This window comes from Mesorhizobium comanense (assembly GCF_005503535.1).
Lineage (GTDB): Bacteria > Pseudomonadota > Alphaproteobacteria > Rhizobiales > Rhizobiaceae > Mesorhizobium > Mesorhizobium comanense.
This window is the reverse complement of sequence record NZ_SCNN01000022.1, coordinates 56,311-97,903: the sequence shown is the minus strand read 5'-3', so window position 1 is coordinate 97,903 and position 41,593 is coordinate 56,311. Positions and strand designations below refer to the sequence as shown.

The window sequence follows — 41,593 nt, the reverse complement described above, 5'->3', positions numbered from 1 at the left end:
AACATCACGGTCGATGTCGAGCTGATCGTGCCGATCGCCATGGAAGAGAAGCTGCGCTTCGCCATCCGTGAAGGCGGCCGCACCGTCGGTGCCGGCATCGTCGTCACCATCAAAGAGTAATTTGGACTTAAACCGATCTGTCGCGGGCGCGGTAGTTGCCCGCGCCGCGCCAGAACAAGGAATTGACGCATGAACGGACAGAATATCCGCATCCGCCTGAAGGCGTTTGATCACCGGGTGCTCGACGCCTCGACGCGCGAAATCGTGTCGACCGCAAAGCGCACCGGGGCCAACGTCCGCGGTCCCATTCCGCTGCCGACGCGGATCGAGAAGTTTACGGTTAACCGGTCGCCCCACGTCGACAAGAAGAGCCGCGAGCAGTTCGAGATGCGCACGCACAAGCGTCTGCTCGACATCGTCGATCCGACCCCGCAGACCGTCGATGCTTTGATGAAGCTCGATCTGGCCGCCGGCGTCGACGTCGAGATCAAGCTCTAAGGGAATGAGAGCGCGGTAAGGGGCGGTGCCCCTGGCCCGGAACTCTAAAGGAATTGAACCGATGCGTTCAGGTGTGATTGCAAAGAAGGTGGGAATGACCCGCATCTACAACGATGCCGGGGAACATGTTCCCGTCACCGTTCTCCAGATGGAGAACTGCCAGGTCGTGGCGCAGCGCACGCAGGAGAAGAATGGCTACACCGCCGTTCAGCTCGGCGTTGGCCTCGCCAAGGTGAAGAACACGTCGAAGGCGATGCGCGGCCATTTCGCGACCGCCTCCGTCGAGCCGAAGGCGAAGCTCGCCGAGTTCCGCGTCTCGGCCGATAACATGATCGATGTCGGCGCCGAGCTGACCGTCGACCATTTTGTCGCCGGCCAGAAGGTCGATGTCACCGGCACGACGATCGGCAAGGGTTTCCAGGGCGTCATCAAGCGTCACCACATGGGTGGTGGTCGCGCGACCCACGGTAACTCGGTGTCGCACCGCACGCACGGTTCGACCGGCCAGCGCCAGGACCCCGGCAAGGTGTTCAAGGGCAAGAAGATGGCCGGCCACATGGGCGACACGCGCGTCACGACGCAGAACGTCGAGATCGTCTCGACCGATGCCGACCGCGGTCTGATCCTGATCCGCGGCGCGGTCCCGGGCGTCAAGGGCGCCTGGATCCTGGTTCGCGACGCCGCCAAGGTTGCGCTGCCGGCCAACGCGCCGAAGCCCGCCGCGATCCGCGTCGCCACGAAGAATGAGGCTCCGGCCACAGAGGGAGCGGAATAATGGATCTCAAGATCACAACGCTGGGCGGCAAGGACGCCGGCAAGGTGAAACTCTCCGAGGAGATTTTCGGCCTTGATCCGCGCGAGGACATCCTGCAGCGCGTCGTGCGCTGGCAGCTCGCCAAGAAGCAGCAGGGCACGCACAAGGCCAAGGGCCGCGCCGAGATCGCGCGCACCGGCGCCAAGATGTACAAGCAGAAGGGTACGGGCCGCGCCCGCCACCATTCGGCTCGCGCTCCGCAGTTCCGCGGCGGCGGCAAGGCCCACGGCCCGGTCGTTCGCAGCCACGAGCACGACCTGCCCAAGAAGGTCCGCGCGCTCGGCCTCAAGCATGCTCTCTCGGCCAAGGCCAAGAGCGCGTCGATCATCATCGTCGACGAGCTGAAGCTGACCGAGGCCAAGACCAAGGCGCTGGTCGCGAATTTCGCGACGCTGGGCCTGACCAACGCCCTGGTGATTGGTGGCGCCGAGCTCGATCAGAATTTCAAGCTGGCCGCGACCAACATCCCCAACATCGATGTGCTGCCCATCCAGGGCATCAACGTCTACGACATTCTGCGCCGCGGCACGCTGGTCCTTTCCAAGGCCGCCGTCGAGGCTCTCGAGGAGCGCTTTAAATGACCGACCTTCGTCACTACGACGTGATCGTCAGCCCGGCGATCACCGAAAAGTCGACCATGGCTTCCGAGCAGAACCAGGTCGTCTTCAACGTCGCCAAGAAGGCGTCGAAGCCGGAAATCAAGGCCGCCGTCGAAGCGCTGTTCGGCGTCAAGGTGACGGCCGTGAACACGCTTGTCCGCAAGGGCAAGATCAAGCGCTTCCGCGGCACGATCGGCCGCCAGAGCGACGTCAAGAAGGCGATTGTGACGCTGGCCGACGGCCAGTCGATCGACGTCGCGACGGGTCTCTGAGCAAGGCCGCGAGGACAAGAACATGGCACTGAAAAAATTCAACCCGGTAACGCCGAGCACCCGCCAGCTGGTCATCGTCGACCGCTCGGGCCTCTACAAGGGCAAGCCTGTCAAGGGCCTGACCGAAGGCCTGACCAAGTCGGGCGGCCGCAACAATTACGGTCGCATCACGGCCCGCTTCATCGGCGGTGGTCACAAGCGTTCGTACCGCATCATCGACTTCAAGCGCCGCAAGTTCGACGTTGTCGGCACGGTCGAGCGTATCGAATACGATCCGAACCGCACCGCCTTCATCGCGCTGATCAAGTATGACGATGGCGAGCTGTCCTACATCATCGCCCCGCAGCGCCTTGCCGCCGGCGACAAGATCGTGGCCGGCGAAGCGGTCGACGTGAAGCCGGGCAATGCGATGCCGCTGGCCTCGATGCCGGTCGGCACGATCGTCCACAACATCGAGCTGAAGCCGGGCAAGGGTGGCCAGGTCGCCCGTTCGGCTGGCGGCTACGCCCAGCTCGTCGGCCGCGACCAGGGCATGGCGATCCTGCGCCTCAACTCGGGCGAGCAGCGCGTCGTTCACGGTTCCTGCATGGCTACCGTCGGCGCCGTGTCGAACCCCGACCACGGCAACATCAACGACGGCAAGGCCGGCCGCACGGTCTGGCGCGGCAAGCGCCCGCACAACCGCGGCGTGACCATGAACCCGGTCGACCATCCGCATGGCGGTGGTGAAGGCCGCACCTCCGGTGGCCGTCATCCGGTCAGCCCGTGGGGCAAGCCGACCAAGGGCAAGAAGACGCGGTCCAACAAGGCGACCGACAAGTTCATCCTGCGCTCGCGCCATCAGCGCAAGAGCTAAGAAGAGGTAACGCCAAGTGACTCGTTCTATTTGGAAAGGCCCCTTCATCGACGGCTACCTTCTCAAGAAGGTGGACAAGGTTCGTGAAGGTGGTCGCAATGAGGTGATCAAGATGTGGAGCCGCCGCTCCACCATCCTGCCGCAGTTCGTCGGCTTCACCTTCGGTGTCTACAACGGCCAGAAGCATGTTCCCGTCTCCGTGAACGAGGACATGGTCGGTCATAAGTTCGGTGAATTCGCTCCGACGCGGACCTATTACGGTCACGGCGCGGATAAGAAGGCGAAGAGGAAATAATCATGGGCAAGGCCAAAGCTCCGCGCAGGCTTGCTGACAACGAAGCGCGCGCCGTTCTGCGCACGATCCGTATCAGCCCGCAGAAGCTGAACCTGGTTGCCGCGCTGATCCGCGGCAAAAAGGTCGCGACAGCGCTTTCCGACCTCGAATTCTCGGCCAAGCGGATTTCCGGCACGGTCAAGAAGACGCTGGAATCGGCGATCGCCAACGCGGAAAACAACCACGACCTCGATGTCGATGCGCTGGTGGTGGCGGAAGCCTATGTCGGCAAGTCGATCGTCATGAAGCGGTTCCACGCTCGTGGCCGTGGTCGCGCCAGCCGCATCGAGAAGCCGTTCTCGCACCTCACGATCGTCGTTCGTGAAGTCGAAGAAAAAGGGGAGGCCGCATAATGGGCCAGAAAGTCAATCCGATCGGTCTTCGCCTCGGCATCAACCGGACCTGGGATTCGCGCTGGTTCGCGAACACCGGCGAGTACGGCAAGCTGCTGCATGAAGACATCAAGATCCGCAAGTATCTCGAGAAGGAGCTGAAGCAGGCCGCCATCTCGAAGGTCGTGATCGAGCGCCCGCACAAGAAGTGCCGCGTCACCATCCACGCCGCGCGTCCGGGTCTGATCATCGGTAAGAAGGGCGCCGACATCGAAAAGCTTCGCAAGAAGCTGATGGAGATGACGAAGTCCGAAACGCACCTCAACATCGTCGAAGTGCGCAAGCCCGAGATCGATGCGACGCTGGTTGCCCAGTCGATCGCCCAGCAGCTCGAGCGCCGCATCGCGTTCCGCCGCGCCATGAAGCGCGCCGTTCAGTCGGCGATGCGCCTCGGTGCCGAAGGCATCCGCATCAACTGCTCGGGACGTCTGGGCGGCGCCGAAATCGCGCGCATGGAATGGTATCGCGAAGGCCGCGTGCCGCTGCATACGCTGCGCGCCGATGTCGACTACGGCACGGCGGAAGCGAATACGGCGTACGGCATCTGCGGTGTCAAGGTCTGGGTGTTCAAGGGCGAGATCCTCGAGCATGACCCGATGGCATCGGAGCGTCGCGCCACCGAAGGTGACAACGCACATGGCGGCAGCGGTGGTGGTGATCGCGAACGCGGTCGTCGTCGCGAGAACGCCTGATACATTTAGGAATTTGGAGTTAGAACGATGCTGCAGCCAAAGCGCACAAAGTTCCGCAAGCAGTTCAAGGGCCGCATCCATGGTACCGCCAAGGGCGGCACCAACCTGGATTTCGGTGGTTTCGGGCTGAAGGCGCTTGAGCCGAACCGCGTCACCGCGCGTGAGATCGAGGCGGCCCGCCGCGCGATCACTCGTGAAATGAAGCGCGCCGGTCGCGTCTGGATCCGTATTTTCCCGGATCTGCCGGTGACTTCGAAGCCGACCGAAGTCCGTATGGGTAAAGGTAAGGGCGCGGTCGATTACTGGGCGGCGCGCGTCAAGCCGGGCCGCATCATGTTCGAGATCGACGGCGTCAGTGAAGAAACCGCCCGCGAGGCGCTGCGTCTCGGCGCGGCCAAGCTCTCGGTCAGGACGCGCTTCGTACAGCGCATCGCAGAATAAGGACGGGCTGAACCATGAAAGCCGAAGATATCCGGACCAAGACTCAGGACCAGCTGACCGACGACCTGGCGGCCCTCAAGAAGGAGCAGTTCAACCTGCGCTTCCAGAAGGCCACCGGCCAGCTTGAGAAGACCGCTCGCGTGAAGCAGGTCCGCAAGGACATCGCGCGCATCAAGACCATCGCTGCGGAAAAGTCCGCGGCCAAGAAGGCTTAAGGACGAAAACCATGCCAAAGCGCATTTTGCAGGGCACCGTCGTCAGCGACAAGAACGAGAAGACGGTTGTCGTTAAGGTCGAACGGCGCTTCACGCATCCCGTGATGAAGAAGACCGTGCGCATGACCAAGAAGTACAAGGCGCACGACGAGAACAACGCCCACAAGGTTGGCGATCAGGTGTTCATCCAGGAATCGAAGCCGATTTCCAAGGACAAGCGCTGGATCGTCGTATCCTCGGATCAGGCGTAAACAAACGAATTTTGGACAGACCGGGGAGGGGCTTCGAGCCCATCCCGTTAGAAAAGAAGAAGGCGGCCAGTCATGATTCAGATGCAAACAAACCTCGACGTCGCGGATAATTCCGGCGCTCGTCGTGTCATGTGCATCAAGGTGCTGGGCGGCTCGAAGCGGAAATACGCTTCCGTGGGCGACATCATCGTGGTGTCGATCAAGGAAGCCATTCCGCGCGGCCGCGTGAAGAAGGGCGATGTGATGAAGGCGGTCGTGGTTCGCACGGCCAAGGACATCCGCCGCCCGGACGGCAGCGTGATCCGTTTCGACAAGAACGCGGCCGTTCTCGTCGACAATAAGAAAGAGCCGATCGGCACGCGTATCTTCGGACCGGTTCCGCGCGAACTCCGCGCCAAGAACCACATGAAGATCATCTCGCTCGCGCCTGAAGTGCTGTAAGGAGCCGGACCAATGCAAAAGATCAGAAAAGGCGACAAGGTCGTCGTGCTTGCCGGCAAGGACAAGGGCCGTACGGGCGAAGTCCTTTCGGTGCAGCCGAAGGACGACACCGCGCTGGTGCGTGGTGTCAACATGATCCGTCGTCACCAGAAGCAGACCCAGTCCCAAGAGGGCGGGATCATCACCAAGGAAGCGCCGATCAACCTGTCGAACATCGCGCTGGCCGACCCCAAGGATGGCAAGCCGACCCGCGTCGGTTTCATCTTCCAGAAGGACGGCAAGAAAGTGCGCGTCGCCAAGCGCTCGGGAGAAGTCATCAATGGCTAAGGCTGAAACCAAGCAGGCGGCTGCCAACAACGTGCCCCGTCTCAAGAAGGTCTACAACGAGACCATCCGCAAGGCGTTGCAGGAGCAGTTCGGCTACGACAACGACATGCAGGTTCCGCGCCTCGACAAGATCGTGCTGAACATGGGTGTCGGCGAAGCGACCGCCGATTCCAAGAAGCCTTCGGTCGCCGCCGAGGACCTGGCGATGATCGCCGGCCAGAAGGCCGTCGTCACCCGCGCCCGCAACTCGATCGCGGGCTTCAAGGTCCGCGAGAACATGCCGATCGGTGCCAAGGTCACGCTGCGCAAGGAACGCATGTACGAGTTCCTCGACCGCCTCGTGAACATCGCGCTGCCGCGCGTTCGCGACTTTCGCGGACTGAACCCCAAGAGCTTTGACGGCCGTGGCAACTACGCCATGGGCATCAAGGAGCACATCGTGTTCCCGGAGATCAACTACGACAAGGTTGATCAGATCTGGGGCATGGACGTCATCGTTTGTACGACTGCGAAGACGGACGACGAAGCCAGGGCATTGCTCAAGGCCTTCAACTTCCCCTTCCGCCAGTAACGGCAGCGAGAAAAGGAAAATCTGAAATGGCAAAGACCAGCTCAGTCGAAAAGAACAACAGGCGCCGCAAGCTTGCCGATCAGTACGGTCCCAAGCGCGCCGCGCTCAAGGCGATCATCATGGATCAGTCCAAGCCGATGGAAGAGCGTTTCCGCGCTCAGCTCAAGCTTGCCGCGCTGCCGCGCAACTCGGCCAAGATCCGCATCCGCAACCGCTGCGAAGTCACGGGCCGTCCACGGGCTTTCTATCGCAAGCTCAAAGTATCGCGTATCGCGCTGCGTGATCTCGGCAACAACGGCCAGATCCCCGGCCTGGTCAAGTCGAGCTGGTAAGGAGGACATAACATGTCATTGAGCGATCCTCTCGGCGATATGCTGACCCGCATCCGCAACGCCTACGGCCGCAAGAAGTCGAGTGTCTCGACGCCGGCCTCGCGTCTGCGCACCCGCGTCCTCGACGTGCTGAAGGCTGAAGGCTATATCCGCGACTACAGCCAGACCGACTTCGACAACGGCAAGTCCGAGATCGAAATCGAGCTGAAGTATTTCGACGGTGCTCCGGTCGTGCGTGAAATCGCGCGCGTTTCGAAGCCTGGCCGCCGCGTTTACGTTTCGGCAAAGTCGATCCCGCATGTCGCCAACGGCCTCGGCATCGCCATCCTTTCGACACCGAAGGGCGTGATGGCCGACCATGAAGCGCGTGAGCAGAATGTCGGTGGGGAAATTCTCTGCCAGATCTTCTGATCTGGCAGACCCCAGGAAGTGGCCTCCGGTTTCCGGGAGCGTTTCCGGAAACTGAGACCTGAAACAAGAGAAGTGACGAGGACAACCAGATGTCTCGTATTGGAAAGAAACCCGTTTCGCTGCCGCAGGGCGTGACCGCGTCCGTCAACGGCCAGACCGTGACGGCGAAGGGCCCCAAGGGCGAGCTGAAGTTCGTGGTGAACGACGAAGTTCTGGTCAAGATGGAAGGTAGCGAGATCGCTGTCCAGCCGCGCGACCAGTCGAAGGCGGCCCGCTCCAAGTGGGGCATGTCGCGCACGCAGATCGTCAACATCCTGCACGGCGTCAAGGACGGCTTCGAGAAGAAGCTCGAGATCACCGGCGTCGGTTATCGTGCCGCCATGCAGGGCAAGAACCTGCAGTTGGCTCTTGGCTTCAGCCATGACGTCATCTATGAGACGCCGGCTGGCGTCACGATCGCTGTGCCGAAGCCGACGGAAATCACCGTGACCGGCATCGACAAGCAGCAGGTCGGCCAGGTTGCCGCGGAGATCCGCGAGTATCGTGGTCCCGAGCCGTACAAGGGCAAGGGTGTCCGCTATGCTGGCGAGAAGATCGTCCGCAAGGAAGGCAAGAAGAAGTAGTATGCTTGGCCGAAAAGTCGCGAACTTTTCGGCCAAGAGAGTTTAACGCCGCGGGGAGCGGTCGCGGGAGGCGCTTTCGCCTACCGCATATGACGGCCCCCGTTTTCTGAAGGCAAGGAAGACTATCATGGGTACCAAGGAAGCCATTCAGCGCCGCGCGCAGCGCGTCCGCCGCCAGATCCGCAAGGTCGCGGGCGAGCGTCCGCGTCTTTCGGTTCACCGCACGTCCAAGAACATCTACGTGCAGGTCATCGACGATGCCAAGGGCCACACCATCGCCGCCGCCTCGACGCTCGAGAAGGACCTGAAGGGTTCGCTCAAGACCGGCGCCGACACGGCTGCCGCCGCCGCGATCGGCAAGCTGATCGCCGAGCGCGCCGCCAAGGCCGGCGTCAAGGAAGTCGTCTTCGACCGTGGCCCCTACATCTATCACGGCCGCGTCAAGGCGCTCGCCGAGGCAGCCCGCGAAGGTGGCCTCAGCTTCTGATGCATGATCCCGAACCGAAGGTCAGCGCAGCAAAAAGTTGCAGACTTTTCGGGTAAGATCAGGCAAAGGACAGAAATTCACCGTCGGCGACCCAAAGCGGCGCCGGCAATCAGCAACCCGTGCTTCCGGAAAAGAACAAGGAACAGGATATGGCACAGGAACGTAGAGAAGGCGGCCGCGGCCGCGAGCGTGAACGCGAAGAGCGTGACGACGGCATGGTGGACAAGCTGGTCCACATCAACCGCGTCGCCAAGGTCGTCAAGGGTGGCCGCCGCTTCGGTTTCGCCGCACTCGTCGTCGTCGGCGACCAGAAGGGCCGCGTCGGCTTCGGTCACGGCAAGGCGCGCGAAGTGCCGGAAGCCATCCGCAAGGCAACCGAATCGGCCAAGCGCGACATGATCTTCGTGCCGCTGCGCTCGGGCCGCACGCTGCATCACGACGTCGAAGGACGTTGGGGCGCTGGCCGCGTGCTGCTGCGCGCCGCCAAGCAGGGTACCGGCATCATCGCCGGCGGCCCGATGCGCGCCGTCTTCGAGACGCTCGGCATGCATGACGTGGTCGCCAAGTCGATGGGTTCGTCGAACCCGTACAACATGGTTCGCGCCACTTTCGACGCGCTGAAGAGCCAGATGCATCCCAAGGATGTGGCTGCCGCGCGCGGCATCAAGTATTCGACGCTTCAGGCCCGCCGCGGCACCGCCGTTGCGGCTGAAGAATAGTCGATCTGACCAGGGATTTTGACCATGGCCAAGAAAGCAACCAAGACCATCACCGTTGAGCAGATCGGTTCGCCGATCCGCCGCCCGAAGGAACAGCGTGCGACGCTGGTCGGCCTCGGCCTCAACAAGATGCACAAGCAGCGCACTCTGGAAGATACGCCTTCCGTGCGCGGCATGATCGCCGCCGTTCAGCATCTCGTCCGCGTTGTGGACGAGGGCTGAGCCAGAGCGCAGGAGAACTCAGATGAAACTCAACGATCTGCGTGACAAGGACGGCGCGACGCATTCCAAGAAGCGTCTGGGCCGTGGCATCGGTTCCGGCTCGGGCAAGACCGCCGGTCGCGGCGTCAAGGGTCAGAAGGCGCGCTCCGGCGTCGCCATCAACGGCTTCGAGGGTGGCCAGATGCCGCTCTATCGGCGCCTGCCCAAGCGCGGCTTCAACAACCTGTTCGCCAAGAGCTTCACGATCGTTTCGCTGGCCAAGATCCAGGCCGCGATCGACGCCAAGAAGCTCGACGCCAAGGCGACCGTGAATGCCGAGGCGCTTGTCGCCGCCGGCGTCATCCGCCGCGCCAAGGACGGCGTTCGCGTGCTGTCGGATGGCGAACTCAAGGCCAAGCTCGCCTTCGACGTCGCCGGTGCCTCCAAGGCCGCGATCGAAAAGATCGAGAAGGCTGGTGGTTCGGTCAAGCTGCCGGAACAGGCCGCTGCCGAGTAACGGCAATTTGAAGCGTGACCGGCAGGGGCGGCATTTGCTTTTGCTTCTGATCGCGCTTTGATCTGCTCAATTAGGCGGCCGCGTCAACGCGGCCGCTTGCATGTTTACAGCCCGGAGCTTATCTCGTGAGCTTCGGTGAAACGCGCCGCCTGACCTCACGGGCCATCAAGCGTTACCAAGCGGAGAATCAGGCATGGCTTCGGCTGCTGAACAACTAGCCTCGAATCTGAATTTCTCGGCCTTCGCCAAGGCGGAGGATCTGAAGAAACGAATCTGGTTCACCATCGGCGCGCTGCTCGTCTATCGCCTCGGCACCTACATACCGCTTCCCGGAATCAACCCCGACGCCTTCGCCCAGGCCTTCTCCTCGCAGAGCAAGGGCGTGCTGGGCATGTTCAACATGTTCGCCGGCGGCGCCGTGCAGCGCATGGCGATCTTTGCGCTCGGCATCATGCCCTACATCTCCGCCTCCATCATCATGCAGCTGATGACCTCGGTCATCCCGTCGCTGGAAGCGCTGAAGAAGGAAGGCGAGCAGGGCCGCAAGGTCATCAACCAGTATACGCGCTACGGCACCGTGCTTCTGGCGCTGGTACAGGCCTACGGCATTTCGGTGGGTCTGGAAGGCGGTAACGGCATCGTCAGCGATCCCGGCATGTTCTTCCGCATCTCGACCGTCGTCACGCTGGTCGGCGGCACCATGTTCCTGATGTGGCTCGGCGAACAGATCACCGCGCGCGGCATCGGCAATGGTATTTCGCTGATCATCTTCTCCGGCATCGTGGCCGGCCTGCCGCATGCCATTTCGGGCACGCTGGAACTCGGCCGCACCGGAGCGCTTTCGACCGGCCTGATCCTGGCGATCATCGTTCTGGCCATCGTCGTCATCGCGCTCATCGTGTTCTTCGAGCGCGCCCAGCGCCGTTTGCTGATCCAGTATCCGAAGCGCCAGGTCGGCAACCGGATGTTCCAGGGCGACACCTCGCATTTGCCGCTGAAGCTCAACACGTCGGGTGTCATTCCGCCGATCTTCGCGTCGTCGCTGCTGCTTTTGCCGGCCACCATCGCGGGCTTCTCGCAGACGACCAACATGCCGGCCTGGGCAAGCACCATCCTGGCTTCCCTCGGCCACGGCCAGCCGCTCTACATGGCATTCTACGCGGCGATGATCGTGTTCTTCGCCTTCTTCTACACTGCGATTGTCTTCAACCCGAAGGACACCGCCGACCAGCTCAAGAAGCATTCGGGCTTCATCCCGGGCTACCGCCCGGGCGAGCGCACCGCCGATTACATCGATTACGTTCTCACCCGCATCACCGTCATCGGCGCCATCTACCTGGTGCTGGTGTGCCTGCTGCCGGAGTTCCTGATCTCGGCGACTGGCGTACCATTCTACCTTGGTGGCACATCGCTTCTGATCGTGGTCAGTGTCACGCTCGATACGGTTGCGCAGATTCAGGGTCACCTGATCGCGCACCAGTATGAAGGCCTGATCAAGAAGTCGAAGCTGCGCGGGGGGAAGAAAGCCAGATGAGGTTGATTTTGCTTGGGCCGCCAGGAGCGGGCAAGGGGACACAAGCACAAAGACTGGTAGAAAAACACGGCATACCCCAGCTCTCGACGGGTGACATGCTGCGTGCCGCCGTCCAGGCGGGTACCGAGGTCGGCAAGCGCGCCAAGGCGGTGATGGATGCCGGCGAACTGGTGTCGGATGCCATCGTCAACGCCATCGTCGCCGAGCGCATCGACCAGGCCGACTGCGCCAAGGGGTTCATCCTCGACGGTTACCCGCGCACCCTGGTGCAGGCCGATGCGGTTGAATCGATGCTTTCCGAGCGGGGCATCGGCCTCGACACGGTCATCGAACTGGTCGTCGACGACAGGGCCCTGGTCGGCCGCATCGTCAAACGCGCCGAGGACGCCAAGGCTGCCGGCCAACCGGTCCGCAAGGACGACAATCCGGCGGTGTTCGAAGAACGCCTGCGGGAATACTACAAGAAAACCGCGCCGCTGACGGGCTACTACTACGCCAAGGGCAAGCTCAGGACTGTCGACGGCATGGCAAGCATCGACGCGGTAACCGCCGAGATCGAAGGCGTACTCACCGCCGCCGCCAAGGCGCGGTAAGCGGAAAATTAAGTTTTGGCTTGACGGCGGCGGCCCGCTGAGGTATGGCGGCCCGTCTTCCAGTCAGGCGTGAACTTTGCTTGTCCGCAAGGGCAAGGCGATGGCTTTGAACTGGAAACTCCCGCAAGGGCCGGCCTCCACCGGACGCGGGGCAATTTGAACAGCGCTGGACCTGCCTGGTTTTTCAAGGTTGGCCGGCCCATATGGAGAAGAGAAGAAGATGGCTCGTATAGCCGGCGTCAACATTCCGACCAACAAGCGCGTCGTCATCGCGCTTCAGTACATTCACGGCATTGGCAAGAAGTTCGCCCAGGAGATCGTCGACAAGGTCGGCATCCCGGCCGAGCGCCGCGTCAACCAGCTGACCGACGCGGAAGTGCTGCAGATTCGCGAAACCATCGATCGCGATTACCAGGTCGAAGGCGATCTGCGCCGCGAAGTCTCGATGAACATCAAGCGCCTGATGGACCTCGGCTGCTACCGCGGCCTGCGTCACCGCCGCTCGCTGCCGGTTCGCGGCCAGCGCACGCACACCAATGCGCGTACCCGCAAGGGCCCGGCCAAGTCGATCGCCGGCAAGAAGAAGTAATTTGGAGTGAGTAGCCGGTAGTGAGTAGTGAGAGGCGGCTTCAACGGTTGCGTCTCGTCACTACCCACTAATTCGCTACTCACTTTCTAGGTGGAGCCGCTGGCATTACGGCGGTGTAGAGATCAACTGAAAGGACTATCATGGCCAAGGAAGCCGCACGTGTTCGCCGCCGCGAACGCAAGAATATCTCGTCGGGCGTCGCCCACGTCAATTCGACCTTCAACAACACGATGATCACCATCACCGACGCGCAGGGCAACTCGATCGCCTGGTCGTCGGCCGGTGCCCAGGGCTTCAAGGGTTCGCGCAAGTCGACCCCGTTCGCCGCCCAGATGGCTGCCGAGGACGTTGCCAAGAAGGCTCAGGAGCACGGCATGCGCATGCTCGAAGTCGAGGTCTGCGGACCTGGCTCGGGTCGTGAATCTGCTCTGCGCGCCCTGCAGGCGGCCGGCTTCACCATCACTTCGATCCGTGATGTGACGCCGATCCCGCACAATGGCTGCCGCCCGCGCAAGAAGCGCCGCGTCTAATTGTCGAACGCCGCGCGAACGACGCAAGTCGTTCCTCCGCGGTATTCCAGGTCGCCCGCCACGATTGGATGGTGGCGGGTCAACGGAAGGAAAGCACCATGATCCAGAAAAATTGGCAGGAACTGATCAAGCCGAACAAGATCGAGTTCTCGTCGAAGAAGAAGACGCTGACCACGCTGGTCGCCGAGCCGCTCGAGCGCGGTTTCGGTCTCACGCTGGGCAACGCGCTGCGCCGCGTGCTTCTGTCTTCGCTGCGCGGTGCGGCCGTCACCGCCGTGCAGATCGACGGCGTTCTGCATGAATTCTCGTCGATCGCCGGCGTGCGCGAGGATGTGACCGACATCGTCCTCAACATCAAGGAAATCGCCATCCGCATGGAAGGCGACGGCCCCAAGCGCATGGTCGTGCGCAAGCAGGGCCCGGGTGCTGTTCTGGCTGGCGACATCCAGACGGTCGGCGACGTCGAGATCCTCAATCCCGACCACGTCATCTGCACGCTGGACGAAGGCGCTGAAATCCGCATGGAGTTCACCGTCGACACCGGCAAGGGCTACGTGCCGGCCGAGCGCAACCGCGCCGAGGACGCGCCGATCGGCCTGATCCCGGTCGACAGCCTGTATTCGCCGGTCAAGAAGGTCTCCTACAAGGTCGAGAACACCCGCGAGGGCCAGGTTCTCGACTACGACAAGCTGACCATGACGATCGAGACCGACGGTTCGATCTCGGGCGAGGACGCGGTCGCTTTCGCCGCCCGCATCCTGCAGGACCAGCTTGGCCTGTTCGTCAACTTCGACGAGCCGCAGAAGGAAGTCGCGGCGGAAGCCGTCACCGAGCTCGCCTTCAACCCGGCGCTGCTCAAGAAGGTCGACGAACTCGAGCTTTCGGTGCGTTCGGCCAACTGCCTGAAGAACGACAACATCGTCTATATCGGCGATCTCATCCAGAAGACCGAAGCCGAGATGCTGCGCACCCCGAACTTCGGCCGCAAGTCGTTGAACGAGATCAAGGAAGTGCTGGCGGCTATGGGCCTGCACCTCGGCATGGAAGTGCCGGATTGGCCGCCGGAGAATATCGAAGACCTCGCAAAGCGTTACGAAGACCAATATTGAGCATGAACTCCGAGGATCGGCGGCGTGAGCCGCCCGATCCGACGGTCATGCGGAAAACCATCAGAGGCCGTGGCCTCTTGAACAACTGAAGAAGGAAAAGAGCCATGCGCCACGGTTTCAAAGGCCGTCGCTTCGCCCGCAGCGTAAGCCACCGCAAGTCCATGTTCGCCAACCTCGCCGTGTCGCTGCTCGAGCACGAGCAGATCGTCACCACCCTGCCGAAGGCGAAGGACCTGCGTCCGATCGTCGAGAAGCTGGTGACGCTCGGCAAGCGCGGCGACCTGCACGCCCGCCGCCAGGTCATCGCCCAGATCGGCAATGAAGGCGTCGTCAAGCGCCTGTTCGACACCATCGCGCCGCGCTACGCCAACCGCAATGGCGGCTATCTGCGCATCATGAAGGCGGGCTTCCGCCACGGCGACAATGCCGCTATGGCCGTCATCGAGTTCGTCGATCGCGACACCTCGGCCAAGGGCGCTGGCGACCGCGCCCGCCTCGAAGCCGAAGGCACCAACGAAGAAGCCGAGGCCGCATAAGCCGCGATTTTTCGGAAAAGATCAAAGGGGCCTGCGGGCCCCTTTTTCTTGTCTGGACGCCAGGGATGGCGATGTTGTCGGCGTTTGCCTGGCACAGGCCGGGCTTTCAGGCGAAAAGTTTCGCGCCTCAGCAGCTTAGCCTTTCATTTTGCACATTCGTCGGGACAATGCGCCCGAACTCGTTTGGAGGATTCGCAATGCGCGCCAAAAGACTGTCTCTTGTTCTGCTTTGCGCAATGCTTGTGTTCGCAGCCGCGCCGGCAGCCAGGCAGGCGCTGGCCGAAGATGCCGCCAAACCCGCTGATCCGGGCCTGTCCGACGTGCTGACGGACCTGCTGCACGGCGTCGAAGGGGAGAACGGCACCTCGGGGCCTGACAAGCGCGTGCCGTTCGGCCGCGAGGAGGTACAGCTTTCCTTCGCGCCGCTGGTGAAGCAGACGGCGCCTGCCGTGGTCAACGTCTATGCCTCGCAGACCGCCAAGGTGACGTCTCCCTTCGAAGGGGATCCGTTCTTCGAGGAGTTTTTCGGCCGGGCCCAGCCGCGTGCACAGTCGTCGCTCGGTTCAGGCGTGCTCGTCGACCCGAGCGGCGTGATCGTCACCAATTTCCACGTCATCAAGAACGCCGACGAGGTCAAGGTCGCGACCGCCGACGGGCGCGAATTCACCAGCAAGGTTATGCTCAAGGACGAGACGCTTGACCTTGCCGTGCTCAAGATCGAATCCGACAAGCCGTTCCCGGTCATCGCCATCGGCGATTCTGACGCGCTCGAAGTCGGCGACCTCGTGCTGGCGATCGGCAATCCCTTCGGCGTTGGCCAGACCACCACGAGCGGCATCGTTTCGGCACTTGCCCGCAGCCATATCGGCGTCTCGGATTCGGGCTATTTCATTCAGACCGATGCGGCCATCAATCCCGGCAATTCCGGCGGCGCGCTGATCAACATGGGCGGCCAGTTGGTCGGCATCAACACCGCCATCTACAGCCGCAGCGGCGGCTCGATCGGCATCGGCTTTGCCATTCCCGCCAACATGGTGCGTGCGTTCGCCGATGCCGCCAAGGCCGGCCTCGACTTTTTCGAGCGCCCCTATATCGGCGCCGAGTTCGAGGCGGTGACGCCGCAGATCGCCGAATCGCTCGGCATGGAAAAGCCGACCGGGGCGCTGGTGTCTTCGGTCGAGGCTTCAGGCCCCGCCGGCAAGGCGGGCCTGAAGCCGGGCGATGTCGTGCTGCAGATCAACGGCAAGCCGGTCGAGAGCATCGAAGCGCTCGACTATCGCATGGCGACGCTGTCGATCGGCACCAAGGCCAATTTCGCGATCCTGACCAAGGGACAGCAGGCGGCGATGGACATCGCGCTGGAACGTGCGCCCGAGGGCGCGAAGGCAGCCGAGGTCACGCTGCACGGGCGCAGCCCGTTCTCGGGCGCCAAGGTCGCCGAATTGTCGCCGCGCCTGGCCCAGAAACTCGGCCTTCGCACCGATCTCAAGGGCGTGACGGTGATCGACATCAACCGCGATTCGCCGGCCGCCGATTTCGGGTTTCAGCCGGGCGACATCGTACGCGAGGTCAACGGCACCGCAATCGACACCGCCGCGACGCTGGCGCAGATAAGCCAGCAGGATACGCGCTGGTGGCGCTTTACGGTCGAGCGTGGCGGGCAGATACTGCGCCAGGTGTTGCGTTACTGAGTTCGGTTTCTGAAGAGATCGCGCTCCAAACCTAGAGCAGGCCGGCGTTTCACCGAAACGCCGGCCTGCTCTATATCCCTGTTTTGACGCAATTCCGGGCGGAAAACCGCTTCACACTTTTCCTGGAATTGCTCTAAGGGAAATGCATGGCCGATCTGTTCAGTGTCGATGAACCGGAAAAGGCGCCGCCGGGCAGGCCGTTGGCCGACAGGCTGCGGCCGAGAAACCTTGGCGAGGTCGTTGGCCAGGAGCATCTGACCGGTGCCGACGGGGCGTTGACCCGGTTGATCGGGTCCGGTTCGCTCGGCTCGATGATCTTCTGGGGGCCGCCAGGCACCGGCAAGACCACGGTGGCAAGGCTGCTCGCCGGCGAAACAAGCCTCGCCTTCGAGCAGATATCGGCGATTTTTTCGGGCGTTGCCGATCTGAAGAAGGTCTTTGAGGCAGCCAGACTGCGCCGCGCCAACGGCCGCCAGACGCTTCTGTTCGTGGACGAGATCCATCGCTTCAACCGTGCCCAGCAGGATTCCTTTCTGCCGGTCATGGAGGATGGAACGGTGGTTCTGGTTGGGGCCACGACCGAGAACCCGTCCTTCGAACTCAACGCGGCTCTGCTGTCGCGCGCGCGCGTCATGGTCTTTCATTCGCTTGGTGAGGAGAGCATCGCCAAGCTGATGACGCGGGCGGAGGAGACGGAGGGCAGGGCGCTGCCGCTCGACGACGAGGCGCGGACCATGCTCGTGCGTATGAGCGATGGCGATGGGCGAGCGTCGCTCACGCTCGCGGAAGAAGTCTGGCGCGCCGCCAAGCCCGGCGAGATCTTCGATGCCGAAGGCCTGCAGCGCATCGTCCAGCGCCGCGCGCCGATCTACGACAAGGGCCAGGACGGCCACTACAATCTGATCTCGGCGCTCCACAAATCCGTGCGCGGATCGGATCCAGACGCCGCGCTCTACTATCTCGCCCGCATGTTCGACGCTGGCGAAGACCCGCTCTATCTCGGCCGCCGGCTGGTGCGCATGGCGATGGAGGATATCGGTCTTGCCGATCCGCAGGCGCTGGTCGTCGCGAACGCCGCCAAGGACGCGTATGACTACCTTGGCTCGCCGGAAGGCGAACTCGCCTTCGCCGAGGCGACTGTCTATCTTGCCACCGCACCCAAATCCAATGCCGTCTATACGGCGTTCAAGGCGGCCACGCGCGCCGCCAAGGAACAGGGCTCGCTGCTGCCGCCAAAGCACATTCTCAACGCGCCGACCAAGCTGATGAAGGAGGAGGATTACGGCGCCGGCTATCGTTATGACCATGATGAGCCAGACGCCTTTTCGGGGCAGGACTATTTTCCAGAGAAAATGGGCCGTCAGACCTTCTATGATCCGCCCGAGCGTGGTTTCGAGCGCGATATCCGGAAGCGGCTCGACTACTGGGCAAAGCTGCGCAAGGAACGGGGATAACGCATTTGCGTGACCCGGTGGTTGTCACGCTGCGAGATGAGGCTTCGCCCTGGGGCGTTTCGACTTCGATCGTTCTCCATGCGCTGTTCGCCGCGCTCCTGGCGTTGATGCCCTTGCCGAAGCGGCCGAGCCGGCAGGAAGAGGAGCGTGTGTCCGTCGACATCCTGACACCCGAGCAGTTCGAGGCGTCGTTCAGGCCGCCGCCAATGGCTCCGGCTGCCCCGGCGCCGCCCGAGACGCGGGCGGCGACGCCACCGCCCGCGCCGATATCGCCCAAACCCCAACCGCCCACAGCCCCGGCGATGATCCGGCCGACAGAAATGCTGTCGGCCAAGACGCTTGCCGACCCACGTAGCCGTCAGGCGCGTGCCGATCTCAAGACCTTCGCTTCCGATGAGCGTATGGTGCAATTGTGCGACCTCGAGGCGATGGATCAGATCCGCCGCTGGCGCGCGGACTTTCAGCCGGAGCGCGTCGTGCCTTACGCAACGGCCGAGGAGAAAATCACCGGAACCACCATTGCCGCCGATGGCGCGGCTTTCCGCAGCCGCAGGAACTGGTATGGTCTGAAGTTCAGATGCCAGCTGGCCGGAGATGGCGAAAGTGTCGTCGGCTTCGAGTTTCTGGTTGGCGATCTGGTCCCAAGAGAAAAATGGGACGAACTCGGCCTGCCGGCGGTCCATTGACCTGATACCGGCAGGTTCACAAAGGCAGCCAGCCGGCCAGCATAGCGCTGGCCGTTGTGTGGTGACCCAAAAGACCTTATCAAGGCGCACGACCGGGCGGTGGTCGTTGTCGTGATTTTGGCATCACTCATTCGCAACAGGATCGCGCTTCGCGCGTGGAAAAATGACAAAGACCCTTCGCAAATCCCTCCGCAAATTCGCCATCGCCATTCCGCTTCTCGCCCTTGGCTTCTACTTCATCCCGATCCTGACGACGATCTTCATCGTCTGCGGTCTGATCGACGTGCTGCGCAACGACAGAAAGGATCTCTCGCTGTTCAGCGGTTACTTCCTCGGCAACGGGCTGTTCACCTGGCTGCTTTCACCGTTCAACCTTCTGGTCGATCTCCTGTGCTACAGAAATCCCGGCGTGTGGAAGCTGGAGCAGTTTCCCGCGGACTATCAGCGCGAGGTCAACGAAGTTCTCGACGTCTTCAAGGCACGCAAGGACGAGATCATCGCCGACATCGACGCCAATTTCGGCACTGGCCGGCGCGGCATGTATGTCTATCAATGGTACGGCAAGCACAGGATAGACAACGTCGCCGAATTCAACAAGGATTTCAAATACATAAAGACCATTGCCGTTTCCGTCTTCAGCAAACGCGAATCAACCTCCTGGCATTTCGGTCCGCTGCGGCTCAGCCTGCGCATCCTCTACAATCTGATCCCGGTGAAAGCCGAGATCTTCGTCGAATGCGGCAACGTCAAGAACTACTGGTACGACAATCCGCAGTTCATCTTCGACGACACGCTGCTGCATCGCTCGGTCAACGAATATGACGGCCGCCGCTACTGCGTGTTCATGGACATCATCAGGCCTTCCCCGTTTCCCCGCCTGATCGCAGGCATGCTCGCCGTGGTGTCGGTCAGTGTCGAACGCATCAATTCGATGTTCTACAAGAACTGGAAGATGATCGGCTCGACCAAGCCGAAGAAGGTCGAAACCACCTGAGCTGAAAAGCTGGTGAAGATGCTGCCTGAGCGGCGGATGATTTCTGGTCGAATCGACCAGAAATCATCCGGCTCTCAATCAAAGCGATTGAGCATGATGCTTGGACAAACCGGAGAAAGCCGCTTCACACTTTTCGGCATCATGCTCTAGGCCGCGCTGGCGCCTGGATCTGATTGACCCGCGACAGTTCTGTCTCCTCCGACCGGTGGCCTCGATTGACAAACAGAAACGCCTCTTACTGGCCAGCAATCTACATAGCCAGCACACTGTTGGGCGTCCTGCTGGCGATGCTCTATGTCAACCTCGAGGACCCGGTCTACTATTGGGACTTCGCGGGCTATTTCGACAGGTTCAACGAGCAAGGCGCGCTGTTGTCCAACAGTCCGGCCGAGTGGCTGAACCTGTTGCATACCTCCATCGCGACCGAAGACTACAGCCCGGCAATCCTGGTGCCCCTGCTGCCATTCTATCTGATTTTCGGCGGATCCCGGTTTTCCTACATCGCAGCGACCGTCACTGTTTACTTGGTCCCCACGGCTTTCTTCATCGCGCGGTTGAGCTATCGCGAGGCGGCTTCGGAAACGGCTTCGCCTCGGGCCTGGCTCTTCGTCTGGATCGCTGCGTTTTTCTATACGCCGTTCTGGGCTCCGTCGCTGCGCGGATTGCCCGACATTGCCGGCTGTATGGCAATTGTCGCGGCGACCTATTTTCTTTGGAAATCGAAATTCCTGACGCTCGATCCGGTCATGTCGGGAATTTGCGGGGGGGCGTATCTTTGGTTGGCGTTCATGCTGCGCCGCTGGTACGCCTATGCCGTGATCGGACTGGTGATTTCGGCGGCCTGCTTCTGTTTGCTGCAGGCGGTTAGGGAACGCAGTTTTTCTTCTCTCGGGAAAGCCGTACTTGGCGGCACTTGCGCGATGCTGGTTGTCATTGCAGCAGCGGTGACCTTCCAGCAGCCCCTGATGCTCAAGATAATGCACACCAGCTACGCCGATCTCTACGGCGGATACAGAACGGCCTTTGTCTCGCAGGTCGGCGAAGTGGGCTCCCGCCTCAGCTATGTGAACTGGCTGCTGATCGTGATCGGCCTCTGCGTTTCCCTGATGCGCCGCAACTGGTTTGCCTTGTTTTGCGCCGTCGCCTCGGTGCTGACGTTTCTGCTCTTTACGCGCACGCAGAATCCGGAGCGGCATCACTCGCTGCCGATGTTCCTGTGGCTGTTTCCGGCCTATGCCCAGGCAATCGTCGTCATGGTGTCGATGCCTGGCAGAAGGTCCCGGTGGTCGAGCATCGCCGTGACGGCTGCCGCTGTCCTCGCTTTCTGGGGCACCTTCTTTCCGGGCGGCCACAGGCTCCTGTCGCCTGTCAGCTTTGTTTTCGCGAGGGAAACCACACTTCCCCTGCGCCTCGACAACCTGCCCGAGTACAAGCGCCTGATCGACGATCTCGCCGGCAGAATGCGGCCCGAGGACCGGTTTTCGGTTTTTGCCTCAAGCCCTGTGATGAGCGACGCACTGCTCTACGAAATGAACAAGGATATTCTTCCGTTCATCAACTGGACCTGCCAGGTGGATAGCCGGGACCGGTTCCGTCCGGAAACATTGAAATCGAAATACATCGTCGCAACCGATCCGCCAGTCGTGCATCTGCAGGCGGGCGCGCAACTGTGCATCACCATTCCGGACCGGCACTTGATCCAAGGCGAGGGGTTTGGCGCCGCTTACAAGCGGGTCGCGACATACCAGCTCTCCGAAGGGGTCACGGGCTATCTCTATGAGCAGGTACGCCCGGTGTCGCGAGCCGAAATCGATGCGCTTTACGGAGAGTTCAGGACGAAATATCCGGACTGGACAACGCCCGCATGGTGACGAGCGGGCCGACTGCCGGCGTGTCCGGAGGCGCTTGTTACACCATCGTCCTATAGCGCGGCCGCGCCCCGATCCTTAAAACTCTGTGCTGCGGATATATCTAAGCAGATATAACGCCGTTGAGTTGGAAGCGACAATCGCCTTGGGAGGAAGAGGTGAGCGGACGGCAGCCGACTGGTCACCATGCGGATTTCATCCAGGCTTCCATCGCCAGCAGCGATGCGGCCCGTTCAGCGCTTGTTGCGTCCTGGCGGCGCTCGCTGACTCTGCATGGGCTTGATCCGGCAGAACGCAAGGCGCCAAGACGCCTCACCGCCGGTGAACTGAGCGAGGCCCGGCAACGCATCGAACCGCTGCTGCGCGCGGCGGACGCCAGTCTCGATCGTCTTTATCAGGCCGTTGGCGGTGTTGGCTGCTGTGTCCTGCTTGCCGATCGCGAAGGCATTCCCGTCGAACGCCGCGGTGCTGTCGCCGATGACGAGACGTTCGACGAATGGGGGCTTTGGACCGGCACGGTATGGAGCGAGGATAGCGAAGGCACGAACGGGATCGGCACCTGCCTTGCCGATCAGCGCGCGCTGACCATCCATCGCGACCAGCACTTCTTTTCGCGCAACACGCTGATGAGCTGCACGACGGCGCCGATCTATGATCATGAGGGCAACCTTGCGGCGGCGCTCGACGTGTCGTCCTGCCGGTCGGACCTGACCGAAGGCTTCGTCAACCTAATTGCCATCGCGGTCGGCGATGCGGCGCGCCGCATCGAAGCCGAGAATTTCCGCCTGGCGTTCTCGCATGCCCGAATTCTCCTGGCCCCGGTGGCCGAGCGCAGCGCCAGCGCATTGATCGCGGTCGATGCCGACGATCTCGTTGTCGGGGCGACACGCTCGGCGCGCCTCGGTCTCGGCATCACGCCGCAGGTCCTGGCCAAGGGCCTGCCAGCCGCCGACATTCTCGGCGCCTCGGCCAAGGCGGCTGAGGATCTGGACGAGGCCGAACGCGGCGTCGTTCAGCGGGCCATGGCCCGTGCCGAGGGCAACGTGTCGGCTGCCGCCGCCAATCTCGGCATTTCGCGGGCAACCTTGCACCGCAAGCTTGCCCGGTTCGGCATCCGCCGTCCGCATTGAGCTTTGAACCCGGCGACTGTCGCAGATCTGCGACAGTCCGGCTTGCCCGAGTGCCGGCACCGGGCTGACAAAGCTGGAGACGTCCGCAACTCTTGCCTCCGACGCGTCATATACCGTGACGCCATTCGGGAGGAAGATCATGAACAAGGTGGAATTTTCCCGCACGGCCAAGGTTCCCTTCGCCAAGCGCTATGACAATTACATCGGCGGCAAATGGGTCGCGCCGCATTCGGGGAAATATTTCGAGAACATATCGCCGGTGACCGGCCGGCCGCTCGGCGAGGTCGCCCGCTCCGACGCCCATGACATCGAAGCCGCGCTCGATGCCGCGCACAAAGCCAAGGACGCCTGGGGCAGGACAAGTGCCGCGGCCCGCGCCCTGATCCTCAACCGCATCGCCGATCGCATGGAAGACAATCTCGATCTGCTCGCGCTTGCCGAAACCTGGGACAATGGCAAACCTATCCGCGAGACGACCGCCGCCGATTTGCCGCTGGCCATCGACCATTTCCGCTATTTCGCCGGTGCCGTACGCGCACAGGAAGGCGGCATCTCGGAAATCGACCACGATACCGTCGCCTATCATTTCCATGAGCCGCTCGGCGTCGTCGGCCAGATCATTCCGTGGAACTTCCCGCTGCTGATGGCGGTCTGGAAGCTGGCGCCGGCACTGGCCGCCGGCAATTGCGTCGTGATCAAGCCGGCTGAGCAGACGCCAGCGACCATCATGCTGTGGGCGGACCTGATCGGCGATCTGTTGCCGGACGGCGTCCTCAACATCGTCAACGGCTTCGGCCTCGAGGCCGGCAAGCCGCTCGCCTCATCGAACCGCATCGCCAAGATCGCCTTCACGGGTGAGACCACGACGGGCAGGCTGATCTCGCAATATGCCAGCCAGAATCTCATCCCGGTGACACTGGAACTCGGCGGCAAGTCGCCAAACGTCTTCTTCCAGGACGTGACGTCGGAGGACGACGATTTCTTCGACAAGGCGATCGAAGGCTTCGTCATGTTCGCCCTCAACCAGGGCGAGGTCTGCACATGCCCGAGCCGCGCGCTGGTGCATGAGAAGATCTACGACAAGTTCATGGACAAGGCCCTGAAGCGCGTCGCCGCGATCGTCCAGGGCGATCCGCTCGACCCGGCAACCATGATCGGCGCCCAGGCATCGAGCGAACAGCTGGAAAAGATCCTGAGTTATTTCGATATCGGCCGCAAGGAAGGCGCCGAGGTGCTTGCCGGTGGCGAGCAGAACCACCTGCCCGGCGATCTGGCCGGCGGCTACTACGTCAAGCCGACCGTATTCAAGGGCAATAACAAGATGCGCATCTTCCAGGAGGAAATCTTCGGGCCGGTCGTGTCGGTGACGACCTTCAAGGACGATGACGAGGCGCTGTCGATCGCCAACGACACGCTCTACGGTCTTGGGGCGGGCATCTGGAGCCGCGACGCCAACCGCTGCTACCGCTTCGGCCGCGCCATCCAGGCCGGCCGGGTCTGGACCAACTGCTACCATGCCTATCCCGCGCATGCGGCGTTCGGCGGCTACAAGCAGTCGGGCATCGGGCGCGAGAACCACAAGATGATGCTCGACCACTATCAGCAGACCAAGAACATGCTGGTCAGCTACAGCCCCAAGAAGCTCGGCTTCTTCTGATCGCCTCCCAAGGCCGCGCATGATCCTTCCCGAAGGGTCATGCGCGCTCTACCTTCAGGACCGGCCCTTTTGCGCTACGCCCTGGTTTTCACGGAGGAGGCAGGCATGCTCGACAAGGTTTCCCTTGGAAAAGTCTCGGCAACGCCCGAGGCTGCGGCTTTTCTCGACGAGATCATCGCAGACCATGGCCCGGTCCTGTTCCACCAGTCGGGCGGCTGCTGCGACGGCTCCTCGCCAATGTGTTATCCGCGCAATGACTTCATCGTCGGCGACAACGATGTGATGCTGGGCGAGATCGGTGATACGCCTGTCTATATCAGCGCCTCGCAATATGAGGTCTGGAAGCATACGGACCTGCTCATCGACGTGGTGCCGGGCAGGGGCGGGATGTTCTCGCTCGACAATGGGCGCGAAAAGCGGTTCCTGACCCGCTCGACCGTCTGTGCCGTCCCCGAAACATCGTCGCGGGCCTGAAGGGATTGACGCCGCTCCCCTTGCGGGAGCAGTAAACGGCGATGTTCAATCTCCTTCTCGTCGTAGTTGGCGGCGGCATCGGCGCCGGCATCCGTCATCTGACCAATCTGGGCGCGCTGCGCCTCGTCGGGCCCAACTATCCCTGGGGCACGATGGTCATCAACATCGCCGGTTCCTTTGCCATGGGGCTGTTCATCGCCACCCTGGTCCGGCGCGGCGGATCGAACGAACTCAGGCTTTTTGTCGCCACCGGCATCTTTGGCGGCTTCACCACCTTCTCGGCTTTTTCGCTGGATTTCGCGACCTTGTGGGAGCGGGGCGCCACCCTGCCGGCCCTGGGATATGCGCTGGTAAGTGTCATTGGTGCCATTATCGCCTTGTTTTTGGGTCTTTGGCTCGCAAGAAGCCTGCCTTAGTGCTATTGCCGCGCCGGGAACAGGCCCCGAGTCCCGGTCGGCAAACAGGTAAGCGAAGAACTATGGCAGGCGTCGAACAGATCACGGTGGAGGCCGGCGAGGCGGGCATGCGGCTCGACCGCTGGTTCAAGACGCATTTCCCGGGCCTCGGCTTCGGCCATCTGCAGAAGCTGCTGCGCTCCGGCCAGATCCGCGTCGATGGCGGCCGGGTGAAGGCCGACACTCGCGTCGAGCCCGGCCAGATGGTCCGTGTGCCGCCGCTCGAGGTCGACAAGAAGGGCGAGAGCGCGCTGACCGGCCATTCGATTCGCAATCAGGGCGATGCCGACGTCCTGGCAAAAATGCTGATCCATGAGGATCCGAAGGTTTTCGTCTTCAACAAGCCGGCGGGGCTGGCGGTGCAGGGCGGTTCGGGCGTGACCCGCAATGTCGACGATATGCTGGAAGCCTGGCGCAACCAGAAAGGCGAGAAGCCGCGCCTTGTCCACCGGCTCGACCGCGACACGTCGGGCGTGCTGGTCGTCGCCCGCACCCGGCTCGCGGCGATGAAACTTTCCGAGTCGTTCCGGGCCCGCGAGACCAAGAAAACCTACTGGGCGCTGGTCAAGGGCGTGCCGCCCAAGCGCGAGGACAAGATCTCGACCTGGCTGATCAAGGAGCCGACCGAGGACGGCGACCGCGTGCGGGTGGCCGCGCATGGTGAAAAAGGCGCCGACCACGCTGTGTCCTACTACCGCATCATCGAGCAGGCGGCGCAGACCATGACCTGGCTGGAGATGGAGCCTTATACGGGCCGCACCCACCAGCTTCGCGTCCATGCCGCGTATATTGGCTGCCCTATCATCGGCGATCCCAAATATTTCGAGGCCGATACCAACTGGGATTTCCCCGGCGGCATTCAAAACCGCCTGCATCTGCATGCGCGCCGCATCATCATTCCGCATCCCGACAAGGGCGTCATCGATGTCACCGCGCCGATGCCGCCGCATATGCGCCAGAGCTGGAACCTGATCGGCTTTGACGAGCAGAGCGCGGAGGACTGACCTTGAGCGGGGCCACGGATGCGCTTGATCGGCGCGACGCGGTCGACATGGCCGCCGCCTCGATCATGGTGGTCCTCACCTTCTCGTGGGGGCTGAACTACGTCGCCGCCAAGATTTCCTATGCGGGCTATGACCCTGTCTTCCTGTCGATAGCCCGCTCGATCATCGGCGGCTTCTGCGTCTTTCTCTGGTGCCGCTGGCGCGGCATCGCGCTGTTCGGCCGCGACGGCACATTGCTTGCGGGCATTGCCGTGGGCGTCCTTTTCGGCATCGAGTTCCTCTGCCTCTATGTCGGCCTGGAGCACACGACCGTTGCCCGCAACACGCTGTTGGTCAACTCGATGCCGTTCTGGATGCTGGTTGGCGGCCATTTTCTGCTTGGCGAGCAGATCACGCTGCGCAAGTTCCTCGGCCTGCTGCTCGCCTTCGGCGGTCTTGCCGCCGTCTTCTCCGACAAGCTTGGCGGTGGCGGTGACATGCTGTTCGGCGATCTGCTGAGTCTCGGCTCCGGGTTTTTCTGGGCCTTGACCAACATCCTCATCAAACGGTCGAAGCTGGTCGAGGCGAGCGCCGAGAAGCTGCTGCTTTACCAACTCGCCGGCGCCGCCGTCGTCGGCATCCTCGTGATGCCGCTCGCCGGGCCGCCTGTTCGCGACCCTGCGTTGCAGCCGACACTGGCGCTGCTTTTCCAGGCGATCTACATCGTCGCCTTCACCTATGTGCTGTGGTTCTGGCTGCTGCGCCGCTATCCCGCCTCGGGCTTGTCGAGCTTCACCTTCCTGTCGCCGGTCTTCGGCGTCCTGTGCGGCGCACTGATCTTGAAGGAGCCGCTGACCATACGCATTTTTCTGGCTCTTGGCCTCATTGCCGCCGGGCTGATCATCGTGAACCGGCCGGCGCGCAAGCTGACGCCGGTATAAGAAAGATCTAGATGCGCGATATCCTCAACGATCTCGAAGCCGGAAAATTTCTGTCCGATCCCGATCCCGTGCGCCGCGCCCAGATCCAGATGAAGACGCCGCTGCCGAAGCGCTTCTACACAACCGTGTCGGTTGCTGCGGCGGCAGACGGTTTTGCGGTTCACTTGGACGGCAAGCCGGTGCGCACCCCGGGCAAGGCCTTGCTCGCACTGCCGACCGGCACGGCGGCGTCGCTGGTTGCCGAGGAGTTCGCCGCCCAGGGTGAAACCATCGATCCGGTAACCATGCCGGTGATGCGCCTGGTCAACACCGCGCTCGACGGGGTCGCCGTCGATCCGCAGGCGGTGCTGGAGGACATATTGCGTTTTGCGTCGTCTGACCTGCTCTGCTACCGCGCCGATGCGCCGCAAGGGCTGGTCGAGCGACAGAACCAGCAATGGGATCCGGTGCTCGACTGGGCACGTACCGCCCTTGGCGCGCGCTTCAACCTTGCCGAGGGGATCATCCATGTCGAGCAGCCGCGTGAGACCATCGCGGTGCTGGGCGCTCATCTTGGCCAGCGCGCCCAGCCGTTGCGCCTTGCCGCCATTCACGTGATGACCTCGCTGACCGGTTCGGCCCTGTTGGCGCTGGCCGTGGATTTCGGCGAGCTTGACGGGGAGGCGGCCTGGGCCGCCGGTCACGTCGACGAGGACTGGCAGATCGAACATTGGGGACAGGATGCCGAGGCCGTCGCGCGCCGGTCCGCCCGCAAACGCGACATGATGGCCGCCGTGGCCTTGCTCGAGGCGCTCAAGGCCTGATCGGCACGGCAACGATCCGGCATACCGCACCGCACCTAATACCAAAGTCATAATCCCAAAGGCGCTCTGCCGTCGGCGGGCGCTTTCTGTCATTTTTTTCGTGATGGCTCGGCATTCGAGTCCGCGTTCGGAGGAGAGCGCGGGCATCGGCCCACGGCATCGAGGACAGGGTCTCACGGGAGGACAACTCAATGGCAATTGCATCGACCGCCGGCGGAGAGAGCCGCGGCATGACGCGGGAGGAGAAGAAGGTCATCTTCGCGTCCTCGCTGGGCGCGGTTTTCGAATGGTATGATTTTTATCTCTATGGCGCGTTGGCGGGCGCGATCGGCTTGACCTTCTTCAACGCGTTTCCCGAAAGCACGCGCTACATCTTCACGCTGCTGGTTTTCGCCGCCGGCTTCATCGTGCGCCCGTTCGGTGCGCTGGTGTTCGGCCGTATCGGCGACCTCGTCGGCCGCAAATATACATTCCTTGTCACCATCCTGATCATGGGCCTTTCGACCTTCCTGGTCGGCCTGCTTCCCGGTTCGGAGAGCTGGGGCATCGCCGCGCCCATCCTGCTGATCGCACTGCGCATGCTGCAGGGCCTTGCGCTTGGCGGCGAGTATGGCGGGGCGGCGACCTATGTCGCCGAACATGCGCCGGATGATCGCCGTGGCTTCTACACCTCGTGGATCCAGACAACGGCGACACTGGGTCTCTTCCTGTCGCTCATCGTCATCCTGATCGTGCAGAATTCCTTGAGCAAGGATGCTTTCGCCGCCTGGGGCTGGCGCATTCCGTTCCTGGTCTCGGCCATCCTGCTCGGCATATCGGTCTGGATCCGGCTGTCGCTCTCGGAATCGCCGACTTTCAAGCGCATGAAGGAAGAAGGCAAGGGCTCCAAGGCGCCGCTCTCGGAAGCCTTCGGCCAATGGAAAAACGCCAAGATCGCGATCCTGGCGCTGTTCGGTCTCACCGCCGGTCAGGCTGTGGTGTGGTACAATGGCCAGTTCTATGCGCTGTTCTTTCTGGCCAATGTGCTCAAGGTCGATGCCCAATCGGTCAACATCATGATCGCCATTGCGCTGGCGCTCGGCACCGGCTTCTTCGTCTTCTTCGGCTGGCTGTCCGACAAGATCGGCCGCAAGCCGATCATCATGGCCGGCCTCGCCCTGGCGATCGTCACCACCTTCCCGCTGTTCAAGGCGCTGACCTGGGCCGCCAATCCGGCGCTCGCCACCGCGCAGCAGAACACGCGTGCCACGGTGACCGCGGCGCCGGGAGATTGCGGGTTCCAGTTCAATCCGACCGGAACACGCGTCCCCACGACCTCGTGTGACATAGCAACCGATTTCCTTTCGAAGAACTCGGTGCCCTATGACATCGTCTCGACGGCGGCGGCGGGGACCGCGGCCACTGTCAAGATCGGCAGCGAAACCGTGCCGTCCTATGATGCTGCGACCGCCGGCGACAAGAAGGCTGCAAGCGATGCTGCTTTCAAGAAGGCGATCAACATCTCGCTTCAGGATGGCGGCTATCCGCTGAAGCGCGCTGCTTCCAAGGTCGCCGACCAGAAGCTCGACGCCTTTGTCGCGGCCAATCCCGAACTGAAGCTCGACGCGGCGGCTATCCGCGCCGGCGAAAAGACCACGGTGCCGGCCGAGCAGGCGATCAAGGACAAGGTGCTGACCAAGGACGAAGCCGCCGGCGCCCCCGAAATCACCGTCTACAGTGTTCCGGCATCGGGTGCGTTCTCGATGTTCGCTGACCCCGCCCAGGTCAACTGGGCAAAGGTCATCGGCATCCTGTTCATCCTGGTTCTCTACGTGACCATGGTCTACGGGCCGATCGCGGCGATCCTGGTCGAGATGTTCCCGACCCGCATCCGATACAGCGGCATGTCGCTGCCCTATCACATCGGCAATGGCTGGTTCGGTGGCCTGCTGCCCGCGATCGTGTTCGCGTTCAGCGCCTACAAGGGCGATATCTACTATGGCCTTTGGTACCCGGTGGTGATTGCGGCTATGACGCTGGTCATCGGCATGATCTTCGTCAAGGATACGCTTGGCACGGATCTGCACGCCAAGGAGTAGCCGACCCATCATCGGCAAAAAATCAGGCCCGGCGTGATCGCTCACGCCGGGCCTTTTTATGTCCCGAAGCTGAAGAAGCGGATCAGCTCTTGGCCTGATTGTCTTCCTCGATTGCCGCTTCGTGATACCAGCCGTCAAAATCGGCGTGCGTATAACGCAGCGAGGCCAGCTCTGCTGCGAATTTCGCCTTGGCGCCTAAATTTGAGGCAGACCTGCGCGCTGCCAGAGGGAACATCAGAATTTTTGCCGACGGACGGAATGAGACGACTTCCACGGGCGGTCTCCTTTCTTCTTCAGGAGCTTGTCGATTCAGCTTTCCCAGAAGATAGGTCTTGCGATTCATTTAGGCAATATGCCTACAAAAAGATCATATTTTGCCTAGTATTTGTGCATATGGCGACACTGACCGATCTCGGTCCATTGCTGAGGCGGCTCAGCAAATACAACGCGATATCGCTGCCATTTTGCCGCACTCGCCGATCGCGGAGTGGCACACGAATTGCATTTTAAGGGTCGGCAGCGCCGGCTGCCGACGGCGGACGCATGTCGACGCCGTCTGGTGTTCGGTGAACAAGCAACGAGAGGCTAGAATGACCAAATACAAGCTCGAGTATATCTGGCTCGATGGATACACCCCGGTCCCCAATCTGCGTGGCAAGACCCAGATCAAGGAATTTGCCGAGTTCCCGACGCTCGACCAGTTGCCGCTGTGGGGCTTTGACGGCTCCTCCACCATGCAGGCCGAAGGCCGCAGCTCCGACTGCGTCTTGAAGCCGGTTGCGCTCTATCCGGATCCGGCCCGCAGCAACGGCATCCTGGTCATGTGCGAAGTCATGATGCCCGATGGCGTCACGCCGCACGAATCCAACAGCCGCGCGACGATCCTCGACGATGAGGGCGCATGGTTCGGCTTCGAGCAGGAATACTTCTTCTACAAGGACGGCCGTCCGCTTGGTTTCCCCGAGAGCGGTTATCCCGCCCCGCAGGGCCCGTACTACACCGGCGTCGGCTACAAGAATGTCGGCGATGTCGCGCGCCAGATCGTCGAGGAGCATCTCGACCTTTGCCTCGCCGCCGGTATCAACCATGAAGGCATCAACGCCGAGGTGGCCAAGGGCCAGTGGGAATTCCAGATTTTCGGCAAGGGCTCCAAGAAGGCCGCCGACCAGATCTGGATGGCGCGCTACCTGCTTCTGCGTCTGACCGAGAAGTACGGCATCGACATCGAGTTCCACTGCAAGCCGCTCGGCGACACTGACTGGAATGGCTCGGGCATGCACTGCAACTTCTCCACAAAGTTCATGCGCGAAGTTGGCGGCAAGGCCTATTTCGAAGCGCTGATGGCGCAGTTCGACAAGAACCTGATGGACCACATCGCCGTCTACGGTCCCGACAACGACAAGCGCCTCACCGGCAAGCACGAGACGGCGCCGTGGAACAAGTTCAGCTACGGTGTCGCCGACCGCGGCGCGTCGATCCGCGTGCCGCACTCGTTCATCAAGAACGACTACAAGGGCTATCTGGAAGATCGCCGCCCGAACTCGCAGGGCGACCCCTACCAGATCGCTTCGCAGGTGCTGAAGACGATTTCGCAGGTTTCGACCGACGCTTCGGTTTCGGCGGCCGCCTGATTGTTTTTGCCGGCATGTGGGTCATAGGCCCGTGCCGCAGACAAACGAACAAGCCCCAGCGCACAGCGCTGGGGCTTTTTTCGTGATGTGGGTGGCCGTGGCCGTAATTTCAGGCGGCAATCGCTCCGCGTGCCTTCAGGGCCGCCGATAGTCTGGCGTGAGGCAGGGCGGGGGTGCGGTTGCCGTCGCGGCCGGTCATGTCGGCGTTGGCGACAAGGGCGTTTAGCACGGCTTCCTCGGATGCCTGGACGACCGCCGCATAGAAGTCGTCCATGCGACCCCATGGGATGAAATCCATATGGCTGTAGCTCTCATCGGTTGGCGCTCCCTTGGGAAAGCGGCCGTTCAGAGCGTCGCGATTGGCGGTCGAGAAGGCGAGGAAGATGTCGCCCGAAAAATGCGAGCCGCAGGTGCCGGTGCGGGCGAGCCCGAGCGGCACGCGGCGGGCCAGGGCCTTGCATTGCCCCGGCAGCAGAGGTGCGTCGGTGGCGACGATGCCGATGCAGGAACCGGCGCCGGTCGGTCCGCCCCGGAAATAGGATTCCATCGGATTGTCGGCCGCCAAGTCATCGCCAAGCGGCACGCCTGCGATGGCGAGTTCGTGGCGCGAGCCGAAATTGGCCTGCAGGAAGACGCCGACCGTATAGGAGCGATGGCCGTAGTCGACCACCCTCGACGCGGTACCGGAGCCGCCCTTGAAGGCATAGCAGTTCATGCCGGTGCCGCCGCCGACGGAGCCTTCCTCGATACGGCCGCTCGCGGCGTTGTCGATCGCCGCGATCGCGTGATCGACCGTGACGTGCGAGCCGTTGATGTCGTTGAGATAACCGTCCCAGGTCTCGGCCACCACCGGCAGCAGCCACTGGCTGGCGACATCGGGCTTGTGGCGCGCCACCCAGTCGATGACGCCGCGATGGCAAGTGCCGACCGCGTGTGTGTTTGTAATCAGGATCGGCAGGCTGATGCTGCCGGCCTCTTCGATCCAGGACGCGCCGGTCATCTCGCCATTGCCGTTGAAGGAGTGGTACCCGGCGGCGCAGGCGAGGCCCACGCCTTCACGGCCGAACGGCAGGATGGCCGTGACGCCGGTCCGCACCGGCCCTTGTCCGACGTTCAGCCTGCCTTCGCCCTCGATGATTGTGGAATAGCCGACCTGGACGCCCTCGACGTCGGTGATGGCATTCGCCGGGCCGGGCGTGCCCTGCAAGGGAATGGCGAGTGCGCGGGCGCGCGGCTTGCCGGTCGGGGTGGTGGTCTGCGTCAGCAGTTTGTGCATGCTTGGGTTCCGCTCCGTTTAACTAAGCCGGCTCAGCGGAGGCTGCAGCCGGTCGCAAGTTCCGCATAGCTGGTCAGGATGGCCAGCGCCGAGGATTGATCGACCGCCGGCACAACGTTGACGAGATGCAGCCCCAGGCCGTCTTCGAGGACGACAAGGCTGCGCGCGATCGTCTCGCTGGCCGCCTGGAGTTTGAAGATGCCGGTGGCGGCGCCTGCTTCGAGGATGCCGACATAGATCGACACCTGTCGCTCGAACAGGGTGATGTGACGGGCCGCGTAGCTAGGGTCAGAGCGCGAATAGGCGCCAAGCTCCAGCAGCAGTCGGCAGAGCTGGTCATCCGGATCGGTCGGCAAGCCACTATCGATCATCGTCTTCAGCCGCAGCCGGGGGTCGGCGATCTCGGCGACCGATGCCGCGCGGATCGTGCAGAACCGTTCGACGGCCTTGCGCTGCACATCGTCCAGAAGGTCCTTCAGGCCGGGATAATAGTAGAGCAGCGCGCTCGAGCTCATTCCGGCCTCGTTGGCGACGTCGCGCAAGGTGACGCCGGCAAGGCCGCGCTTGGCGATCATCGATTCTGCGGCCGCGACCAGCGTCAGGCGCCGGTCGGTCTGTGTCTTGGGTCTGCCCATGTCTGTTTCCTGAATTGAATTCAATTTAAATCGGGTGACAAAAATTTTGCAAGTATCAATACGCCATATTTGTTGACGATATGCGACTCCCTCGATAGGTTCCGCAGTGGAGGATAATTTTTATCTCATTAAAAAAAGGGGAGGACGATGTCTACAAACGAAGCAACAACAGGGGCGGCCGACAAAGCCGCGCCAGCCGCCAAAGGCCTCGACCGGGCACTCAATGCCCTGGGCACGCTGATGATCGTTCTGTCGGCGGTGACGCCGGCATCCTCGGTGTTCATCATCGTACCGGGCGTCATCGCGCTGGCCGGTACCGGATCATTCCTGAGTTTTGTGCTGGCGGCCGTGATCGGCCTGTTCATGGCCTTCGTCTATGCCGAACTGTCATCGGCCTATCCGATGGCGGGTGGCGAATACACGATGATCGGCCGCACGCTTGGCCGCTTCTGGGGTTTCGTAACCCTGGTCCTGGTGTTCGTCTCGATCGTGCTGATCGTTGCCGTCATCGCGCTCGGCGTCGGAACCTATCTCGGCGTGCTGATACCCAATCTGAGCCCGCAATGGGTCGGTGTGGTGACGATCGCGCTGGCGGGCGCGGTGGCGGCGATGCGCATCAAGCTCAATGCCTTCGTCACCGGCATCTTCCTTGGTATCGAGATGCTGGCGCTGCTGATCCTCACCGGCCTGGGCTTTGCCCATGTCGAGCGGCCGCTCAGCAGCCTGTTCACGTCGCCGCAGCTACTCGACGCCACGACCAACTCGCTTGTCCCGGCCTCGGCGGGCATCATTCTGGCATCCACCGCGGTTTCGCTTTTTGCCTATAACGGTTATGGCGCGGCCGCTTATTTCGGCGAAGAGACGCAGGACGCCCGGCGCAACATCGGCAAGGTGGTGCTTTGGGCCCTGGTGATCACCGTCGCGGCCGAACTCATTCCGCTGACGGCGGTGCTGCTGGGGTCGCCTGACCTGGCAGGCCTGCTCGCGGCGCCGCAGAAGATCGAGTATTTCCTCGAGGCGCGGGGCGGTCATGCACTGACGGTGCTGATCAGCCTGGCCATCGCAGTCGCCATCTTCAACGCGGTCATCGCCATTATCCTGCAAGCGGCAAGACTGTTGTTCAGCTCCGGCCGCGACAAGACCTGGTTCGGCCCGATCAACACTGCGGTCGCGTCGGTCCACGGCAGCTATGCCTCGCCGTGGATCGCCACCATCGTCGTAGCTGTGCTGGCGGCCGCCGCCTGCTTCATCGACATCAACCTGCTGCTGGTGGTCAGCGGCACGTCGCTGGTCGTGATCTACGCGCTGCTGTGCGTGGCCGTGTTCGCCGGCCGCCGCAACGGCACGACCGCCGGCGGCCACTACCGCATGCCGTTGTTTCCGGTTCCCGCCATTCTTGCCTTTGTGGCGCTGGTCTATGTCGCCTACCAGAACCTGCTCGACGCCGCCTTCGGGCGTCCGAGCCTGATCGCGACGCTGCTGATCATGGCCGTCGCGGCCGTCTACTACGTGGTGGTCCTGGCCAGGCGGACGGACTGGAATCTGCACGGTCCAGACGAGCTTGCCGGATAGGCGTCACCCTCCGACGATCTGTCCCTGCGAGAACCCCGGCCCCCTGCCGGGGTTCTTTTTTGCGCTATTCAGGCGGGTTGACAAACTCCTCCCAAAAATAGTCGGACGTTCCGGTCAGCGCCGCACTCGGCCCGAACGCGGCCGCAAGCAGAACGCTCAGATTCACGGAAATCCGAGAAAAGCCCGGAAAAACCGATATTTCAGGGCATGATATCGAGATCATGAAGTCCACATAAGCGACTGTAACTGCTCCCAAACAGTGGGTTCGGCAGGCCCCGGACGGCGTTGACAAATCGCAGTGCAGCATGCGTATTCACGCAACGGCAAGCGACATTGCGCGATGCCGAACCGGGTGGGACCAAGTGACAAACAGCAGAGACGGCGGCGCCGGAACGGCGGTCCGTGAGCGCACCGCCATGGCAGGACGTCACCTGCTTCTGGCCAACACTTCGCTGCTGGCGCTGGTGATTGGCGCCGGCGCCGCGATGGCGCAATCTGTTCCGACCGGTGGCACGGTCACATCGGGCCAGGCGACCATTGGCACGTCGGGTTCTGGCGTGGTTGTCAACCAGACCTCGCAGAACGCCATCATCTCGTGGCAGAGTTTTTCCATCGGCGGCGGCGCCACGGCGCATTTCGAGAACGGGTCGGGCGCCACGCTCAACCGCGTGACGGGAAACCTGCCGTCCTCGATCGACGGCTCGCTGACGGCGACTGGCTCGGTCTACCTGATCAATCCGGCGGGCGTTGCGATCGGCACCGGCGGCATGGTGCGCACCGGAGGATCGTTCGTCGTCTCCACGCATGACGCGGCCGATGCCGACTTCCTCAATGGCGGCGATCTCACGCTGAAGGGCGACAGCAAGGCCGCGGTCACCAATCAGGGCACGATCAGTTCTCAGTCGGGCGATGTCGTGCTGACGGCACGGCGTGTCGAGAACTCGGGCACGATCGATGCGCCCAATGGCAGCGTCGGCCTGCTCGGCGGCTATGAGGTGCTGCTGCGCGATACCTCGCTCGCCGACGGCAAGTTTTCCGTCAAGGTCGGTGGCGCCGACACGCAGGTTGTAAATTCCGGAACGATCCGTGCCGCCGAAGCCGAACTGCGTGCCAATGGCGGTTCCGTCCAGGCGCTGGCCGGCAACACCAAGGGCGTCATCAAGGCGACGGGCGTCAAGAAGAGCGGCGGACGCATTTTCCTGACCGCGGGCGATGAAGGCACGGTCGAGGTCACGCAGGAAGTCGTGGCGCGCCGGGCCGAAACCGTTCAGGCCAGGACCGTGGTCGCGGCCTTGCCCGACAATGCGCCGCTGCCTCAAGGGCGGCCGGACTTCAGTGGCGGCGAGGTGCAGATATCAGGCGGTTCGATCAGCCTGAGAGGCACGATCGATACAGCCGGCAGCGGCGGCGCGGGCGGTGCCATCGTTGCCGTGGCCAAGGATAGTCTCGACATCGCCGCCACGGGCCGGCTCGACGCCAGTGGCACGGATGGCGGTGTCGTGCTGCTGGGCGGCGACTACCAGGGCGGCAAGAACGTCGCGGCCAATTACTGGACCGCGCCGCTCGGCACCACGGCCGATACGACGGTCGCCGCGGGTGCGGTCATCAAGGCTGACGGTGATAGCGGCGCCGGCGGCAAGGTCGTCGTCTGGGCCGACCACAAGACCTCTTTTGCAGGCGCCATCTCGGCCACAGGCGTCAGCAGGGGCGGCGACGCCGAGGTCTCCGGCAAGGCCCTGCTTGCCTATACCGGCTCGGCGGATCTGCGCGCCACGAGCGGCGTGTTCGGCAACCTGCTGCTCGATCCGTACAACATCACGATTTCCAACGACGCCGACACCGGCGGTTTCACCGCGACCGGTGATGACAGCGTCATCAATGTCGGTACTCTGGAGGGCGCCCTGGCGCTTGCGAATGTCACGGTGTCGACAGGCTCGGACGGCTCGCAGGCCGGCAATATCACGGTTGCTGCGCCGCTTGGCTGGACAAGCAACGCTACGCTGACCTTGCAGGCCGCCGGCGCGATCAATATCAATGCCGACATCACCGCCACGCTTGGCGGCCTGACCCTCAATGCCGGCGGTTCGATCGGGGCGACCGGCGCGCTGTCACTTGGCCGCTTCACGCTGGCCAGCGGCAACTGGGTGCAGAACAGCGCCAGCCTGCCGGGTTTTTCGGCAACCGATTTCCGCATCACGGGTGGATCGTTCCTGCGCGCCGCCGGCGGCAATGGCTCGACCGCGACGCCGTACCTGCTGGCCGACATCTACGGCCTCCAGGGCGTGGCCACCATGCTTTCGGCCAACTACAAGCTGGCCAACGATATCGACGCCAGCGGCACCGCCGGCTGGAACGACGGCGCCGGCTTTGTGCCGATCGGCGACAGTTTCAGCAATAATTTCGCCGCCACCTTCGACGGCGCCGGTCATGTCATCTCCGGCCTGACCATCAATCGAGGCGACTATGTCGGGCTGTTCGGCTTTGTCGGCTGGACGGCATCGATCAAAAATGTCGGATTGGCAGGCGGGACTTTCGTCGGCAACAACATGGTCGGCAGCCTCGCCGGCTACACGATGGGCGGCACCATCAGCAACGTGTGGTCCACGGCGAGCGTGACCGGCGCATCCGCCGGCGGTCTCGTTGGCGCCAACGGCAGCACGATCACCCAGTCTTACGCCACCGGCACGGTCACCGGCACATATAGTGGCAGCGGCGGTACTGCGGGCGGCCTCGTCGCACGAAACAACGGCACCATCACTCGATCTTTTGCCACCGGTGCGGTCAAAGGCATTGCCTATGCTGCCGGTGGCCTCGTCGGCAACAACAGCAGTACGATCACCAACAGCTACGCCACCGGCGATGTCCGGGGTATCATCGCCGGCGGCCTGGCTGGCATCAATGGCTACCAGATCTCTGGATCCTATGCGACCGGCGATGTTTATGCCTCGGGCGGCCCGATCAATACCACCTACGGCGGCGGCCTTGTCGGCTACAACAATTATAGAATTGTCCAGTCCTACGCCACCGGCAGCGTCAGCAGCACGGGTTATTTTGCCGGCGGCCTTGCCGGCTACAATAACAATACCGGTGCTCTGATCGCACAGTCCTATGCCACTGGCGCCGTCAGCAGCAATGCCTATGCCGGCGGCCTTGTCGGCTACAACTTGTTCGGATCGGTGTCCGAAAGCTGGGCCAGCGGCGCTTTGAGCGGGAGCACTTCTGGCGGTCTCATTGCCGGGGGGGATTTCAGTTGGGGCGGCTCGGTCACATCGTCCTATTGGGACAAGGACACAACCGGCGTTGCAACCAGCTACGGCGGCGGCACTGGCCTGACGACGGCGCAGGCGCGCGACGCCTCGAACTACGCCGGCTGGGATTTCGCCAACAACTGGTACCAGGCCGGCGGCATGCGTCCGATCGGCCGTTGGGAAGCGGCGACGCCGGTCGGCGGTGTCACCAGCGTCTCCAATGCGCATCAGTTGCAGCTGCTGAACATCGCCCTCAACGACAGCTATGTGCTGACCGGCAACATCGACGCCAGCGCCACGCAAAGCACCGATGCGTCTTCCGGAATCTGGGGTGCTGCCGGTTTCGTGTCGATCGGCACCGACGGCTTCAACACGATCAACAACAACAACGGCTTTCGCGGCAGCTTCGACGGCGGCGGCTACACCATCTCCGGGCTGACAATCAACCGGCCAACGGCAAACCGTGTCGGTCTGTTCGGGTTCATCAACTCCAGCTCATCCAATTCCGCCGTAGCCAATGTCGGCCTCGTTGGTGGCAGCATCACCGGCCACGACGAGGTCGGCGGCCTGGTCGGCAAGCTGGTGACCGGCACCATTTCGCAGACCTATTCGACCGCCGCCGTCAGCGGCCACAACTACATCGGCGGTCTCATCGGCAACAACTATGTCTTCGGCTTCGTCACCCGGTCCTATGCAACCGGCGCCGTCAATGGCAATTTCGCCGTCGGTGGTTTTGCCGGCTCTTCCGACAGCGGGATTACGTTGTCATATGCCACAGGCGCCGTGAACGGCGCCATGCAGGTTGGCGGCTTCATAGGCACTGCCTATGGCGGCGGCGGTATCATCAACCACAACTGGTCCAGCGGCGCCGTTAGTGGGGGCAATGCGGGTGGCTTTGCCGGCAATTCCGACGACGGAACAATTGCCAATTCCTATTGGGACATCGGCACATCCGGCCAGGCGGGAAGCCAGGGCGGCAGCGGGTTGACCACGGTTCAGGCGCGGAACTCCTTCTACTATGCCGGGTTCGATTTCACCAATGACTGGTACCAGAATTCCGACATGCGGCCGATCGGCCGCTGGGAAGCGGCAAGGCCGGTCAATGGAGTGGCCACCATCTCCAACCTGCACCAATTGCAACTGATCAACGTCAATCTGGCCGGCAGATACGTGCTGGCCGGTGATCTCGATGCAAGCGCCACCGGCAGCGGCAACGCCACCTCCGGCATCTGGGGAGACGAGGGCTTCGTCTCCATCGGCAACAGCGCCGACAAGTTTACCGGCGACTTCAACGGCAATGGCCATGTGATCTCAGGCCTGACCATTTCCAGGAACGGCAACTATGGCGGCCTGTTCGGCTTTATCGATTATACCGGTTCAGTCGAGCAGGTCGGCCTCACCGGCGCCAGTGTCACCGGTCTTGCCTATATCGGCGCGCTTGCCGGACAAAATGACGGCACGATCAGCCGCGCCTATGCCACCGGCGTCGTCAATGGCGATTCCTTTGTCGGGGGACTTGTCGGGGGAGGCCTCGGCAGCATCGAGGAGAGCTTCGCCACCGCCGATGTCAGCGCTTCTGGCTCCATGGGCGGCGGTCTTATCGGGTCCAATGGTGGAAGCGTAGACAGATCCTACGCGACGGGAAAGGTGAGCGGTTGGGACAGCCTTGGCGGCCTCGTTGGCTACAGCACAGGCACGATCACCGACAGTTACTCCATCGGGGCGGTCAGCGGTGCTGCGAATGTCGGCGGGCTGGTAGGGTACAACAGGGGCGATGTCGCGCGAGCCTATGCCTCCGGTGCGGTCAGTGGTGGGGCGGGGACGACAGGCGGGCTGATCGGCAATTACGCCAGCGGCACGCTGCAATCGCTTTATTGGGACACAGCGACGGCGGCGCAGGCTATCGGCAGTGGATCAACCGGCGGTATTGTGGGATTGACCGCCGCGCAAATGACGGACCCGATGACGTCCTTCGCCGGCTTCGATTTCGACAATGTCTGGGCCCGCGCCGGCAACGGCTATCGTCCCGAACTCTATGGCGTGTCCGGCGTCATCGGCGTCAAGATCGCCGATGCCAGCATGATTTATGGCGACGGCGTGCCTGGCTTCGCCGCGCCGACCTATGTCGGCGCCGGCTATTGGAACACGCTGACCAGCGGCGCCATTCTCTCGACAGCCGCGACCTCGACCTCGAATGTCGGAACTTACTCCATCGACGGCAGCGGCGCTGCCGGCACGTTCTCGGCCGGCGGCGCCAGCCGCATGGTCTACACGCCGGGTGAGCTGACGGTGAACCAGCGCGCCATCACGGTGACGGCGGATGCGCAGACGAAGACCTACGGCGACGCCAATCCGACATTGACCTACACCGTCGGGGGCATGGGCCTGGTCAATGGCGACACGCTCTTCGGCGAGTTGGCGACGCAGGCCGGGTCGGGCACCGGCGTTGGCAATTATGCCATCGAGCAAGGCACGGTCACCAGCCTCGACAATTCCAACTACGCCATCACCTACAACGCTGCCGACCTGACGATCGGCCAGCGCACGATCACGGTGACGGTCGATGCATCGGGCAAGATCTATGACGGCAATGCGAACGCCACGGTTTCGCTCGGCGACGACCGCGTAGCCGGCGACGACCTGGCAGTCGACTATACCTCGGCGCTGTTCGACGATGCGAATGCCGGGACTGGCAAGACCGTGACGGTCGGCGGCCTGTCGCTCTCCGGCGCGTCCGCGGCCAATTACACGCTCAACAGCGTCACCTCGGCGACCGGCCTCGCCGACATCGGCAAGGCGACGCTAGTGGTGACGACGCATGGCGACCAGACCAAGACTTATGATGGGACCGGATATGCCGGCGGCGCCAGCCTTACCTACACCGGCTTCGTCCCCGGCGAGGACATGTCCGTCCTCTCCGGCACGCTCGCCATCGGCGCACTCGACGGCGGCGGGCAGGTTGCCGTCAATGCCGGCACCTACACGATCAAGGCCTCGGGCCTCTCCGCAGAGAATTACGACATCGACTATGGCAATGCCAGCAACAACGCCCAGCTGACGATCACGCCACGCGGCGTCACGGTGAGCGCGGATGCCAAGAGCCGCCTTTACGGCAACGCAAATCCGTTACTGA

Annotated in this window: 47 protein-coding genes (1 of these 47 cut by a window edge); 44 read left to right on the top strand and 3 right to left on the bottom strand. The window is 62.6% G+C overall.

What is annotated here, in order from left to right; translation table 11 throughout:
• The 41 genes from FFS37_RS28360 to FFS37_RS28160 form a co-directional block, all read left to right on the top strand.
• The coding region (locus FFS37_RS28360) for an EF-Tu C-terminal domain-related protein (protein WP_456299330.1) at nucleotides 1–120 on the top strand (120 nt) is incomplete at its 5' end.
• 69 nt (nucleotides 121–189) lie between these two features.
• A complete protein-coding gene (gene rpsJ / locus FFS37_RS28355) occupies nucleotides 190–498 on the top strand; it encodes a 30S ribosomal protein S10 (RefSeq protein ID WP_006205468.1) in 309 nt (102 codons plus the stop codon).
• 61 nt (nucleotides 499–559) lie between these two features.
• Entirely contained in the window at nucleotides 560–1,273 is a 714-nt protein-coding gene (gene rplC, locus FFS37_RS28350) for a 50S ribosomal protein L3 (RefSeq protein WP_137934274.1), read from the top strand.
• Complete coding sequence (rplD, locus tag FFS37_RS28345) at nucleotides 1,273–1,893, top strand: 50S ribosomal protein L4 (protein ID WP_137934273.1); 621 nt, start codon at nucleotides 1,273–1,275, stop codon at nucleotides 1,891–1,893. The genes rplC and rplD overlap by 1 nt, the downstream gene beginning before the upstream one ends.
• Complete coding sequence (locus tag FFS37_RS28340; RefSeq protein WP_115143199.1) at nucleotides 1,890–2,183, top strand: 50S ribosomal protein L23; 294 nt, start codon at nucleotides 1,890–1,892, stop codon at nucleotides 2,181–2,183. The genes rplD and FFS37_RS28340 overlap by 4 nt, the downstream gene beginning before the upstream one ends.
• A 22-nt stretch (nucleotides 2,184–2,205) precedes the next feature.
• Complete coding sequence (rplB, locus tag FFS37_RS28335; RefSeq protein ID WP_010909276.1) at nucleotides 2,206–3,039, top strand: 50S ribosomal protein L2; 834 nt, start codon at nucleotides 2,206–2,208, stop codon at nucleotides 3,037–3,039.
• A 16-nt stretch (nucleotides 3,040–3,055) separates the two neighbouring features.
• Nucleotides 3,056–3,334 carry a 30S ribosomal protein S19 gene (gene rpsS, locus FFS37_RS28330; RefSeq protein ID WP_006205463.1) on the top strand — a complete coding sequence of 93 codons (279 nt, stop codon included), beginning with the start codon at nucleotides 3,056–3,058 and terminating at the stop codon, nucleotides 3,332–3,334.
• Nucleotides 3,335–3,336: 2 nt separating this feature from the next.
• Complete coding sequence (rplV, locus tag FFS37_RS28325; protein ID WP_010909277.1) at nucleotides 3,337–3,726, top strand: 50S ribosomal protein L22; 390 nt, start codon at nucleotides 3,337–3,339, stop codon at nucleotides 3,724–3,726.
• Entirely contained in the window at nucleotides 3,726–4,457 is a 732-nt protein-coding gene (gene rpsC / locus FFS37_RS28320) for a 30S ribosomal protein S3 (protein ID WP_137934272.1), read from the top strand. Before rplV ends, rpsC begins: the two co-directional genes overlap by 1 nt.
• Nucleotides 4,458–4,484: 27 nt before the next feature.
• Nucleotides 4,485–4,898, top strand: coding sequence for a 50S ribosomal protein L16 (gene rplP, locus FFS37_RS28315; RefSeq protein ID WP_010909279.1), 414 nt, complete (start codon nucleotides 4,485–4,487; stop codon nucleotides 4,896–4,898).
• Nucleotides 4,899–4,912: 14 nt separating this feature from the next.
• Nucleotides 4,913–5,113 (top strand): 50S ribosomal protein L29, encoded by a 201-nt coding sequence (rpmC, locus tag FFS37_RS28310; protein WP_137934271.1) that lies wholly within the window; start codon nucleotides 4,913–4,915, stop codon nucleotides 5,111–5,113.
• A gap of 11 nt (nucleotides 5,114–5,124) precedes the next feature.
• Nucleotides 5,125–5,364 carry a 30S ribosomal protein S17 gene (gene rpsQ / locus FFS37_RS28305; RefSeq protein ID WP_010909280.1) on the top strand — a complete coding sequence of 80 codons (240 nt, stop codon included), beginning with the start codon at nucleotides 5,125–5,127 and terminating at the stop codon, nucleotides 5,362–5,364.
• 72 nt (nucleotides 5,365–5,436) lie between these two features.
• Nucleotides 5,437–5,805, top strand: a complete 369-nt coding sequence (gene rplN, locus FFS37_RS28300) for a 50S ribosomal protein L14 (RefSeq protein ID WP_006205457.1) — start codon at nucleotides 5,437–5,439, stop codon at nucleotides 5,803–5,805.
• A 12-nt stretch (nucleotides 5,806–5,817) separates the two neighbouring features.
• Complete coding sequence (gene rplX, locus FFS37_RS28295; RefSeq protein WP_137934270.1) at nucleotides 5,818–6,132, top strand: 50S ribosomal protein L24; 315 nt, start codon at nucleotides 5,818–5,820, stop codon at nucleotides 6,130–6,132.
• Nucleotides 6,125–6,703, top strand: a complete 579-nt coding sequence (gene rplE, locus FFS37_RS28290) for a 50S ribosomal protein L5 (protein ID WP_137934269.1) — start codon at nucleotides 6,125–6,127, stop codon at nucleotides 6,701–6,703. The genes rplX and rplE overlap by 8 nt, the downstream gene beginning before the upstream one ends.
• Before the next feature lie 26 nt (nucleotides 6,704–6,729).
• Nucleotides 6,730–7,035, top strand: a complete 306-nt coding sequence (rpsN, locus tag FFS37_RS28285) for a 30S ribosomal protein S14 (RefSeq protein WP_137934268.1) — start codon at nucleotides 6,730–6,732, stop codon at nucleotides 7,033–7,035.
• A 12-nt stretch (nucleotides 7,036–7,047) separates the two neighbouring features.
• Nucleotides 7,048–7,446 carry a 30S ribosomal protein S8 gene (rpsH, locus tag FFS37_RS28280; RefSeq protein ID WP_006205453.1) on the top strand — a complete coding sequence of 133 codons (399 nt, stop codon included), beginning with the start codon at nucleotides 7,048–7,050 and terminating at the stop codon, nucleotides 7,444–7,446.
• An 89-nt stretch (nucleotides 7,447–7,535) separates the two neighbouring features.
• Nucleotides 7,536–8,069, top strand: coding sequence for a 50S ribosomal protein L6 (rplF, locus tag FFS37_RS28275; protein ID WP_137934267.1), 534 nt, complete (start codon nucleotides 7,536–7,538; stop codon nucleotides 8,067–8,069).
• A 127-nt stretch (nucleotides 8,070–8,196) separates the two neighbouring features.
• Entirely contained in the window at nucleotides 8,197–8,556 is a 360-nt protein-coding gene (gene rplR, locus FFS37_RS28270; RefSeq protein WP_137934266.1) for a 50S ribosomal protein L18, read from the top strand.
• A gap of 149 nt (nucleotides 8,557–8,705) precedes the next feature.
• Nucleotides 8,706–9,275 carry a 30S ribosomal protein S5 gene (gene rpsE, locus FFS37_RS28265; RefSeq protein WP_027046810.1) on the top strand — a complete coding sequence of 190 codons (570 nt, stop codon included), beginning with the start codon at nucleotides 8,706–8,708 and terminating at the stop codon, nucleotides 9,273–9,275.
• 24 nt (nucleotides 9,276–9,299) lie between these two features.
• Nucleotides 9,300–9,497: a 50S ribosomal protein L30 gene (gene rpmD / locus FFS37_RS28260; RefSeq protein ID WP_006205449.1), complete on the top strand. Its 198-nt coding sequence runs from the start codon at nucleotides 9,300–9,302 to the stop codon at nucleotides 9,495–9,497.
• A 22-nt stretch (nucleotides 9,498–9,519) separates the two neighbouring features.
• Nucleotides 9,520–9,993, top strand: a complete 474-nt coding sequence (rplO, locus tag FFS37_RS28255) for a 50S ribosomal protein L15 (RefSeq protein ID WP_137934265.1) — start codon at nucleotides 9,520–9,522, stop codon at nucleotides 9,991–9,993.
• Between the two features lie 193 nt (nucleotides 9,994–10,186).
• A complete protein-coding gene (secY, locus tag FFS37_RS28250; RefSeq protein ID WP_137934264.1) occupies nucleotides 10,187–11,527 on the top strand; it encodes a preprotein translocase subunit SecY in 1,341 nt (446 codons plus the stop codon).
• On the top strand, nucleotides 11,524–12,120 hold the full coding sequence (locus FFS37_RS28245) for an adenylate kinase (RefSeq protein WP_137934263.1): 597 nt from the start codon (nucleotides 11,524–11,526) through the stop codon (nucleotides 12,118–12,120). The genes secY and FFS37_RS28245 overlap by 4 nt, the downstream gene beginning before the upstream one ends.
• A 220-nt stretch (nucleotides 12,121–12,340) precedes the next feature.
• On the top strand, nucleotides 12,341–12,709 hold the full coding sequence (rpsM, locus tag FFS37_RS28240; RefSeq protein WP_006205445.1) for a 30S ribosomal protein S13: 369 nt from the start codon (nucleotides 12,341–12,343) through the stop codon (nucleotides 12,707–12,709).
• A gap of 140 nt (nucleotides 12,710–12,849) precedes the next feature.
• Complete coding sequence (gene rpsK, locus FFS37_RS28235) at nucleotides 12,850–13,239, top strand: 30S ribosomal protein S11 (RefSeq protein WP_006205444.1); 390 nt, start codon at nucleotides 12,850–12,852, stop codon at nucleotides 13,237–13,239.
• Nucleotides 13,240–13,337: 98 nt separating this feature from the next.
• Entirely contained in the window at nucleotides 13,338–14,348 is a 1,011-nt protein-coding gene (locus FFS37_RS28230; protein WP_006205443.1) for a DNA-directed RNA polymerase subunit alpha, read from the top strand.
• A 104-nt stretch (nucleotides 14,349–14,452) separates the two neighbouring features.
• Nucleotides 14,453–14,884, top strand: coding sequence for a 50S ribosomal protein L17 (gene rplQ / locus FFS37_RS28225; RefSeq protein WP_137934262.1), 432 nt, complete (start codon nucleotides 14,453–14,455; stop codon nucleotides 14,882–14,884).
• A gap of 197 nt (nucleotides 14,885–15,081) precedes the next feature.
• Nucleotides 15,082–16,575: a DegQ family serine endoprotease gene (locus tag FFS37_RS28220; protein ID WP_137934261.1), complete on the top strand. Its 1,494-nt coding sequence runs from the start codon at nucleotides 15,082–15,084 to the stop codon at nucleotides 16,573–16,575.
• A 146-nt stretch (nucleotides 16,576–16,721) separates the two neighbouring features.
• Nucleotides 16,722–18,029, top strand: coding sequence for a replication-associated recombination protein A (locus tag FFS37_RS28215; protein ID WP_137934260.1), 1,308 nt, complete (start codon nucleotides 16,722–16,724; stop codon nucleotides 18,027–18,029).
• Nucleotides 18,030–18,034: 5 nt separating this feature from the next.
• Nucleotides 18,035–18,715, top strand: a complete 681-nt coding sequence (locus tag FFS37_RS36215) for a DUF930 domain-containing protein (protein WP_232375794.1) — start codon at nucleotides 18,035–18,037, stop codon at nucleotides 18,713–18,715.
• Between the two features lie 163 nt (nucleotides 18,716–18,878).
• Nucleotides 18,879–19,709: an aspartyl/asparaginyl beta-hydroxylase domain-containing protein gene (locus FFS37_RS28205; protein ID WP_137934259.1), complete on the top strand. Its 831-nt coding sequence runs from the start codon at nucleotides 18,879–18,881 to the stop codon at nucleotides 19,707–19,709.
• Between the two features lie 215 nt (nucleotides 19,710–19,924).
• Nucleotides 19,925–21,580: a hypothetical protein gene (locus tag FFS37_RS28200; RefSeq protein WP_137934258.1), complete on the top strand. Its 1,656-nt coding sequence runs from the start codon at nucleotides 19,925–19,927 to the stop codon at nucleotides 21,578–21,580.
• Nucleotides 21,581–21,735: 155 nt separating this feature from the next.
• The gene (locus FFS37_RS28195) at nucleotides 21,736–22,707 is read left to right on the top strand and encodes a GAF domain-containing protein (protein ID WP_137934257.1); all 972 of its coding nucleotides are present in this window, start codon (nucleotides 21,736–21,738) and stop codon (nucleotides 22,705–22,707) included.
• Nucleotides 22,708–22,846: 139 nt separating this feature from the next.
• Nucleotides 22,847–24,364: an aldehyde dehydrogenase gene (gene adh / locus FFS37_RS28190; RefSeq protein ID WP_137934256.1), complete on the top strand. Its 1,518-nt coding sequence runs from the start codon at nucleotides 22,847–22,849 to the stop codon at nucleotides 24,362–24,364.
• 105 nt (nucleotides 24,365–24,469) lie between these two features.
• Entirely contained in the window at nucleotides 24,470–24,838 is a 369-nt protein-coding gene (locus FFS37_RS28185) for a DUF779 domain-containing protein (RefSeq protein ID WP_137934255.1), read from the top strand.
• 41 nt (nucleotides 24,839–24,879) lie between these two features.
• Nucleotides 24,880–25,254, top strand: coding sequence for a fluoride efflux transporter CrcB (gene crcB / locus FFS37_RS28180; protein ID WP_137934254.1), 375 nt, complete (start codon nucleotides 24,880–24,882; stop codon nucleotides 25,252–25,254).
• A gap of 62 nt (nucleotides 25,255–25,316) precedes the next feature.
• Nucleotides 25,317–26,297 carry an RluA family pseudouridine synthase gene (locus FFS37_RS28175; RefSeq protein ID WP_137934253.1) on the top strand — a complete coding sequence of 327 codons (981 nt, stop codon included), beginning with the start codon at nucleotides 25,317–25,319 and terminating at the stop codon, nucleotides 26,295–26,297.
• 47 nt (nucleotides 26,298–26,344) lie between these two features.
• Nucleotides 26,345–27,217, top strand: a complete 873-nt coding sequence (locus FFS37_RS28170) for a DMT family transporter (RefSeq protein WP_171026458.1) — start codon at nucleotides 26,345–26,347, stop codon at nucleotides 27,215–27,217.
• 11 nt (nucleotides 27,218–27,228) lie between these two features.
• Nucleotides 27,229–28,020 (top strand): ATP12 family chaperone protein, encoded by a 792-nt coding sequence (locus FFS37_RS28165; protein ID WP_137934251.1) that lies wholly within the window; start codon nucleotides 27,229–27,231, stop codon nucleotides 28,018–28,020.
• A 191-nt stretch (nucleotides 28,021–28,211) separates the two neighbouring features.
• A complete protein-coding gene (locus FFS37_RS28160; RefSeq protein WP_137934250.1) occupies nucleotides 28,212–30,098 on the top strand; it encodes an MFS transporter in 1,887 nt (628 codons plus the stop codon).
• Between the two features lie 82 nt (nucleotides 30,099–30,180).
• Here FFS37_RS28160 and FFS37_RS28155 read toward each other — a convergent pair whose 3' ends face one another.
• Complete coding sequence (locus FFS37_RS28155) at nucleotides 30,181–30,372, bottom strand: DUF2735 domain-containing protein (RefSeq protein ID WP_137934278.1); 192 nt, start codon at nucleotides 30,370–30,372, stop codon at nucleotides 30,181–30,183.
• Between the two features lie 316 nt (nucleotides 30,373–30,688).
• Here FFS37_RS28155 and FFS37_RS28150 point away from each other — a divergent pair, with 316 nt between their 5' ends.
• On the top strand, nucleotides 30,689–31,729 hold the full coding sequence (locus FFS37_RS28150) for a glutamine synthetase beta-grasp domain-containing protein (RefSeq protein ID WP_137934249.1): 1,041 nt from the start codon (nucleotides 30,689–30,691) through the stop codon (nucleotides 31,727–31,729).
• A gap of 109 nt (nucleotides 31,730–31,838) precedes the next feature.
• On the opposite strand, the gene FFS37_RS28145 is transcribed toward FFS37_RS28150, so the two are convergent.
• On the bottom strand, nucleotides 31,839–33,005 hold the full coding sequence (locus FFS37_RS28145; RefSeq protein ID WP_137934248.1) for a DmpA family aminopeptidase: 1,167 nt from the start codon (nucleotides 33,003–33,005) through the stop codon (nucleotides 31,839–31,841).
• A gap of 32 nt (nucleotides 33,006–33,037) precedes the next feature.
• Complete coding sequence (locus FFS37_RS28140) at nucleotides 33,038–33,640, bottom strand: TetR/AcrR family transcriptional regulator (RefSeq protein WP_137934247.1); 603 nt, start codon at nucleotides 33,638–33,640, stop codon at nucleotides 33,038–33,040.
• Between the two features lie 147 nt (nucleotides 33,641–33,787).
• Here FFS37_RS28140 and FFS37_RS28135 point away from each other — a divergent pair, with 147 nt between their 5' ends.
• Nucleotides 33,788–35,212 (top strand): APC family permease, encoded by a 1,425-nt coding sequence (locus FFS37_RS28135; RefSeq protein WP_137934246.1) that lies wholly within the window; start codon nucleotides 33,788–33,790, stop codon nucleotides 35,210–35,212.
• Nucleotides 35,213–35,574: 362 nt separating this feature from the next.
• Nucleotides 35,575–41,593, top strand: partial view of an MBG domain-containing protein gene (locus tag FFS37_RS28130; RefSeq protein ID WP_171026457.1) — the 5' portion only. Its footprint extends 1,832 nt past the window's final position; the window shows 6,019 of its 7,851 coding nt (coding positions 1–6,019); its start codon is at nucleotides 35,575–35,577; its stop codon lies off the right edge, out of view.

Coding starts and splice junctions, on each gene's coding strand:
- rpsK (WP_006205444.1), top strand. CDS start 12,850: ATGGCCAAGGAAGCCGCACGTGTTCGCCGCCGCGAACGCAAGAATATC.
- FFS37_RS28165 (WP_137934251.1), top strand. CDS start 27,229: ATGCGCGATATCCTCAACGATCTCGAAGCCGGAAAATTTCTGTCCGAT.
- FFS37_RS28150 (WP_137934249.1), top strand. CDS start 30,689: ATGACCAAATACAAGCTCGAGTATATCTGGCTCGATGGATACACCCCG.
- rplP (WP_010909279.1), top strand. CDS start 4,485: ATGCTGCAGCCAAAGCGCACAAAGTTCCGCAAGCAGTTCAAGGGCCGC.
- rplV (WP_010909277.1), top strand. CDS start 3,337: ATGGGCAAGGCCAAAGCTCCGCGCAGGCTTGCTGACAACGAAGCGCGC.
- rplE (WP_137934269.1), top strand. CDS start 6,125: ATGGCTAAGGCTGAAACCAAGCAGGCGGCTGCCAACAACGTGCCCCGT.
- rpsM (WP_006205445.1), top strand. CDS start 12,341: ATGGCTCGTATAGCCGGCGTCAACATTCCGACCAACAAGCGCGTCGTC.
- rpmC (WP_137934271.1), top strand. CDS start 4,913: ATGAAAGCCGAAGATATCCGGACCAAGACTCAGGACCAGCTGACCGAC.
- FFS37_RS28135 (WP_137934246.1), top strand. CDS start 33,788: ATGTCTACAAACGAAGCAACAACAGGGGCGGCCGACAAAGCCGCGCCA.
- rpsE (WP_027046810.1), top strand. CDS start 8,706: ATGGCACAGGAACGTAGAGAAGGCGGCCGCGGCCGCGAGCGTGAACGC.
- rplC (WP_137934274.1), top strand. CDS start 560: ATGCGTTCAGGTGTGATTGCAAAGAAGGTGGGAATGACCCGCATCTAC.
- rpsQ (WP_010909280.1), top strand. CDS start 5,125: ATGCCAAAGCGCATTTTGCAGGGCACCGTCGTCAGCGACAAGAACGAG.
- rpsJ (WP_006205468.1), top strand. CDS start 190: ATGAACGGACAGAATATCCGCATCCGCCTGAAGGCGTTTGATCACCGG.
- rplO (WP_137934265.1), top strand. CDS start 9,520: ATGAAACTCAACGATCTGCGTGACAAGGACGGCGCGACGCATTCCAAG.
- FFS37_RS28230 (WP_006205443.1), top strand. CDS start 13,338: ATGATCCAGAAAAATTGGCAGGAACTGATCAAGCCGAACAAGATCGAG.
- rplD (WP_137934273.1), top strand. CDS start 1,273: ATGGATCTCAAGATCACAACGCTGGGCGGCAAGGACGCCGGCAAGGTG.
- rpsN (WP_137934268.1), top strand. CDS start 6,730: ATGGCAAAGACCAGCTCAGTCGAAAAGAACAACAGGCGCCGCAAGCTT.
- rpsH (WP_006205453.1), top strand. CDS start 7,048: ATGTCATTGAGCGATCCTCTCGGCGATATGCTGACCCGCATCCGCAAC.
- crcB (WP_137934254.1), top strand. CDS start 24,880: ATGTTCAATCTCCTTCTCGTCGTAGTTGGCGGCGGCATCGGCGCCGGC.
- FFS37_RS28185 (WP_137934255.1), top strand. CDS start 24,470: ATGCTCGACAAGGTTTCCCTTGGAAAAGTCTCGGCAACGCCCGAGGCT.
- rplR (WP_137934266.1), top strand. CDS start 8,197: ATGGGTACCAAGGAAGCCATTCAGCGCCGCGCGCAGCGCGTCCGCCGC.
- rplB (WP_010909276.1), top strand. CDS start 2,206: ATGGCACTGAAAAAATTCAACCCGGTAACGCCGAGCACCCGCCAGCTG.
- FFS37_RS28220 (WP_137934261.1), top strand. CDS start 15,082: ATGCGCGCCAAAAGACTGTCTCTTGTTCTGCTTTGCGCAATGCTTGTG.
- secY (WP_137934264.1), top strand. CDS start 10,187: ATGGCTTCGGCTGCTGAACAACTAGCCTCGAATCTGAATTTCTCGGCC.
- FFS37_RS28215 (WP_137934260.1), top strand. CDS start 16,722: ATGGCCGATCTGTTCAGTGTCGATGAACCGGAAAAGGCGCCGCCGGGC.
- FFS37_RS28160 (WP_137934250.1), top strand. CDS start 28,212: ATGGCAATTGCATCGACCGCCGGCGGAGAGAGCCGCGGCATGACGCGG.
- rplF (WP_137934267.1), top strand. CDS start 7,536: ATGTCTCGTATTGGAAAGAAACCCGTTTCGCTGCCGCAGGGCGTGACC.
- rplX (WP_137934270.1), top strand. CDS start 5,818: ATGCAAAAGATCAGAAAAGGCGACAAGGTCGTCGTGCTTGCCGGCAAG.
- FFS37_RS28340 (WP_115143199.1), top strand. CDS start 1,890: ATGACCGACCTTCGTCACTACGACGTGATCGTCAGCCCGGCGATCACC.
- FFS37_RS28245 (WP_137934263.1), top strand. CDS start 11,524: ATGAGGTTGATTTTGCTTGGGCCGCCAGGAGCGGGCAAGGGGACACAA.
- FFS37_RS28145 (WP_137934248.1), bottom strand. CDS start 33,005: ATGCACAAACTGCTGACGCAGACCACCACCCCGACCGGCAAGCCGCGC.
- FFS37_RS28140 (WP_137934247.1), bottom strand. CDS start 33,640: ATGGGCAGACCCAAGACACAGACCGACCGGCGCCTGACGCTGGTCGCG.
- FFS37_RS28205 (WP_137934259.1), top strand. CDS start 18,879: ATGACAAAGACCCTTCGCAAATCCCTCCGCAAATTCGCCATCGCCATT.
- FFS37_RS28170 (WP_171026458.1), top strand. CDS start 26,345: ATGGCCGCCGCCTCGATCATGGTGGTCCTCACCTTCTCGTGGGGGCTG.
- FFS37_RS28175 (WP_137934253.1), top strand. CDS start 25,317: ATGGCAGGCGTCGAACAGATCACGGTGGAGGCCGGCGAGGCGGGCATG.
- adh (WP_137934256.1), top strand. CDS start 22,847: ATGAACAAGGTGGAATTTTCCCGCACGGCCAAGGTTCCCTTCGCCAAG.
- rplN (WP_006205457.1), top strand. CDS start 5,437: ATGATTCAGATGCAAACAAACCTCGACGTCGCGGATAATTCCGGCGCT.
- rpmD (WP_006205449.1), top strand. CDS start 9,300: ATGGCCAAGAAAGCAACCAAGACCATCACCGTTGAGCAGATCGGTTCG.
- rplQ (WP_137934262.1), top strand. CDS start 14,453: ATGCGCCACGGTTTCAAAGGCCGTCGCTTCGCCCGCAGCGTAAGCCAC.
- rpsC (WP_137934272.1), top strand. CDS start 3,726: ATGGGCCAGAAAGTCAATCCGATCGGTCTTCGCCTCGGCATCAACCGG.